Here is a 54900-nt window from a genome sequence, read left to right as displayed (position 1 = left end):
ACGCGCGCGGGGTCGATGCCCCAGCGCGAGGCGTGCCGCAGCAGGTGCTGGAGCACGTCCCAGCCGTCGTCGGCGGCGTTCGCGATCGGGCAGTCCGGAGCGACGAGGCGGTGCTCGACCGAGACGACGACTGCGGGCAGCCGGGCGGCGAGGTGGCTGTTGGTCCAGTCGCACTGCGCCGCCGTGCCCACGAACCCGCCGCCGTGGACATGGACGACGAGCGGCAGGTCGGTCGCGACAGCGGCCTCGCCCATCGAAACCGGCCGGTACACCCGGACCGGGAGGTCGCGGCCCGGCAGCGCGACGTCCTGCCCTTCGATCGCGGCCCCGGGGTCCGGCTCCCCGAGGATCGGCCGCGCCGCGCCGGACGCCCGCCAGTGGTTCTCCGCCGCGCGGTAGGTGATCAGTTCCTCGGTCGTCATCGCTGAGAAGTCCGGCTCCGGCGGCCGCTTCACCTCAGTGGTCTCGCTCATGTCTCCCGCTCCTCCGTCCTCCGGCCGGGCCTCACGGCCAGCCGGGTGACATCATTATGCACGCAGTGCGTGCAACAGCAAGTGCATGGGTTAGGCTTCACGCGACCGAGAGGGGCGAGATGGCAGGTCGAAGGCGTTGGTCGACAGAGGAGATCCTGGAAACGGCGGCGGAGCTGTTGCGCACGGGCGACGCCGAGTCGTTCAGCGTTCGCAAGCTCGCCGCGGTCCTCGGGACCGACTCGTCCAGCCTCTACCGGCACTTCCGCAACAAGACCGAGCTGCTACGCGCGGTCGCCGACCGGATCCTGGTTGCGGCGATGGACGGCTACCGCCCCGAGGGCGACTGGAAGCAGCGCATCACGGCAACGGCCCTGCGCCTTCGCGAGGCCTTCGGCCAGCACCCCCAACTGGCCTCGGTTTGGGGACGCTACGGGTCCGGCGGCACCGGTTCGCGGCTGGTCATGGAGGAGGTGCTCCAGGCCTTGTGGGCCTCGGGCCTGCCCGATGAGGAGATTCCGGCCCGCTACCACCGGATCGTCGTCCTCCTCGCCTCGCTGATCGCCTCCGAGGGTGGTTTCGACACCCTCACCCCCGGCGAGTACGAACAGGGCGTGGAGCAGTTCCGCGTCGCGGTCCTCGGCGCCGACCCCGACCGTTTCCCCGCCCTGGCCCACTTCGCCCGCGAAGTCCGTCCGCTCGGGGACGACCGCCGCGTCGCCTTCGATGAGATCCTCGCCGCCCACCTCGCCCAGATCGAGGCCGCGATTCCCTGACCCGTCCGCTCGTCCTCCCACCGCACCGCCAGCGCACCGGTCCAGCCGGACGAACCTGGACGCGCGCCGCCGCCCCGCGCTGCTCGTCGGCACGTCGTCGGCACCCCCGGCGTTCTGTTCGCCAAGCCTCCAGATATGGCCGCAGCGCGTGTTCTGAGACCGGATATCGCAGGTCAGGCGCCAAACTGTGGCCAGTAGCCACCGGGGAGGGACGAGCTTTGGGCACTCCGCCGCCGCACCAACCGCCCGATCCTGCGCACCACGACCGTGCGGACGGCGATCAGCCGCAGCCGCAGATCGTGATCGTGCAGGGTGGGGCGACGGTGACGCGAAAGAAGCTCAGCGGCACCGCGCACGCCGTGCACCTGCTGCTGTCGCTCCTGACATGCGGCCTCTGGCTGCCGATCTGGTTCCTCCACTGGCTCTTCACACGCACGAAAACCGTGACGCGATAGCCGCGACGCGCAAGGCCGGGACGCGGAGGACGGGCGCTGCCGAGCACGTGAACACCGCAGTCGTCGGAGCGGACGCGTGTCGTCCAGGGGATTAGCCTGGGGAAGTGGCGGAGTTTCCGAAGTTCGGCGTGCTGTTGATGCGACTCCTCGATCACCGCGGGTTGAGCACAAGTTTGCTGTCCCAGGCCGCCGAGGTGCCCGAGGACGAGTTGCAGGGCGTCATCGACGGATGCCACCCCAGCCCGACGCTGTTGCAGGCACTGGCTCCGGCGTTGGATCTGCACGCGGCGGATCTGTTCGTGATGGCCGGTCAGCCGGTGCCGGACGAGCTGGCCCCTCTGGACGCGTCCGCCGGGCAGCAGCTCGACCACCTGGTGCCCGACGTCATCTGCCTACCGGCGGAACAGCGCTCGTGGATGCTCCAGATGGTTCGAGACCTCCCGCAGGAGCCACGCGGAGAGGCTTACGCGGGGTGGCGGGTGTACGACCCGACTGAGGCCGGGTTCGGAGCCGTGATTGGGAACATGCTGCTCACGAACCGGAACCTGGCCGGGCGGGCGGCGGTGGCCCTCGCGTGTTGCTCCAACGGCCGCATGTACGTGTCCTCTTCGACCGTCTTTCGGATCGCGGCGGGCAAGACCGAGCTGACTCCGGACAGGCTGGCCAACCTGGCCACCCTGATCGATATCCCTGCCGGTGACCTGGCCGCGCTCACCGGAATCGCGTTGCCCGACCAACAGCCTCCCGACGACCCCGCGGCAGCCGATGTGGCCGCCCTGCTGTGGGAAGTTCGACGTCTCTCCGCCGCGCAAATGCGGCTGGTCTGCGAACAAGCCCGCGACCTGCGGCGGGAGATCCCCGACGACGCCATCGACCGCAAGTTCTACGCGACCGGGTCCTACCTGCACTCACCCCTGAGGGGGCAGCCGGACGGCGGCCGGGCGCAGCCCTGACCGTCCGGCCCATCCCCAGGCCAGCGCCACCCGCCCCGGCGTGTGCCACCGCAGCAGAACGCTGGGCGGGGACGGGGCGGGCGGAAGGGACTGGTGTGCGCGTTGGGTGTCAGGTCAGGGCGGTGATGGCGGTGTCGACGTCGGATTCCGTGGTGTAGAGGTGGAAGGCGAGGCGGGCGGCGCCCTTGCGGACGGACGCTCGGATGCCCGCCGCCTCGAGGCGCTCGGACGCGCCTGGGCGGGTGACGCTGACGATCGCGCTGTCGCCGGATGGCATGCCGAGGCCGGTGCGGAAGCGGTTGGCCAGCCGGACGTTGTGCTCGTGGATCGGGCCGATGCCGATCTCCAGGAGCAGCTCCAGCGTGGGCGCGGCGGCGACGTAGGAGAACCACGGGACGGCGATGTCGAAGCGCCGGGCGTCCTTCGCCAGCCGTAGCGGCGGGCCGTACGAGGCGTCGCCCTCACCGGCGTACCAGTTGGCGGCGAGCGGGCGGATGCGGTCCCGCACGGCCGGGCTCACGTAGCAGAACGCGGTGCCACGCGGGCACATCAGCCACTTGTACGCCGACACGGCCAGGACGTCGAAGGGGGACGCGTCGACCGGTAGCCAGCCGACCGCCTGGGTGGCGTCGGCGACGACCAGCGCGCCGTGCGCCCGCGCCGCCGCGACGACGTCGTCCGAGGCGGCGACCTCGCCCGTCGCGGACTGGACCAGGCTGAAGGCGACCGCGTCCGTCCGTTCGTCGATCGCGTCGGGCAGGTCGGCCGGAGGCACCGTCACCACGTCGAGATCCTGGACGAGCCAGGGGAACAGGTTCGACGTCTGCTCGATGTCGGGGACGACGACGCGCGAGCCGGGCGGCAGCGAGGCCGCGACCGGCGCCAGCAGTTGCGAGGCGGAGGCGCCGACGGCCACGTCCTCGGCCGCGACACCGACCAGGCGTGCGAACGCGGCCCGTGCGCGATCGGTGGAACGGTCCCACTTGTCCCAGCCGGTGGCGCCGTGACGCCACTCGGCCAGCGCGCTCTGCAGCGCCTCGAACGCCGGACCCGGCGGAATGCCGTAGCTCGCGGAGTTCAACCACCCCGGCTCCCGGGCCCACAGCCGCACCGCTTCGTCAAAATCCACCCTGGCGAGCTTAACGGGGCGGTGAACCCCGTCCGCCGTCGACCGCCGTGATGGGCCGAAGGTGCGGTCGAGGACGCGAGGAGCATGGCTCTGACCAGCAGATATGTCGGCATTTGACGATATGCAGGTAGATGCCTGCATAATGTCCGGGTGAGTCTGGACATCGAGATGATGGACGCGGCCTTCAGGGCGCTGGCCGACCCGACCCGGCGGCGGCTGCTCGACCGGCTGCGTGAGCGCGACGGGCAGACGCTCGGCGAGTTGTGCGAGCGCCTGGAGATGGCGCGCCAGTCGGTGACGCAGCATCTCGACGTCCTCGTCGACGCCGGTCTCGTGACCGTGGTGCGACGCGGACGGCAGCGCCTGCACTACCTCAATCCGATGCCCATCCACGAGATCGAACGGCGCTGGATCGCGGAGTTCGACAGGCCGCGACTGCAGGCGCTCAGCGCCATCCGGAGCCAAGCCGAGGAGTACGCCATGACCGATGCACCGGCCTCCGTGCCGACCTACGTCTACGTCACCTACATCCGTGCGAGCGCCGAGCAGGTGTGGCGCGCGCTCACCGACGCCGACCTGACCGCGCGGTACTGGGGGCACGCCAACGTCTCCGACTGGGAGCCGGGCTCGTCCTGGGAACACCGGCGCGTCGACGGATCAGGGACGGTCGACGTCGTCGGACGGGTCCTCACCGCGGAACCGCCGACCCGCCTCGTGATCACCTTCGAGGACCGGCCGGACGCCGCGACGCCGCGGGAACCGTCGGTCGTCGAGTTCCTGGTCGAGCCGCACCAGGACATCGTCCGGCTGACCGTGACCCATGAGAACCTCCCCGACCGGGAGATGCTCAACGGGATCTCCCAGGGCTGGCCCGCCGTCCTGGCGAACCTCAAGTCCCTGCTCGAGACCGGCGAGGTCCTCCCGCAGGCGCCCTGGGAGATGTCGTCCCCGCACGCCTGACCGGCACCCGCCTCCGCGAGCGTCGCGCACCTCGCTTCCCACCAGCAGAAAGAGGGACGTCCCATGGACTCCGCCCAGCTCCAGGCGGCCTACCGGTCGCTGCTCGACGCCGCCGCCACCGTGACCGGCTCCGACGACGCGACCGCGCCGCCGCCGGGGGAGTGGACCGCCGACCAGATCCTGGCGCACGTCTCTCTGGTTACGGCGACCACCATCGCCGCAGCGTCCACCGTCGCGTCCGGCTCCAACACCGCCTATGACAACCGCATCGCCCTCGACACCTGGACGATCGACCGCGTCATCACGCTCACGGGCGGCACCGCCGGGCTCCTCGACCGCCTCCGGCATCAGGCGGACGCCCTGTGCGCGCTGGCCGGGCCGACGCTGAGCGACACCGAACTGGACACCCCCGTGCCCACCCGGCTGCTGTCGAACGGCACCTGCCTGGTCGATCAGCTCGTCCCGCTGCGGGACCTTCTCACGGGGCTCGCAGAGTCGGAACTGCCCGGCCACACGCGCCAACTCCTGGCCCTCCTGCCAGACCCCGCGCCGCTCGCGACCACGGTCTGACCACCGCTGTCCGCGTGAGGGAGCAGGTCTCAGGAGAGTTATCGGCCCTGGTCGCCGCGTAGGGCCTTGAGCAGCCAGGCGTTGGCTCCGACGGCCTGCGTGGTCAGGTCCTCGCGTGCCAGCCGTGCCGCCTCCAGGCCGAAGTCGCGGTCCAGGGCGGGGGCTCCGGCGAGGTCGTCCGCTGTCCCTCCGGCCTCCGCGCGAGCGAGCAACCCGGGATAGGCGTCGGTGTTGTCGGCCAGCTGCTGGATCTGCTCCCACTCCCGGTGGGCCAGGATCGCCCGTTCCACCGGACGGGCGTACTCCTCGATGCGCTCGATCACCGCCTCGTCCGCCCTCCTGGCCGCCGCCACGACCTCGGCCTGCGGACGCATCGCCTGACGGACCCGGTCGGTGGCCGCCGCCACGTCCAGGTGATCGACCTCGGCGGCCAGCGGCGCCATCTCCCCCATCCGCGTCGCGAGCATCCACTCCTGCTCCCGCAGCGTCATGAGGACGAGCGTCCCGTCGAACGCCGGAGCGAGCAGGCGCTGCGCCTCCTCCACCTGCTCGCGGACCGCCCGTACCCGTGACAGCCGCGCCCGTTCCGCATCACCGAGGTCGGCGAGCGAGACGAGGCGATCCCTCCCCATCACGTGGGTCACCCCCACGTCGGTCGCCTCCAGGAGGAAGAAGTAGTGAGGCCAGATCTGGCATGCCGCCCACGCGCCCAGGCCGCCGGTTCCCAGGGGCGCCAGCCACGAGATGAGCGGCCCCCACGCCAAGCGCAGCACCCTCCAGTCGGTTGGGCTGTTCCGGCGGTCGATCGCGTTCCAGGGTTGCAAGGCCATCGGGCCGATCGCCGCGACCGGCAGCACCAGCCACCAGTCGGCCACCTGAGCCAGCGTCGCGACGACGGCGAGCACGACACCCATGGTCGCCGTGCCGGACAGGGCCCGCTGGCGGAGGAACCGGTGGGAGCTCGGGGGTGTCCCCGGCTCCTCAAGCACCAGCGCACCCGAACCGGACTCCAGATCCGCGAGCATCCGGGACGGCAGCGTCGGATCGAAGACCGCTTCATGGGACTGGGGCATCTTCTACTGTCACCTCGTCGCACGACCACCCCGAGCAGACCCGGGTAATCGAGCCATGTTCGCACGGATGATCTCCACGGCATCCGCGCCCGGGGCGGCGGTCCGGCCGTGAACGATCGAGGTCAGACGGGCGGCATCAGGTCGCTCTCGCTGACGGTGTACGCCAGCGGCGGGTAGGTGAAGTCGGTCTCCCTGTTCTCGCGGCGCCGTAGTTGGTAGAACTCGCGCCTCTGCTCATCGTCGGCCGGCATGAGGCGCGCATCCTGCGGGAGGTAGGCATGTCCGTCCCGGAACCGAACGAAGGTCTTCGACGTTCGGAACGTCACGCCCAACCACTGGTTGTCCGCCGTGCGTGCGGGCGCGTCCAGCACGATCTTGTGCCTGAGCCGCCGATTCGACTCGACGGAGAACGCGACGACGCTGTTGTGGGTGAGGGGGATCTCGAAGTTCTCGCCGTCGGACTCCTTTGATTCGAAGACCAGCTTTCTCGGCGGGCCCGCCTCGGGGTGTTCGTAGCAGGAGAAGACGGCGATGAACGATCCGTCGGCCAGGTCGAGGGCCTGGTCGGAGTGGCTGCCCATGGTCGTGTAGGCGTTCGTGTAGATCTCGATGAGGGCGTTGTTGAAGCCGGTCGGGAGCGCCGCGCGTTCCTGGATCTGTCGTGCCAGCCGTTCGTGCAACGTCCGGAAACGCTGCGCCGGGCTGCCGTAGCGAGTGGTGGTACGTACGAGCGGCACGCCCTCCGCCTCGTCCACCTTGGTCAGGGTTGTGCCGCGCCGACCCTTCCCTACGTCTTCGAAGTGAGCCGACGTGGACAGCTCCGCGAAGAGGTTCTCCTCGGTCGGCAAGGTGAACGAGAGGATCTCGTCCGAGAGCCTAGATTCGTGGGGCAACGTAGTCTCCCTTGTTCATACTGAAGAGGAACTCGTCGCCGTAGTCGATGAAGGACGAGGTCTTGTTCTCCTCGGCGTACAGCCTGCGCAGCTCGTCCATGCCCGCCGGTGTGGGCGGCTCGAGCTTCGCCAGGTCTCCGTCCAGCTTGAGGAACGTCTGGCCGTTCTTGTGGACGGCTTCGGCGCTCGCACAGCGCACCACGTATCCGAGGCGGGTGGGGAGCACGTCGGCGTCCAGCATCGAGGACCGGATTTCGTGCGTGTACAGGCGGTTGGTGGAAAGCGGCATGAAGAAAACGGAGCCCGGATAGAGCGTCAGAGTGAACTGCGGCGGGAGCGTCTTCCCACCCGGTTCTCCGGCCGGCTCCTTGAGGCGGAAGCGGAGTTTGGTGAGCCCGCTGACGCCCTTCATGCCGTGGTCGAAGGCGTCTTCGGACAAGGGCTGCAGCTTGTCGAGCCCGTCATAGAAGGTGCAGAAGGCCATGATGCCGTTGACGGGCATGTCCTTGGTCTTGTCGGCATGGGCCGAGATCTTGGCCTTGGACTGCTTGCGCTCAGCCGTGGCAAGGGTGTTGTGGTAGATCTGGGCGAGGACGTGGTTCAGCGGCGCCTGGTTCCGGAAGACGGCGGCGGCCTCGCGGTTCAGAGCCTCGACGATGCGCGTGTCGGTCGGGCGGAAGCTCTCGGTCGGCCCGGAGAAATTCGTGGAGCACCGCAGCAGGCGGAAATGTAGTTCGTCACCGTTTCGTGTGACGGGCGTCAAATAAATTCCGCTGCGATGGGCCGTTCCAGGCTTGGTGGACTCCGTCAGGGACTGGAAAGAGTGCTCCGCCTGGATCCGCCCGAAGTGACCGGCGTCAGGATCGAAAAAGCGGCGGTAGTACACGCCGACCCCGTGGACGCGGAGGGGAACCTGCCCGAGGCCGACGAGCGGCCAAGGTGCGTCGGCGTCCTCGCGGTAACCATGCGCCAGCTCCCTGACAACGAACACCCGGGCCGCCGCATGCAGTCGACCGTCCCTGATCTCGGACACGTCGCCACACAGGTAGACGGTCTTCTGTGCGAGGTCGGACACCCCGGAGGCAAGTTCCTCCGACGTGATCGTGGACCCGAAAAAGTCCCTGATCAAGTCGTTCTCTTGCAGCGTCGAAGGTGCGACCAGGAGATTACCCGAATCCTCGATGCAGGCTTCCGCCTGTCCGGTCGTGTCCATCAAGCCGTACGTCCCATTCTTATTCATAAGCACTGAACTCCGAGGGGTGGTCGAGTCCGGCCCGAGCGAGGACGGCAATGCGAGCCCGTTGACGCGCGTGAGTTCTCCGCCGTCTTCGGCGTCCGCAGCCGCGTTCATGCGACCGAGCCTGCCACGTTCGGACGATATTGGGCGCATCCACCTCATCCGTCCAGTTCCCCTGGGCGCCCACTCGCGCCGAACCGGGCCTCAGTCCAGGAGGGTGCGGAGCGCCAGGTCGGCTATCTGTTGTAGCTCCTTGTGGGTGCGACCGGCCGCCGCCTGGACGGCTATGCCGTCGGAGATGGTGTGGACGAGGGCGGCCAGGGTGGCCGGGGTGTGGTGGGAGGGCAGGTCGGTGGCCTGTTCCAGGCGCCTGCGCAGCGCTGTTTCACCGGCTTTGCGCACGGCGATGGCGTCCTGGCGGACGGTGTGCGCGTCGGGTCCGCAGGCGTGGACGCTGTTGACGCACAAGCAGCCGTGGGGGGTGTTCTCGCCCGTGGTCAGGTCCACGGCTCCGCGGATCAGCCGCTCGACGACCTCGCGGCCGGTCGGCGCGTCCAGCGCGTCGGCGGCGTAGCCGCCAGGGCCGTCGAGGTAGCGGGCGAGGACCTTGCCGAACAGCTCCTCCTTGTTGCCGAAGGCGGCGTACATGCTCGGCTTGTTGATGCCCATCGCGGCGGTCAGGTCGGTCAGGGACGTCCCCTCGTAGCCGTGCCGCCAGAACACCTCGAGCGCGCGGTCGAGTGCGGTGTCCGCGTCGAACGAGCGTGGACGTCCGCCGGGCATGTCGTCCTCCGTGCTCTCTCCCGAGTTTTATACCTCTCGGTACGTTACCTCTTGCGCGGAGGCGTCGGGCCGCCCTAGTTTCATACCGAAAGGTACATAACTGGGAAGGGTGACGCATGATCCGAGTCGGAGTTGTCGGGGCCAGCGGCTGGGCGGACGGCTCGCACCTGCCCGCGCTCGCCGCGCTCGAGGAGTTCGAGGTGACCGCGGTCGCGACCACCAACCAGGCCAGCGCCGACCGGGTGGCCGCCGCCCACGGCGTGCGGCACGCTTTCGCCGACGCGGGCGAACTGGTGGCGCACCCCGAGGTCGACCTGGTCGTCGTCTCGGTGAAGGCCTCCGGGCACGCCGCCCTGATCAGGGCGGCGCTCAAGGCGGGCAAGCACGTCGTGTCCGAGTGGCCGTTGGGTGTCGACGCCGACGAGGCGAGCGAGCTGACCGAGGCCGCGACCGCCGCGGGCGTCGTCCACGCGGTCGTCCTTCAGGGGCACCACTCGCCCAGCGTTCGTTTCGTCGCCGACCTGCTGGCAGAGGGCCGGATCGGCACGCTCGAATCGGTCGCGCTGCTGGCGGAGGGCGCACCCTGGGGCGGTAGTCGAATCTGGCCGAACCTGGTTTTCGGCCTCGACCCCTCAGAGGGGACCAACATCCTGACCATCATGGCCGGGCATTTCCTGGCCACACTCGAACGGGTCGCGGGCCCGCTGGTCGAGGTCTCGGCGCGACTGCCCCGCACGCACGACCGCGTGCTGGTCGATGGGACGGAGCGGACCGTGCCCAACGCGACGCCCAGCCACGTGCTGCTGCACGGACTGCTGGCGAGCGGCGCCACCGCCTCCGTCGCCGTGCACGGCGGCAACGGCCCTCTCCAGGATGCGTTCCTTCTCAAGCTCGTCGGCAGCGACGGAACACTGACCGCCACCCCGGCCCAGCAAGGGACGTTCATCCACTGGGGCGACTGGGACATCAGGATCGGGGACGAAGTCCTGGCCGTGCCCGACGCCTATCGCACCGTCCCAGCGGACGTCCGGTCCGGCCCACCGGCCAACATCGCGGCCCTCTACCAGGAGGTCGCCCAGGCCATCGCTGAAGACCGGCAACCTCACCCCAGCTTCGAGACCGCCCTGCGTCACCACCGGCTCCTCGCCGCCATCGAACGGTCCGCAGCCGAAGGAAGCTAGTCCGGCGGAGATCCGTGGTGGCTCCCGGGTGTGGAGGCCGCGGCTTGTCGGCTGGTGTCGATCGCGCGTTGGTAGCGCTTCGTCAGGTTGTGCAGCGCGTCGACCAGTTCCGGGGCGTCCTCGATCGTGAAGTCCGCGTCCAGCATCCCCAGGTAGAGGGCGAGCATCTCCGGATGGTCCGAGCCCGGCACGAACGCGCACCGGTCCTCGCCCAGTGACTCCACCTCTACGGGGATCGGCATCCGGTCCCGCACGTAGGTCGCGGGCGCGTGGACGATGACCCGTGCGCGGTACCGCCAGGTCGCCTCGCCGACTCCGCGTGCCACCTGCGCCGTGATCTCCTGGTCAGGCGGCAGGGGGCGGGGTGTGAAGCGCGGGCCCGTCGGCGTCCGCGGCTCGATCCGGTCGACGCGGAAGGTGCGCCAGTCGTCCCGGTCCAGGTCCCAGGCCATCAGGTACCAGCGCCGCCGGTCGTTCACCAGGCGGTACGGCTCGACCGGGCGCCGGCCGGCCGCGCCGGAATGCGTCCGGTAGTCGAACCGGAGTCGCTCGTGGTCCCAGCACGCGCTCGCGATGAGGGTCAGCACGTCCGGATCCACCTGCGGGCCACGCGACGGCATCGGCAACGCGTACGACTGGAGGGCGCCGACCCGGTGACGCAGCCGCGAGGGGAGCACCTGCTGCAGCTTCGCCAGCGTGCGCACCGAGGTCTCCTCGATGCCCGCGATCGAGCCGTTCGCGGCGGTGCGCAACCCGACGGCGACCGCCACCGCGCGCTGGCGTACGCGGTGACGCATCACATCGCGCTGTGCCAGGTGCCGCCGCGAGGCGTCTGGGGCAAGAACGGCCCCGCGGCTTGGGCGCCGGTGGAGAGCTGGCTGGGTGCGCCGCTGCGCTCGGTGCCGGTGGACGCGCTGGTGCTGCGCTACCTCGGCGCGTTCGGTCCGGCGCAGGTCGCGGACGTCCAGATGTGGTCCGGGCTGACCCGGCTGAGCGAGGTGGTGGAGCGGCTGCCGTTGCGGACGTTCCAGGGACCGGACGGGCGGACGCTGTACGACCTGCCCGAGGCGCCCCGTCCTTCGGAGAACACGCCCGCCCCACCACGGTTCCTGCCCGAGTACGACAACCTGCTGCTGTCCCACAAGGACCGCAGCCGGGTGATCCTCGGCGACCGCCCGGTGCCACTCCCGTCGGGCAACGGCGCGTCCTCCGGCACCTTCCTGGTCGACGGCATGTGGCAGGGCACCTGGCAGGTCCGGGACCGATCGCTGCGCGTCCAGCCGTTCACCAGGCTCTGCCGTGAGGACCGCGACGCGGTGTTGGCCGAGGCCGAACGGTTGTGCGCCTTCCTCGCTCCCCGGACGACGCACGGCATCGTCCTCGAAGAACCGTAGATCGTCGTCCGGCTCCGTCCCGGCCATGACGCGGAACTCCCCGGCAGGTTCAGGGCGTGGGTTCGGGTCGGGGGAGGGTGCGGAACGTCGCGGGGGTCGCCCAGCCGCGCAAGGCGGCGTGGATCGCGGACCGGAAGGCCGCGTCGGCCGTGGGGGTGTCGAGGGCCTCGGCGAGTTCGAGCGTCACCAGGCCGTGCAGGGTGATCCACAGTGAGAGGGCGATCGACGTCTCCTCCCCGGCGAGGACGGAACGCGTCACGGCCCGGTCGATCGCCGCGACGAGCGGCCGGACGGGGTCCTCGGCGCCGACCGCGCCGGACGGGTCGAAGGACTGCGCCCCTCCGAACAGCACCGTGTACAGGTGGCTGTGCTCGCGGCCCCAGCGCCGGTACGCGGCGGCCAGGGCGTAGAGGTCGGCGAGGGGGTCCTCGGAGGCGGGCACCGCCGACAGGTCGTGGAAGAGGCCGGCGACGGCGCGGTCGCGCACCGCCCGGATCAGCCCGTCCTTGCCGCCGAACAGGGAGTACACCGCCGTCGTCGAGGTGTCGGCGGCGGTCGCGACGGCGCGGACGGTGACCGACTCCCGGGAACCCGTGGCCAGCATCTCGGTCGCGCACGCCACGAGCCGCTCCGCGACCGCCGCGTCGTTCGTCCTCGGTCTGCCCATGACGGGAAGCCTACCGCCCGTGATAACGTCGTTTTGAAACAGTGTTTTAAAACTTGGGAGACCCCCATGGGCGCATTCGCCCTCCGTCTTGTCCGCCTCGCCGGACGCGTGCTGCTGGCCCTGGCCGCCCTCGTCGCGTCGGTCGCCGTCTTCCTCGGGACGCTCGTCCTCACGGACGGCGCCGGATCGGGGATCGCCGCCTGGCTGGCGACCCTGGGACTCGGCTCCGCCGTCGCGTTCTGGCGGAGCCGGCGCCGTGAACGGGCGGCGCGGCTCGTGCCGTTCGCGCCGGTGCTCGTCGCGGCGGCGCTGACGGCCACGGTCTGCGTCCCGACCGTCCCCACGTCCCGGCGCTTCCCGCCCGCCCTGCCCTTCGTGGCCACGCAGCACTGGAGCCTGGGCACCGGCAGCGACGTCGCCGTGTACCACTACCCGCCCGCGGGCTCCGTCCGGCGTCCGGTCCCGCTCGTGTACCTCAACGGGGGACCGGTGCGCGGCATCTCGGTCCTAGACCACCGGTTCCTGCAGCTCCTGGCGCGTCAGGGCTACGACGTCTACACCTACGAACAGGCCGGAGGGGGACGCAGCCGCCTGCTCCCCATGGACCAGTACACGATCGCCAGATCGGTCCGGGACCTCGGCGCCTTCGTCGAGCGGCTGGGCAAGGGCAAGGTCGACGTCCTCGGCTTCTCCTCAGGCGGGGCCGTGCTCACCCGGGCCCTGGCCGATCCCGCCGTCTCCGCGCGGTTCCACCGGGCGGTCGTCGCCGAGCCGGGCCCGATGGACGGCGTCACGGCGAAGGTCGCCGGGCACAAGGGGCGTCCGTCCGCGCGCGGCCTCGCGCCGAGCGTGACCGGACCGCGATCGACGAGGACGCCCCGGTACGCCGTGGCGTTCGGCCTCATGCGGCTCGGACTCCTCAGCCCCGAAAGCGGACTGGTCGGACAGGCCGAGGGCGTCAACGCGTTCAAAGCCGCCGACCTCGGCAGTGACACCGCGTCCGCCTACTGCGCGCGCGACGCGCATCGCATCCCGGTCGAGGACACGGCGGACAACTTCTCCTTCAGCGCCGCCGCCAGCCTTCACATCCAGCAGACGGTGAAGGACTCGCCTCCCCTCGCCCCGCGGCTGAGGCGCTCGAGGACGCCCGCCATGCTGATGATCGCCGAGTGCTCCTCACAGGTCCGCCAGTGGGAGACCGCCGTCCTCGCCAACGACCCCGCCATCCAGCGCACCCAGTACATGCCCGGAGTCGGGCATCACATGTGGAACGGCCTGGACGACAACAACGCCCGTGCGGCCGCCGTGGTCAGCGCGTTCCTCCAAGGCGAGCGAGCGCCTCTGCCGAACTACCCCACCCGCGAGCAGATCCCCGCCTTCCTGGGCGATCACCGGTGACGCGAATCGGAGGGCAAGGGCCCGGCGATCGGCTGGGTGCCGTCCCCGGCTACTTCTCGGCGGTCGCCGGGGTGGGGGGAGCGAAGAAGTTGACGAGGTTGCCGTCGGGGTCGCGGAACAGCAGCGAACGGTTGCCCCAGGGCATCGTGGTGGGCTCGGCGACGACGTCGGTCACGAAGCCGGTCAGGCGCTGGTACGCGCGGTCCACGTCCTCGACGCGGAACTCGATGATCACGCTGTGGTTGTCCGCCGGGCGGGCGGAGCCCGGGGCGAAGAGCGGGACGGTGCGGGTACCGGCGATCGCGAGGGTGGCGTGAGGGGTTCTGAGCTCGGCGAAGTCCTCGGTGGCCCACGTCGCCGCCACCCCGGTGGCGCGCTCGTAGAACCCGACGAGGCGTGCGACGTCGGCGGTGATGATCCGGATCGAGACGAAGTCCATGGTGATCTCCTGTTTTGGGGCCCCTGGGGGCGTGCTTGTCGCAGGCTAGGAGAAATAGTGGACAGAATCGGTCCGGTATTCGCCTAGGCTGGGAAGATGTCTCGTCCGACCGCCCGCGTGCTGACGCTTCTGGAGCTGCTTCAGTCGGGCGGAACCCGCACCGTGGCCGAGCTGGCCGACCGGCTCGGCGTCGAAGGGCGCACGGTGCGGCGGTACGTGGACCAGCTGATCGACCTGGACGTGCCCGTGGAATCGGTGCGTGGCCGCTACGGCGGATATCGGCTCGCCCCCGGGTACCGCCTGCCCCCGCTCATGCTCAGCGACGACGAGGCGCTGGCCGTGTTGCTCGGGCTGCTCGCCGGACGCCGCGCGGGGCTGACGACGACGGACCGCACGGCCGGCGAGACGGCATCGGCGAAGATCCGGCGGGTGCTGCCCAAGCACGTCGCCCACCGGCTCGACACCCTCCTGGAGGCGTTCGCCTTCACCGATCAGCCGGGCGAACTCGACGCCCCGGACGCCGGGGTCCTGCTCACCCTCGCCGACGCGGTGCGCCATCGGCGGCCGGTCTCGATCCGCTACACCGACCGCGATGGACGGCGCAGCGAACGCACACTGCACGCCTACGGCATCGTCGCCCACGCGGGCCGGTGGTACGTCACAGGCGAGGACCCTGTGATCGGCGAGGACCGAACCTTCCGGCTCGATCGCATCGCGGACGCGAGGGCCCTGCCGGGATCCTTCGAAGCGCCTGCGGGGCCCGATCCGGCACAGCGCGTGGTGTCAGGCTTCGCCACGGCCGAGTACCGGCACGAGGTGACGCTGCGGATTCAGGGGACGGTGGAGCAGATCCGAGCCCGTCTCCCCGCGACCGTCGCGAGCCTGGAGGACATCGAGCCCGAAACAGACCAAGACCCGGAGGGCGAGCGCTGGCTGCGCGTCGAAATACGGGCGGAACGGCTCGACTGGTTGCCTCCCGTGCTCGCCGCGCTCGACCGGCCGTTCGTCATCGAGCGTCCCGACGAACTTCGCGACCTGGTCATCGCGCTCGCCGACCGCCTCACGTCCCACGCCCGCCAGGCGGACGGCGCGCAAGGGGGGCGCGGGTCTCGGCGTGGCTCTCGTCCGGGGCCGGAGGCGTCACGGCCCGGTCGATCGCCGCGATGAGCGGCCGAACGCGGTCGGAGGTGCCGACCGCGCCTGAGCTGCCGACCGCGCCTGAGCTGTCGACGCGCCTGAGCCGTCGGCCGCGTTCGAGGTGCCGACCGAGCCTGAACTGCCGACCGCGCCTGAGCTGTCGACGCGCCTGAGCCGTCGGCCGCGTTCGAGGTGCCGGCCGCGTTTGAGGTGTCAGTCGTCGGGGCCGGTCTGGTGGCGCATGTTCTCGTGAGCCTTGCGGATGCGTTCCGGGGTCCAGTACCCGCGCGTGGCGTCGGGGTCGCCCGGAGACGTCGTCACGGCCGTGTCCGGCCACGTCCCCCGCGTGGTCGTCGGCGAGGACGGGCCGTCCGAACGGTGTGACGCCGCGGCCGCCATCCCCGCGCTCGTCGCCGCGACCGCCGCCGCGGCGACCAACGCGGCCGGTAGGGCCCACTTTCGCGTTCTCACGACACCACCCCCGGGTGTGTCGGTTGTGATTCGTCCTGGTGTCAACGCTAACAGCCGCCGGTCCCGGACAGCGGCCATGAGCGGCCAGCAGTCGCCTCTTCCCCAGGTACCGGCACCGTGTTCAACTCACCCCGTATCGCTCAACGGGGGGCGAACAGCGCGCAATGCGCGTAACGGGGAAAGTAGGGGAAAGTTGAGCAGACCGTCGTTGCCGTCGTCGTTCGCACGGCTCATCACGGTTGCCGCGCTCGCAGTCTGGGCCGCGGGCGCGGGGGCCACCGTCGCGGTGGCCGAGGCGCCGTCGCCGCAGGCCCAGGCCTCGGCCGACGCATCGAAGGCGGCCGTGCACCGCTCGGCCGCCAACAACGACAAGGAGATCCGCGACTACTGGACGCCCGCCCGGATGCGGGCGGCCAAGAAGGAGACGGTTCCGCCGGAGCGGCACAAGGCGCCGGCACAGCTCGGGTCACTGGGGGCCCGCTCGGCCCCGGGGGCGCCGGGCCAGCACGCGGTGATGCCCCGATCCACGGTCACGCTCCTGAGCCTCAGCAGTTCGGCGGTCTGGACCGCACACGGCCAGATGCCCGCGACCACGGTGGGCAAGCTCTTCTTCACCGAGCCCGACGGGGACCACGAATGCACCGCGTCGGTCATCGGCTCGGCGAACAGGAGCCTGATCTGGACCGCGGGACACTGTGTCAGCGACGCGAACGGCCACTGGTACAGCAACTGGATGTTCGCCCCGGACTACAGCGACGGCAGCCGACCGTTCGGCACCTGGACCTGGAAGAACGTCTCCACGCCCACCGGCTACCTCAACGGCGGTGATCGCGATCGCGACCTCGCCGCCATCGCGCTGTGGCCGCGGAACGGCTCCAACGTCGCCGACGTGACGGGCTGGCAGGGCTACAAGTTCAACTACGGCTACGACTGGAACGCCTACGAGTTCGGCTACCCGTACGACACCCATCCGGCGCGCAGCGGCATCACCGGTCAGCAGTTGCGCTGGTGCGTCGGACAGACCTGGCGACCGGGGATCTGGCCGTTCCAGCCCTCCCAGCAGGGGATCCACTGCGACCAGGGACATGGCGCCAGCGGCGGCCCCTGGCTGGACGACCTGCAACTGGCCCGCGGCTGGGGCTACCTGGTCGGCAACGTCAGCTATCACCCCGACGACAACTCCGACGAAGAGCGCAGCCCGCACTTCGGTGACGCGGCCGTCAACGTCTACAACGCCGAACAGGGCGTCTGACACCGCCGTCACACCGCGGACGAACGCCGGATCGTCCGCACTCGCCGGAAGCTCGGGGCCTGATCGCCGCTACGGCGACCAGGCCCCGAGCCACCGCCGTGAAGGCCACCGCCGTGAAGGCCATCGACTCGATCGCGGTCACGAGGCGCCGTCGAGCGTGTAGCGCCGCTGGAACCACAGGGCGACGCCCATCAGCGCGGCCGGGACGACCGTGACGCCGACGCGCAGCGCGGTCAGCGCCGTCCCGGACTGCGCGACGTGCTCGTCGGCGGTGCTGGACACGAAACCGCCCAGCGCCAGGACCGCGGAGTACACGTAGGGGCCGATCGCGGTGCCGGTCGCCTCGGTGGCCGTCCACACCCCGGTGTAGGCCCCGGCCTTCGACGATCCCGCCGCCTCCGCCGCCGCGACGGCGTCCGGCAGCATCGAGAAGGCGAACAGCTGCAGTCCGGAGAACGCGACGCCCATCACCATCACGACGACGGCGGTAACGGCGACACCGGGCGTCCCGTCGAGCGCGGCGCCGGGCAGCAGCGCCACGGAGCCCGCCGCGAACACGGCCTGGGAGAGCAGCAGCCCGCGCTGCTTCCCGATGCGCCGCGACCAGGCCGTCCAGACCGGGCCTGCGAAGAGCGCCGGGCCGAGGAACAGTCCCATGAAGAGCGCGGTGAGCCTGGAGTCGTCGAAGAGGTACTCGGTGACGTAGGGCAGCGCGGCCAGGAACAGGTGCGTGGTCGTGCCGGTGAACAGGTAGGACAGCACCAGCGCGCGGTAGTCCCGGTCGCGCCGGGCGACCCGCAGGTCGGCCAGGGTGGAGTGCCCGGCGCGCTCGTCCGGGGCGCGGAACCCGCACGCGTCGGTGAGGCGGCGCACGCCCACCAGCGCGACGGCCGCCGAGACGGCCATGACGACCGCGAGCAGCAGCGCCATCCGCGTGTAGTCGCCCCGGCCGCCGTCCGCGGACAGGGCCGGCGCGGCGACGCCCGCGCCCAGCAGGCCGAGGGTCAGCAGGACCATCCGGAACATGAAGACCCGGGTCCGCTCGTGGTACCCGACGAGCAGGTCGGACGGCGTCGTCAGGTACGGGACCTGGAAACCGGCGAAGAGCAGGTTGCCCACCACGAACCAGCAGGCCACCCACAGCGCCGCGGGCGGGCCGCTGAGCCCGGACGGCACGGTGAACATCGCGACCATGGCCACGCCGAGCAGCAGCCCGGTGCGCATCATCCGGCGGCGGTGGCCGAACCGCCGGGCCTCCCGGTCCGACCGCGACCCGAGGAGCGGGTGGACGACGATGTCGACCACCTTGGGCAGCAGCAGGGCCAGGCCGGCCAGGAAGGCGGGGACGCCGAGCGCGTCGGTGAGGAAGTAGAGCAGCAGGAGGCCGGGCACGGTGACCCAGACGCCCATGCCGACCGAGCCCGAGGCGTACACCGCGAGCGTCCCCCGGCCCGCCCCCGCCCGGGAGCGGTGCCGCGTGTCCGAGGGTGTCACGGACGGTTCCGGTGCCGCTCGACCACGCCCGCCGCGAGGGAGGCCCCGTCGAACGCGCCCGCCTTGGCCCGCGCGGCGAGGGTGCGCGCCACGATTCGGTCGGTGAGCGCGGGCAGGTGGCGTGCCAGGAAGAACTCCACCGCGCCCTTGCGGGTCGTGGTCACGTCCCGGCGCGGGCGCACGGCCAGCGCGGTCCGCAGGATCGCGCCGACCACGCCGTCCAGCGGCTCGTACACGCTCATGCCCTCCAGCGACAGCCCCGCCGCCTTCGTCGAGTCGTGGATCGGGCTCTTCACCGCGGACGGGTAGACGCAGCTGACCGTGACGTGCGTGCCGAGCTCCAGGCGCAGCGCGTCGGCGTAGGCGACCATGGCCCGCTTGGACGCGCCGTACGCGGCGGCGAGAGGGAGCTGCATGACCGCCATCCGGGAGGTCACCATCACGACGCGTCCGCGCGCGGCGACCAGCGCGTCGACGCAGGCGGCCGTGACCCGCCAGGTGCCGAGCAGGTTGATCTCGAGCTGGCGGCGCACCTCGTCCCCGGGGGCGTGCTCGGCCGGGGCCGGGCCGCCGATGCCCGCGTTGTTCACCAGGACGTCGAGTCCGCCCAGTTCGGCGAGGGCCTCGGCGACGGCGGACGCCACGCTGTCCGGATCGGTGATGTCGCATTCGATCACGGTGAACGGCTCGTCGCCGGAGGGCCGCAGATCGAGGCCGACCACGTGGGCCCCGGCCCGCGTGAGCCGCTCGCCGAGGGAACGGCCGATGGTGCCGGACGCGCCGGTGATGAGGACGCGCCGTCCCCGGGGGTCGTGGAGCCGGTCGCGGGAGGGGATCGTCATGCCTGCGCCTCTGTCTCTGTCTGGGCCTCTGTCTCTGCTGCTGCCTCTGTCTTCGCGGTCGGGGTGTGGACGGGCGCGCCCTGGGCCGCCCGGCGGACGCCCGCCCGGATCTCGCGGGGGAGCGCGGCGACGTACTGGTCGAAGTCGACGCGCATCATCGGCCGCTTCCGGCCCCACCGCTGGACGGCCGCGGCGTGGGCGCGCCGGACCGCGGCGCGCTGCCCGGCCGGGGACGGCAGGGCGTAACGGCCGCCGAGGTAGGCGGCGGCGAGTCGGGCCTGCGCCTCCACGACCGGCAGCGCCGCGCCGGTGGACTGCATCAGCCCGACGAAGGTCAGCGTCGGGTCGTCGAGGTGGAAGACCCGCTGGTAGAGCGGCATCGCCTCGGGGTCGTCGCCGATCCAGGCGCGGTCGAGGAACGGGATGGTCACGCGGTAGCCGGTCGCCCAGACGATCACCTCGACCTCGTCGGCCGTGCCGTCGGTGAAGACCACCGTGCCGCCGTCGAGCCGTTCGACGCCGGGACGCGCGACGACCTCGCCGTGCGTCAGCCGGTGCAGGATCGTGTCGCTGATCGTCGGGTGGTTCTGGAAGAGGCCCCCGGCGGGCCGCGGCAGGCCGTAGCTCTCGGGGGTGCCGACCGCCAGCCGCAGCATGGTCTGGGCGATCGTCTGCCGGATGCGCCACGGCAGCACCGCGAGGGCGCCGCCGGTCGCGTCCGACGGGCGGCCGAAGAGGTACTTCGGGACGATGTGCGCGCCGTGCCGGGCCGACAGGAGCACCGGGCCCTTGGAGACGTGGGACGCGTCGACGGCGATGTCCATGGCCGAGTTGCCCATGCCCACGACCAGCACGCGCCTGCCGGCGAACACGTCCGGGTTGCGGTAGTCGTGGGCGTGCATCTGCGTGCCGTCGAAGGCGCCCGGGTAGGCGGGGGACGGCCACTTGGGGTCCCAGTTGTGGCCGTTGGCGACGACCACCGCGTCGTACTGCTCCGTCGTCGAGGTGGTCGCGTGCCGAGACTCTCGCGACTCGACCTCCCAGACGGGGCCGGTGCGGCGGACGGCGGTGACGGTGGTGCCGAACCGGATGCGGTCGGCGACCCCGAACTTGTCGGCGTAGTTCGCCAGGTAGCCCGCGATCACCGACGCGGACGGATAGTCCGGCCACCGCGCAGGCATGGGGAAGTCGGCGAACTCGGTGCGGCCCTTGCTGGTGTTGAGGTGCAGGCTGTCGTACGCCGGGGACGTCCCGCCGGGTCCGTCCTGCACCCAGAGACCGCCGGGACGGTCGCTCCGCTCCAGGACGGTGACGTCCAGGCCGTGGTCGAGCAGTGCCTTGGCCGAGGCCAGTCCCGCCGCCCCGGCGCCGACCACCGCCACCCTCGTCGCGCCCATACCGGGCCCTCCCTTCCGTCGAGGGCGCTCATTCAATCGAATGATGGAGAACTGTGCAATACCTCCTGACCTGGACTTTTTGCCTCCATCACTTGATTGCATCCGGCTCGGGGCGTCCGGTAGCCTCGGGCGCATGAGCGCCCAGCCCGACGACGGTTCCAGCCGCCGCGAACGCATCCTCTCGGCCGCCACCACGCTGTTCGCCGAGCGCGGGTACGACGCCACCAGCACCCGCGCCATCGCGGACGCCGTCGGACTCAACATCGCGACGGTCGCCTACCACGTCGGCGGCAAGCCCGACCTGTACCGCGCGGTGATGCGCCGCACCCACCTCGCCCAGCGGGACGTGGTCGTCGCCGCCCTGGAACGGCTGAACGCGTGCGGCCCCTCGGCGGAGGAGACGCGGGCCGCGCTGCTCGGCTTCGTCGACTCCTACCTCTCGTTCTGCCTGAGCCGTCCGGAGGTCGGGGCGCTGTGGATACGCCGCTGGCTGTCGGAGGGCGCCGACGTGGCGGAGATCGAGACCGAGTTCGCCGGGCCCCTCGTCGCCGAGGTCGCCACCGCCGTCCGCGCGGTGCTCGACCGCGCGGGCATCGGCGCCAGGGTCGACGTCGAGATGCTGACCTTCACGATCGTGTGGACCGCGCACTCGTTCGGCCAGGCCGGGGTGGTCGATCCCGAGGGACGCCGCGTGGGCCCGACCGACCTGGCCGTCCTCGACCGCTTCCGGCGCAACCTCCACGCCGTCGTGACCGGCGTCCTGGACTCCGGGGGCTGACCCCCGGGCGGCCTCGGGTCACCAGCGGGTGATGAGCGGCGTGTCCGGCTCGTGCCGACGCCAGGTCTCGCTGAGGCGGACGAGGCGGGCCGGGGCGGCGATGCCGCGCACGGTGGCGATCCTGCCGCCGGTGATGTCGAACGTCACGGCGCCGATGACCTGGTCGCCGAGCACGAAGAGGATGGCGGGCGCGCCGTTGACGAGCGCGTAGTGGAGGGCGGGCGTGCCACCGGCGAAGCGCCGTTTGGCGGGGGTGGGCTTGAAACCGGCCCGCGCGACGGCGGCGATGCCCTGCGGAGTGGCGTACCGCAGCAGCTTCTCGGCCAGGCCGGCGCCGTCGGAGATCGCGGTCGCGTCGTCGGTGAGCAGCGCCACCAGTCGTTCGGTGCTGCCCGAGGAGGCGGCGGCGAGGAACTCCTCGACGACCCTGCGGGCGGACGCGGCGTCCACGTCGGCACGTCCGCGGGGGCGTGCGACGGTGATGCGGCGCCGGGCCCGGTGGAGGTGCTGCTGGCTCGCGGACTCGGTGATGTCGAGGATCTCGGCGATCTCGACGTGACTGTGGGAGAACGCCTCGCGCAGGACGTAGACGGCCCGTTCGACGGGTGACAGGCGCTCCATCAGCGTCAGGACGGCCAGCGAGACCGATTCGCGCTGCTCGTAGGTGTCGGCCGGGCCGAGCATCGGGTCACCGTCGAGGAGCGGTTCGGGCAGCCAGGCGCCGACCGCGCGCTCGCGACGGGCCTGGGCCGAGCGGAGCCGGTCCAGGCACAGGTTGGTGACGACCTTGGTCAACCAGGCTTCGGGCACCCTGATCCGCCGCCGGTCGGCGGCCTGCCAGTGCAGGAACGCGTCCTGCACGGCGTCCTCGGCGTCGGCGGCGGAGCCCAGCAGCCGGTACGCCAGCGAGGCCAGCCGGTCCCGGCCGGCCTCGAACCGATCGACCTCGAACCGGCCGACCTCGAGTCGGCCGGTGTCGAAGCGATCGGCGGCGGCGCTGTCCACGTGGAACACCCTAAGCGCCTACGCCGAAGCCTTCTCGGCGGGTGCGGCCGTCCGCTCGGCGGACGTGTCCGTCGCGGGGGCGAGACGGTGCCTGCGCGTCGGCATGCCGAGGGTCGGGTGGGAGGTGGCCCACAGCGAGATGCTGAGGAGGCTCGACTTCACCCGCGCGATCTTCCGGCCGCCCATGTGCCTCGGCCTCGCCCGCCCCTCACCGTCGATCAACTGCAGGATCGCGTCCCGCCGTCCGAGGCTGATGTGGTTGTAGGTGTAGGCCAGCTTGGCGTGCGTGACCGGGCGTCCGGTCAGGCGTCCGATGATCGCCTCGATGGCCTGCTGGCTTGTGCACGCGGCGGAGGAGCAGGACATCGGCAGCGGACGGCCGTTGTCGCCGACGGCGTCGGCGCTGTCGCCGATGGCGTAGACGTCCGGGTGCGAGACCGACCGCATGGTGCGGTCGACGACGATGCGGCCGTGTTCGGTGACCTCCAGGCCGCCCGCGGCGGCGATGGGGGCGACCGCGAACCCGGCCGTCCACACGGTCGCGTCGGACGCCAGGACGGCGCCGTCGGCGCACAGCACCCGCGTCGCCTCGACGGCCTCGACGGCGGTGTGCTCCCGGACGGTGACGCCCAGCCGGGCGCAGGCCCGGCGCAGGTGGACGCGGGCCCCGGCGGAGAGCCGTGCGCCCAGCGCGCCGCGGGCGACCAGCGTCACCGACAGGCCGGGCCGGGCCTCGGCGATCTCGGCGGCGGTCTCGATGCCGGTCAGCCCGTCGCCGACGACCACGACGTCCGCGGCTCCGCCTCGTTCGTCCAGGGCATCCAGGCGCGCGCGCAGACGCAGCGCCGAGGGGCGGGCGGCGACGTCGAAGGCGTGCTCGGCCGCCCCGGGGACGCGTCCGACGTCGCCGTTGCTGCCGAGCGCGTAGACGAGCGTGTCGTAGCCGAGCTCGGCGCCGCCGTCGGCGTCGGCCACGGCGACGACCCGGCGCTCGGGGTCGACGGCGGTGACCCGGGCCAGGCGCAGCCGGATCCCCGTGCCCGCGAAGACGTCGGCGAGCTTCGGCGCCTTGATCTCCCGTCCCACCGCGAGCATGTGCAGGCGCATGCGCTGGACGAAGTCCGGCTCGGCGTTGACCACGGTGACCTCGGTGTCGGCCCCGGACAGCCGGTGGGCCAGGTTCCCGGCCGTGTAGGCCCCCGCGTACCCGGCCCCGAGGACGACGATGCGGTGCTTCATGTGGCGCTCCTGTCGGTTCGCGTGCTCTCGCCGACTTGAGCGGGACAGCGCGCCGATTCCTGACAGGAGCAGCCGTGGCCTGAGTCACAGCCTGGCGGGGGCCGCCCGACCCGGCCGCGCCGGGAGCGACGGAATCCGGCGGAGCCTCGAGGCTCCGGAGGCCGGGTCAGGCCTTCTTCACGACGCTGGACTTGAGCTGCATCGCCCCGAACCCGTCGATCTTGCAGTCGATGTCGTGGCCGTCCACCCCGCCGGAGACCAGCCGGATGTTGCGGACCTTGGTGCCCGCCTTGATCCCGGCCGGGTTGCCCTTCACCTTCAGGCTCTTGACGACCGTGACGGTGTCGCCGTCGGCGAGGACGTTGCCGACCGCGTCCCGGATCGCCCCGTCCTCGCGGCCGTCCGCGGCCGTGGACGGGGTCCATTCGTGCGCGCACTCGGGGCAGACCAGAAGGGCGCCCATCTCATAGGTGAAGGCGCTGGAGCACTCGGGGCACGGAGGCAGGTTCTCACTCACCGGGTGATCCTACCGCCCAGGTCAGAGCCCCGGCCGACGGCGAACGCGCCCGTCGGCACGACCGCCCGCGCGGGGGAGGGACTCGGGGTCAGATGCCCTTGGCGCCGTCCAGGCGGGCGCCGGTCAGGTCGGCGTCCTCGAGGTCGGTTCCCGTCAGGTCGGCGCCGGAGAGGTCCGCGTCCCGCAGGTCGGCGCGGGACAGGTCGGCGTCCCTCAGGATCGCGTTCCGCAGGCACGCCCGGGAGAGGTGGGCGTCGGTGATGGTGGCGCCGCGCAGGTAGGCGCCGGAAAGGTCGACCGACTCGCCCACGACTCCGGTCAGGTCGGCCCACGGCAACGCCACTTCGCGAAGGCCGAGGTCGCTCGGCAGCATGCGGTTGGCCAGCCTCGCCTGACTGCCGTCCTTGCCGTTCGGCCCCTCGTAGACCGCAATGACGAGGCCGCCGACCGCCAGGGTCTGGAAGCCGCCGAAGCCGCCTCCGGAGTCGACCCAGCGGGAGTGATCCCGTGCGACCACGTCCAGCTCGTCCTGGGTGACCGGATCACCGGAGAACGCCAGCTCGCGCGTCAGCTGAGGGTCGAGTTCGGGTTTCGGCTCCCTGGTCCGCGGGCCTCCGGGAGGAGGACGAAGCGCCTCCGGCGGCTCGGCGGGCAGGCCGACGGGAAGGAGGTGGACCTTGGGCGCGTCCTGGTCGTTCACGATGGCGGCGAGCAGACGGCCGTCGGGCGACCACTCGAGCCGAGGGACGAACGCGCCCGGACGGTGGCGCGTGGCGATCTCGGGACGGCCCACGCGGCGGACACGCACCTCCTGCCTCTCGTCCCGGTGGGAGACGAACAGCGAGGTCGCCAGGTACGCGCCGTCCGGGCTCACCGCGACCGCCCAGAGCTGGTCGCACGGCTCGTCGATCCGGTCGACGACGCCGGTCCCGGGGTCGATCACGTGCACGACAGGGCCCGTTCCAGCGGCGAACAGCCGGGACTCGTCCTCGGTGAACGACACGGAGCCGATGCTGACGCGGTCCTCGCCCGAGCCGAGAACAGTGGGGCCGCCGAGGAAGCGCACGCCGGACTGGTAGCCGAACTCCACCCGGTGGCGGCCGGTCCGCGAGCGCGCGAAGCCGCCCTCCTCGGGGACGGCGGTGACGACGCGGGCGTCGGCGTCGTACGCCGCCTGCCGGTCGTCCTCCCTGTCCAGGACCGTGATCACCGGACGTCCCGGCACCCACATGAGGCGAGGGTGGACGAAGCCCGACGCGATGCTCTCGCGGGCGTGCTCCGACCAGGTGGCGGTCGCATAGACCACCAGCTCGCCCTCGCCGTGCAGGACGGCGAGGTAACGCCCGTCGTCGGAGAAGGCCAGTTCCTCGGCTTCGCCGCCGTCGAACGGCTCGAGGACGGCCACCGGATCGCGCAGGTCGGGAAGGTGCGGGAGGTCTTCGGGACGGGGGTCGTCCGCCCACAGCGGGTACCAGGTCGAACCCCAGGCGTCGCCCTCGGAGAGGTGCTCGATCCAGCGCTCGTGGGTGACCCTGACGGTGTAGTCGGCCTGGACGAGGTGGTCCTCGTCGCGCCAGCGGCCGGCGCGTTCGTGGTAGAAGTCGTTCAGGAGCTCCCAGCACTCCGGGCTCGGAGGGTCGTTCCGCCGGGCCGTGCACTCGACGTCCTCGACGAACCAGCGGGCGTTCGCGGCGCGCCAGTCGTCGTCGAGGATCTGTTCCACGCTGATCGTCGCCTCGCCGATCGGATGGTCCCAGCGCCCGCTCTCCCACAGCAGGCCGAGGTGGAAACCCCGGTCGCGGCCGGGTGGGGACAGGTGGCTTCGCGCGGCCGTCTCGTAGTAGACGACGAAGACGCGGAACCGCACCTCGCGCCGGTCGGGGTCGACGCCGAGGACGCGCACTCCGAAGATGTCGGTCGACATGTCAGCCCCAGTAGCGGCGTCGGGACGGGACGGCCACCGGACCGCCGAGGAAGAGACGGCCGGTGCGGTACTCGTACGGCATCAGCACGGCGATCGCGACGCCGGAGCGGTGTTCCAGCTCGACGGCGACGGCCTCCATGACGCCCGGACGAAGCCCGGCGTCCTCGTTCTGCCACTCGGTCGACCTGCAGAGTGTGACGTCCAGCGGACCGGCCCCGGGCTCGCTCGTCCGGACGTAGTACGCCAGGGAGCCGCTTCGGAGCTCGGCCGCGCGCCCGGCGATCGTCCGGGACATGTTCTGGAGCACCGTGGTCACGGCGTTGTCGTCGTAGGCCCAGTCGACCTCGTAGTCGGCCAGCAGATCGCCCATGCCCGACGCGTCGACCGTCCAGCCGGTCGCGTTCTTCATGTGCTTGCCGGGGCCCATCGCCAGCTTGGACTCGAGGTCCTGAAGGGTCCCGGCCAGGATCGTCCCGAAGTCCTCGCGGGCCTCCGGGTGCAGGCCGCCTCCCCCGAGAAAGCCCAGGTCGAGCATCCCGAGGGGATCGGGGAAGGTCGGGTCGAAGCCCTCGGTCGCCACGCGCCAGTTGATCATAGGCACGGGACCCTAGCGGCCCGACCCGACACTTTCCGCGAATCCGGCGATCCTCCTCAGTGGACGCCGGTCAGATGGCGGTCTCCGCGAAGCAGCGCGAGCGGAGGTCGGCCATGGCGTCCGCGATGCGCGTCAGGGACTTGCGGATGTGAGGCAGGGACACCGGGTCGGCGCTGGACAGCGCGGTCTCCTGCTCCTCACGCGTCCAGCCGTAGAGCATGCTGGTCGCCGCCCGGAAACGCAGCGCCTCGGAGTCGTCGCCCAGCAGGTGACCCGCGAAGACGGCGATGTCGTACTCGTCGAAGAGGAACTTCTGGAGCGTGCGGGAGTCGGTGACGCCCAGCGTCGCCAGCGGCGTCCGCAGCGGTTCGAAGTCGGGATAGACGTAGAACGCTCCGGTCGGCGGACGGCACTGGGCGCCGGCGTCGACCAGGACCGAGTGCAGGGCCCGGGCGACCGCGCCGTGCAGGCGCGCGCTCGCGCTCAGGCGCTGGCGGACCTCCGGCGGGTCGCCGAACGCGTAGTCGGCGGCCTCCTGCATCGGGCGCGCCAGGGTGGACCACATCTCGCTGGCCACCGAGATCACGCCGGTCAGGATCCGCTCGCCGCGCTCACCGGCGGGGAACCTGGCCAGGCCGATCCGCCAGCCGCCCAGGGCCAGGCTCTTGGACAGGCCGGTGGTGACGACCGTGCGGTCCGGGATGAGCTCGGCCGGGCTGAGGAACGGCGTCCGGGTGTCGTGGATGGTGTCGCGGTAGATCTCGTCCGACACGAGGATCAGGTCCTCGTCCTCGACGACCTCGCAGATCGCCCGCACCAGGTCGGGCGACGCGACGGTGCCGGTCGGGGTGTCGGGCACGGTGCAGATCAGCAGCCTGGGATCCAGGCGGCGTGCGCGCGCGGTGCGGATGGCAGCCCGCAGCGCGCTCGGGTCCGGGACGCCGCCGTACAGGTGGGTGATGGGCACGCTGATCGGGACCTTGCCGGCGAGCCGCGCCTGCGGCGCGTAGCTGTTCCAGCAGGGCTTCGGCAGCAGCACGTCACCGTCGACGGCGAACTGGATGGCCTCGAGGATCGGCTTGCTGCCCGGCGCGACGACGACCTGGCCGGCGTCGGTGGGCAGTCCGCGGCGGGCGAAGTACCGGGCGCCCGCGTCCCGGACGGCCTGCGTTCCGGCGACCGGCCCGTAGGTGGTCTGGTACGCCGCCGCCGAGAGCAGCGCGGCCAACGACGCAAGCAGCGGTAGACGGGATTCTCCGAACGCCAGGTTCAGGATGTCGGCTCCGGCGGCGTTCCTTCGGTCCACGAGCTGGTTCAACTCCAGGTTGGGAGCCATACGCCAGCTGGTCATCGCTCGGTCTCCTTCTGCGCGCGGGCAGCCTGGACGGCTGACCGTGGCCGAGGCAGGGGCGTGGTCGCCCTCGAAGCTGCCCCGACCGGTCTAGGGAATGCGTCTCACCTGGTCGGTATGGGGATCACGGCTCCCGGGCCTCGGTGACGTCCGCGAGGTGGCGGACGACGTCGGTGAAGCGGCGCCGCCGCTCGTAGACCCGGCGCTGGCGGTGCGCGCCGCAGCCGTCGAGCCTCAGCCTCGCGATGACGGTGGTGACGTAGTCCAGGTCGCCCGCGTCGGTCAGGTCGTCGAGCACATGGGCGATCAGCTCGTCGACCAGGACGTGGGCCGGGACGAGTTCGGCGGTCCAGGGATGGACGGCCCGTCCCTCCAGGCCGTCCCGGGCGGCGCGCCAGCGCGCCAGCGTCAGGACCTCGTCGGAGACCTCGGGCGCGGGCTCCCCCCGGTCCCGGGCGCGCAGCGCGGCGTGCACCAGGGCCCGCGTCAGGACGGCCTGCAGGACGGCCTCCTCGACGCTCATGGCGACATCGGGCGCGCGGACCTCGACGGTCGGCCACGTCATGGACGGGCGGACGTCCCAATAGACCATCTTCTCGTCCATGATCGTGCCGGACCCGATCAGCGTGTCCAGGGCCGCCAGGTAGTGCTCCGGCGTGCCCAGCCGCGGCGGGATCCCGGAGCAGGGCCACTCGGACCCGGCGACCGTGCGCCAGCTGGCGTGACCGGTGTCGGTGCCGTCCTTGAACGGCGAGTTGGCGCCGAGCGCGATCAGGGTGGGCAGCCAGGGCCGCAGGTGGTCGGCGGCGCGGACCGCCTCGGCCAGGTCGATCGTGCCGACGTGGACGTGGCAGCCGGAGTCGACGAGGGTGTCGGTGAGCGCGCCGAACCGGGCGCGCTGCACGTGGCGGCGCGGCTCGTCGGCGAGGACCGGCTCGTCGGTCCTGCGGAGCACGGGCGTGCCGCAGGCGACCAGCCGGCATCCGCGCGCCGCCGCGGCCTCGGCGTAACTCCGCCGCAGCCGCAGCAGGTCGTCGTGCAGTTCGCCGGCCGTCCGGGCGATGGGACTCGCGGACTCCACCTGGTAGCGGGTGGCCTCCATGTGCATGGTGCCACTGCCGTCGTCCGCGTCGGCGAGGACGGTCTTGGCGTTCGCGGACAACTCGAAGGTGCGCGCGTCGACGAGAAGGAACTCCTCCTCCACTCCCACCGTCAGCGATGATCGGGCTGCCGGCGGTGCGATGGTCGCGGGTCTGACACCTGGTGTGGACACGACTCCTCCACCTGGACTGGGACGTGCCTGCGAGTCTCGGACTCCCACTCAGGGGCGAAGATGGATTCAAGCCCCGATGGTCACATATCGCGCATCCATTATAACCGATTGTCATATTTGCCCACAGGGAACGCGTTTCGGCGCTTTGACCCCATCTGGCGGCAGGCAGTCCACAGGCCCCGGAAGCACCTTCCGGGGCCTGTGGGGGAGAGCTGGGGTTACGGGATGATCTGGTCGGCGGTGGTCCAGTCCGTCACGATCGCGTGCTGCGCGGCCGCGAGGGTGACCTGGTCGGCGCAGACGGCCTTGTACAGCTTGAACTCGATGCCGTCCTTGGGGTTGGGGGAGCCGCCCGGCTCGGGCCACAGGTTCAGCGGGTCGCGTGGCGCGCCGCCGAGGCTGAGCGGGATGAAGTGGTCCTCCTCGTAGGACGACGTGCTCGTGTCGCTGTACCCGTACTCGATGATCTGCTGCTTCTTCAGCGCCGTCGTGTAGGAGGACGGCGGACGGATCGACCCGGAGTAGCCCCCGACGCAGATGGTCTGGTGGATGGTCGACTGCGTCACGGCGGGGTTGAGGGCGCCGGGCGTGCAGTTCGGGTCGGGGCGCGTGGTCGCCGGGTCGAGGCTGGAGGCGTGGCAGTAGCCGGGCGGGAACGAGCTGGGAGCGATGGGGGCGGCGGTCGCGGGGCTCGTGACGGCGACCGCGACGCAGGCGGCTGCGCTGAGCACGGCCAGGGCCTTGGCGGTGTGGACGTGAAGGGGCACGTCGACTCCCTGGGTGTCGAGCCGCCGACCTTTGCGCGGCGGCTGAAACGTTCAGGAGCATGGCCGTTTGAGGTCACTGGTTGGTGTACGCCCCGTTAAGACCGTTCTGTCGCTATAAAGCTGTCACCAAAACGCTAGGGCCGGAGATGACCGGCGGTTTCAGGTGACGGGCGGTTTTCCAGGGGACGGCGGTTTCCAGGGGGCATGGCGGAACGGTGAGGCTGAAGTGGCCAGCGAACCCTTTTGGCGTCACTTTTGGTGATTGACCGGTTTCGGGGAGGCATGCTCGGACCGACGGCCCCAGCCGAGGAGGAACCACCCGTGCACCTGACCCTTCACGAACAGGAACGGCTGATGATCCATGTCGCCGCCGACGTGGCCGCCAAGCGCCGGGCGCGGGGGCTCCGGCTGAACCATCCCGAGGTGGTGGCCCTGCTGACCTCGCACGTCCTGGAAGGCGCCCGGGACGGCAGGACCGTCCGTGAACTCATGTCCTCGGGGCGCGGCGTGCTCACGCGTCAGGAGGTGATGGAGGGCGTCCCGGAGATGCTGGAGACGATCCAGGTGGAGGCGACCTTCCCCGACGGCACCAAGCTGGTGACCATCACCGACCCCATCCCCGCGAGGGCGGACGTCGCGGGTCCCGGGCAGGTCGAGCATCCGGACGACGCGGAGCCGGTGCTGGTGAACGCGGGGTTGCCGGTGACGCGGGTCGAGGTCCGCAACACCGGCGACCGGGCGGTGCAGGTCGGCTCGCACTACCACTTCTACGAGGTGAACCCGGCGCTCGAGATCCGGCCCGTGCCGGTCGCGGCGGGCGCGGAGCCCGACCGGGAGTGCGCGTACGGCCGGCGCCTGAACATCCCGGCCGGAAAGTCGCGGCGCTTCGAGACGGCCTGCCGGGTCGAGGTCGACCTGGTTCCGCTGCAGGGGGAGCGGGTCGTCCAGGGGCTGCGCGGGGAAGTGCGGGGGCCGCTCGATGACTGAACCCGAGGTGTGCCGTCCGCGGCTGGAGCGCGCCGAGTACGCCGACCTCTACGGGCCGACGACGGGCGACCGGATCCGCCTCGCCGACACCGACCTGCGGATCGAGGTCACCGAGGACTGGACGGGCGGCCCGGGGCACAGCGGCGACGAGGCGGTGTTCGGCGGCGGCAAGGTGATCCGCGAGTCGATGGGCCAGTCCTGCGTGTCGCGCGCCGACGGCGCCCCGGACACGGTGATCACCGGGGTGGTGGTCCTGGACCACTGGGGCGTGGTCAAGGCCGACGTCGCGCTGCGGGACGGCCACATCGTCGCCCTCGGCCGGGCCTACAACCCCGAGACCATGAACCGGCGCCACGACGGCCATCCCGTGGCCACCGACATCGTCGTCGGCCCGGAGACCGAGATCATCGCCGGAAACGGGAGGATCCTCACCGCCGGCGGGGTGGACACCCACGTCCACTTCATCTGCCCCGACCAGCTCGACGAGGCGCTCGCCTCCGGCGTCACCACCCTCATCGGCGGCGGCACGGGCCCGGCCGAAGGCAGCAAGGCCACCACGGTCACGCCCGGTTCCTGGCACGTCGCCACGCTGCTGGAGGCGCTGGACGGTTCCCCCGTCAACATCGGGCTGCTCGGCCAGGGCGCGACGATGTCCAAGGCGTCCATGCGCGACCAGCTCGCCGCGGGCGTCATCGGGTTCAAGGTCCACGAGGACTGGGGCGCGACCCCGGCCGTCCTGGACGCCTGCCTGGAGGTCTGCGACGAGTCCGGCGCGCAGCTGGCCATCCACGCCGACACCCTCAACGAGGCCGGGTTCCTGGAGAGCACGCTCGAGGCCGTCGGCGACCGCTGCATCCACGCCTTCCACGTGGAGGGGGCGGGCGGCGGGCACGCCCCGGACATGATCGAGATGGCGTCGCGGCCCAACGTCCTGCCCGCCTCGACCAACCCCACCCGTCCGCTGACGGTCAACACCGTCACCGAGCACGTCGACATGGTGATGGTCTGCCACCACCTCAACCCGAAGGTCAAGGAGGACCTGGCGTTCGCCGACTCGCGGATCCGGCCGTCCACGATGGCGGCCGAGGACGTGCTGCACGACCTCGGCGCCATCTCGATCATGTCGTCCGACGCCCAGGCGATGGGACGCATCGGCGAGATGATCCTGCGGACCTGGCAGACCGCGCACGTGATGAAACGGCAGCGCGGCGCCCTGGACGGCGACGGCCCCGCCGACAACATGCGGGCCCGCCGGTACGTCGCCAAGTACACCGTCAACCCGGCCATCGCCCAGGGCGTCGCCCACAAGGTCGGGTCGGTGGAGGCGGGCAAACTCGCGGACCTGGTCCTGTGGGAGCCCGCGTTCTTCGGCGTCAAGCCGTACCTGGTGATCAAGGGCGGGCAGATCGCCTACGCGCAGGTCGGCGACCCCAACGCGTCCATCCCGACCCCGCAGCCGGTCCTTCCCCGCCGCATGTTCGGCGCGCTCGGACGCGCCCCGGGGGCCAACTCGGTCACCTTCGTCTCCGAGCGGTTCGCCGGGGAGGTGACCGGGCTCGCCAAGGAGTTCGTGACGATCACCAGCACGCGCGGGCTGAGCAAGGCCGACATGCGCGAGAACGACGCCACCCCGCGCATCGACGTCGACCCCGACAGCTTCACCGTGGTCATCGAGGGCAGCGGCGGAGCCACCGAGCAGGACGACCGGACCGGAGACGTCGGCGTCGGCATCGACCAGGACACCGTCACGCCGGACTACCGCGACGAACTGCCCATGGCCCAGCGGTACTTCCTGTTCTGACCGCCTTCGCCTGGAGCGACGATGAGCCCCCTGTCACTGCTGATCCTCGGCGACGGCCGCTTCCCCTCCGGCGGGCACGCGCACTCCGGAGGAGCCGAGACGGCCATCGCGGCGGGACGTGTCCACGACGCCGCCACCCTGCGGGACTTCTGCCAAGGGCGGCTGCACACCACCGGCCTGGTCGCCGCCGCCCTGGCCGCCGGGGCGGCGACCGGGTACGACCCGCTGTCGCTGGACGAGGCGGCCGACGCCCGCACGCCTTCACCTGCCCTGCGGCGGGTCGCGCGCAGGCTCGGCCGTCAGCTGATGCGCGCCGTCCGCGTCACCTGGCCCGGCCCCGAACTGGACGATCTCGCGGCGGCGCGTCCGGGGGGAGCACATCAGCCCGTCGTCCTCGGTGTCGCCGCGCGCATGGCCGCGCTGACCCCGTACGACGCCGCACAGGCCGCCGCCTACGACAGTGTCTGCGGGCCGGTGACCGCCGCGATCCGCCTGCTCGGCCTCGACCCGTTCCAGGCCACCGCCGTCACCGCCGGCCTGTGCGGCGACATGGAACACGTCGCTTCCCAGGCCGCCGGGCACGCCGCGCGGCTGCCCGCCGAAGGGGTGGACGCGCTGCCCGCCACGTCCGCGCCACTGCTGGAGATCACCGCCGAACAGCACGCGACCTGGCCGGTGCGCCTGTTCGCCAGCTGACCCCGTCCCGGCCTTGACCGCGTCCTGGCCTTGGCCTCAACCGTCCGGAATCCGACCTCGACGCCACCGTTCGCACCTTGACCGCCATTTCGAGAGGCGCCATGCACCTGCATCACACCGACCCCGTTCGCGCCGAGATCATCCCTCCCGCCGCGGCCCGGTCCGGCGGCCGTCCCCGCCCGCTGCGCGTCGGCCTGGGCGGACCTGTCGGCTCCGGCAAGACCGCCACGGTCGCCGCGTTGTGCCGGCGGCTGCGCGACACCGTGTCGATCGCGGTGGTCACCAACGACATCTACACCCGCGAGGACGCCGAAGCCCTGTTGCGCCAGGCGGTGCTGGCGCCCGAACGGATCACCGCCGTGGAGACCGGCGCCTGCCCCCACACCGCCATCCGCGACGACATCTCCGCCAACCTCGAAGCCGTCGAAGACCTCCAGGAACGACTGGACCCCCTCGACCTCGTCCTCATCGAATCCGGCGGGGACAACCTCACCGCGACGTTCTCCAAGGGCCTGGTCGACCACCAGATCTTCGTCATCGACACGGCGGGCGGCGACGACATCCCCCGCAAGGGCGGCCCCGGCGTCACCGCCGCCGACCTGCTCGTCATCAACAAGACCGACCTGGCCCCGCACGTCGGCGCCGACCTGGACGCCATGCGCCGCGACGCCGAGGCCGCACGCGGCCCGCTGCCCACCGTCCTCACCAGCGTCAAGGACGACCACGGCGTCGACCCGATCGCCGACTGGATCAGCCGCCGCCTCGCCGAGCACACCGCCGTCCGGTCATGACGGCGGCGCCGGCCCGCCACCGCGGGCTGCTCGCCGCCGCGGGCGGGCACCACCGCTTCGGCCTGTCCGCCACCGCCCGCATCAGGGCCGAGGCCGCGGACGGAACGACGGACCTGCCGCTGCTCCACGGCGACGGCCCGTTCGTCCTGCGCCGGATGCCCTCACGCGGACCCCAGGCACGTGTCTGCCTGCTGAACACCATGAGCGCCCCGCACAACGGCGACCGCCTGCGCATCGAGGCCGCCATCGGCCCGGACGCCGACCTGCACGTCACCTCCGCCGCCGCCACCGTCGCGCTGCCCGGCCCCACCCTCGAACCCGCCGTCCACGAGGTGGCGCTGCGCGTGGCCGACTCCGCACGCCTGGCCTGGCTGCCCGAACCGCTCATCTCGGCGGCGGGCAGCGACCTGCGCCAGCACATCCGCATCGAGCTGGCGTCCACCGCCCGGCTGGTGCTGAGCGAGCAGCAGATCCTCGGCCGCGCGCACGAACCTCCGGGACGACTGAGCAGCCGCCTCACCGTCCGCCGCGACGGGCGGACGGTCCTGGACCAGGAAACCACCTACGGCCCCGGCGTCCCGGGTTGGGACGGACCCGCCGTCCTGGCCGGTCATCGCGCCGTCGGACAACTCCTGGTCGTCGATCCCACCGATCACGAGCATCCGGCCGAAGCCCGGCTCCTCACCGACGTCCCGTCAGGCGCGCACGCCGTCCTCACGCCGCTCGCCGGTCCCGGCACCCTTCTCACCGCCCTGGCCCCGGATGCGGGTGACCTGCAGAGATGCCTCGACTCCGCTTTGGCCCACCTCTTCTGACACCCAGGCACCGCCCTCACCGGCCGACGCCCCGCGGGCGCCGACCGGTACCGCGTCGTCGTCGCGCCCAGCGGCGAACGTGGCGAACGCGGCGAAGGTCAGCCTTCCGTCAGTTCGGCGACGAGGCGTTCCGCGAGCGGCACGGGGACGCCGTGCCGTCCGGCCGCTCGCAGCAGGGCTCCTCCGATCGCGTCGAGTTCCAGCGGACGGCCCGCCTCCGCGTCACGCTGCATGGAGGACTTGCCGCCGGGCGGGAACGCGTCGTAACGGGCCATGACCTGGGCGGCGTCCATCGGCGCGCCGCAGGCCCGGCTCACCGCGGTGGTCTCCTCGACCAGCGCCGCGAGCTCCTCGCGCCGCTCGGACCGGATCGTGCCGACGGGCTGCCGGTAGCGCGTGGTGAGCAGGGCGAACGGGGCGAGGAAGGCCAGCTTGGCCCAGAGGACGGCGTCCTCGCCCGGCAGGACGCGCGTCGCCGCCCCGGCCGCGGTGAGCAGCGCGGCGAGCGGTTCGAGCCGCTCCGGCGGACCCGCGAGGTCGATCTCGGTGAACGGGCTGCCGTGCTCGATGACGCCGGGCGCGGTGCGCGTGGACTCGACGCGGATCACGGCCGGTGCCACCCGCTGCGTGCCGTACCGTTCCCGCAGGCTGTCGGTGTGCTCGATGCCGTTGAGCAGGGGCAGGACCAGACCGTCACCGAGGTACTTGCCGGGGACGCGGTCGAGCGCCTGCCCGAGCGCGGTGTGCTTGACCGTCACCAGGCACAGGTCGACGGGCTCACGAAGCTCGGTGTCCGCCTCGACCTTCGCGGAGAAGTGGCCGAACTGCCCGCTGCGCACCTGGACGCCGCTGCGACGCAGCGTCTCGGCGGTCTCCTCGCCCGCGATGCAGATCACGCGGTGCCCGGCGCGGGAGAGCAGCGCGGCGAGCAGGCCGCCGACTCCTCCGGGGCCGAGCACGGCCACCTTCAGCGGAGGCGGGACCGCGACGGAGTCGCTGGTGACGGGGGTGATGTCGTGCACGTGCGTCCTCTCAAGTCGTGGGTCGGCACCCGTCGCCCGCCCGCCTCGCCCCGCGCGCGGATCGGCAAGAGGGAGGGAGACGGGTTGCCGCCCTTCGCAGCGATGATTTCGAGACGCCCGGTACCAAGTCAATCCTCGGGTCTTCTTGCATATCCCCAAGGGTTTTCTTGGACCGCCGGGAGTATCTTGTCCCGCGTGTCCATGACCTTCGACGACCTGCGCGTCTTCGTGGCGGTCTGCCAGGCGGGAAGCCTGAGCGCCGTCGCCAGGGACCTCTCCTGCACCCAGTCCGCGGTGAGCCAGCACGTGAAACGGCTGGAGCGGGCGACGGGAGTGCGCCTGCTGGAACGCCGTCCGCGCGGGGTCGTGCCCACCCCGGAGGGCCTGGTGCTCCAGGCGGCGGCCCGGGAGGGGCTCGCAGGGCTGGACTCGGCCCTGCGCCGCCTCGGCGAACTCGCGCGCGGGGAGGCCGGATCGGTCCGGGTGACCACGGGGTCGACGACGGTGCGGCACTTCATGTCCGAGGCGGTCGTCGCGTTCCGCGAACGCCACCCGGAGGCGAGCCTGGAGTTCCGGACGGAGACGTCCAGCCGAAGCTGTTTCGACGCGCTCGCCGAAGGCTCGGTCGACCTGGCCTGGGTCACCATCGGCGGCCCGGTGCGCGGCGTCGAGCAGCGTCCGGTCGTCGAGCTGGCGTGGGTGCTGGCCGTCCGGGCCGACGACCCGCTCGCCCGCCGGTCGTCGCTCACCGCCGCCGACCTCGCCGGGATCCGGCACATCCGGCTCCCGGAGAACTCCTCCTCGCGGGCCCACCTGGACACCGCCTTCGCCCGCCTCGGCGTCCACCTCACCTCGGACACCGGCGTCGCCGACTGGGACACCGCCATCCTGCTGGCCGAACTCGGCGTCGGGCACGCCGTCGTCCCGTCCCTGCCCGGCCAGGGCGCGCGGGGAGGCCCCCTGAGGTTCCTGCCCCTGCCGGACCTGCCGCCCCTGCCGGTCGGATGGGCCGTCCGCCGCTGGGACGCGCTCACCCCGCTCGCCCGCACCTTCGCCGACATGGTCGGCCACCAGCGCTAGAAGCCGATCGGCCACGGTTGCCGCTACGTCCAGGTCGCCTTGGCGAGGACGTTCTCCAGACCCGGGGTACGCCAGAAGTCCACGACGAGGATCTTCGAGTCCGGCAGGTACCAGAGCCTCTCGGTGTAGACGATGGACGTCCGCGTCTTGGGGAAGAAGCGGTCACCGAATTCATCGACGCCGCGCGTCCAGCACGGGGCGGACCATTCGACGAACCTCGCCGTGCGGGCGCCGATGGGAGCGAACCTGTCGGCGGTCCTGCTCGCCCCACGGCTCTTCGCGCCTCCGCGCAGGTCCTTGTGGCCCGGGCAGTTCATGCCCTCGTCCTGGTTGAACAGGGAGCTGAAGGTGTCATCGGGGGAGTACCTGTCGCCGATGTAGTCGCCCGGGCGGTCGGCGAAGCTCGGCCCCATGACCACGAAGCCCTTGCACTCGCTCAGAGCGAACAGGAGGTGGGTGTCGGGCTCTGGGCAGGAGTCGTCCAGAGCGACGAAATAGCTGTCGTTGGTGGGGCGCTCCCCATCACTGGACGAGAGCGGATGGACCTGCCAGCTCTCCGGGGTGCGGACCGAGATGTGGCCGATCGTCATCGCCCGCGTCGGCGTCGGTGGCGCGGACGCGACGGGCGGCTTTGTCTGAGGCGTGGACGGCTCCACGGTCCGGTACACGCCGTACCCTGCCGCGGATGTCGCGACGAGCGCGGTTGCCGCGACAACGACGCCCGCCTTGCCGGTGAGTAGGGCCATCACGCCCCCGGACGACACCGTCCCCGCGCCTGCCGTACCTGCGGCACCTACGCCGACGGCCCCTGCTCCGGCACTGAGGGCGGCGAGGGGGAACAGCGATGCCAGTGCCATGGCGATGCCTGCGAGGAGGTGGGCGCCGCGTGATTCCCAGTCGGGTCCGTAGGCGGCTTGTGCGACGGCTTCCAGCTCGCGGACGAACGCGGCGGCCCCCTGCGGGCGCGACGCAGCCGCTTTCGCCATCCCGCGTTCGATCAGCGGTTGCAGTGCTTCCGGGACCTCGGTGATGGGGATCGTGCCGGTGAGGTGTCCGTTGCGGGGGTCGTCGGCGTAGGGGCGGTGTCCGGTGATGGTTTCGACGAAGACGCAGGTGGCGACGTAGACGTCGGTGGCCGGTCCTGCGGGCTCGCCGAGCCACTGTTCCGGGGCCATGTAGGCGGGGGTCCCGGAGCCGGATGCGGCGCCTGTCATGGTCGCGACGCCGAAGTCGATGAGCTTGCTGCGGCCGTCGGCGGCGACGATCACGTTGGACGGCTTGTAGTCGCGGTGGACGACCCCGGCCGCGTGCGCGGCGGCCAGGCCGAGCAGTGATCCCTTCAGGACCGTCAGTGCCGCCTCCGGTGCGAGTGATCCGTACCGGGCGAGGATCTCCCGGAAGGGGACGCCGTCCACGGCCTCCATCACCAGCGCGAGCCCCTGCTCACCCTCCACCAGTTGGTACAGCCGCGCGACGTGCGGGTCGCGGACCCGGCCCAAAAGGACCGCCTCCTCCCGGAACCGCGTCCGGGCCCCGGACCCGGCGTTCCCGAGCAGGTACTTGACCGCCACCAGGCCACCGGACGCCGCGTGCCTGGCCAGAACCACCCGGCCCTGCCCACCACGCCCCAGCTCCCTGATCTCCACGAACCCGTCGATGCGCCACTCCACGACCTATGGACGCGGCGAACCCACCTTCGGTTGCGGCACCCGCTGGACCTGCTCCCGTCCGGCGCCTTCGCCTTCCGCGCGGGCGGCATCAGGCAAGGCCGCCGTTCAGGCCGGGGACGCTTGCTCCTCCTTCTCGGTTCTTGCCGGGGTGGTGCGGTGGGTGCGTTCGATGGCCTGGCCCCAAGAGGTTCCGGCGATCATGAGTGCGGCGCCGAGGGTGGCCCACCGGGTGAGTCGTTCGCCGCCGACGCTGATCCCGATGGCGACGGCCCAGATCGGGCAGGTGGGGGACAGCGAGTGGCAGGAACAGGGACGTGCCCACGACGGTCTGGACGGTCGTCAGGCGCAGCGGGTCCACGGGACGGCCCGCGGTGAGCCGTCCGACGAGAGCGACGTGCCCGGCCCGGACGATCGCGGCGGCGAGCATCAGCGCGTCTCCGAGCCGTGGTGCGCGCAGCCCGGTGCTGGAGGTGAGCAGACCGACGGCGACGTGTCGGTCGCCGCGTTCCACAGCGCGGCGTCCGTGTTCTTCCCGCTCCTGCTGCGCGAGCTCGCCGGTCCCGGCCGTCCCCGCCCGGCACTCGCCGACGAGGACGTCCCCCAGGACCGCTTCCCCGCGCTCACCCGCAACTACGATCTCGTGCTCGCCCACCGTCTCGACCCCGGCCCGCCATGGCCACGCACCGTGACCTCCACCACCCTGCTGCACGAGCCCCTCGACGTCGCCCTGCCCGCCGACCACCCGCTGGCGTCCAAGCCGCTGCTCACGCCGCAGGACGTGGCGGACCAGCCGTGGATCACGGTGCACGACGGCTTCCCGCTGATGTCCACCATCGAGGCCATCGCCAGTGTCGCCAACCGCCGACTCGACATCGTCCACCGCATCAACGAGTTCGCGGTGGTCGCCGTGGCCGTCGCCGCGGGCGGCGGCGTCGCGCTGATGCCCCGCTGGACAGCGCGACCGCACCGCCCGAAAGGCCGTCCGCACGGTCCTCACCGAACTGCACCGTGCCGCCGAACAAATCCAAGGCCAAAACCGCTGAAGGCGGCCGGGCCATTGGCCGTCTGTATTCACTCGGTCGGGGTGAGGTCGGCGGACGGGCCGCCGGATGCGCTGGTGGCGGCTTTGGCGTAGCGGCGGGCCAGATGGGCGAAGGCGGCTAAACGACTCGGCGCTCGGGACCTCGAAGCGCGCGCCGCAGACCGGGCAGTCGTACCACTCGCCCATGCTCCACGCGAGGCGCGGCTCGAGCCGGTGCCCGTTGGGGCACACGTGCGAGCCGAGCCGCGAGAACATCAGCCGCAGCACGTTCAGCACCTCGGTCATCGTCCCGACGGTGCTGCGGCGGCCCGGCACCGGAGGTCGCTGCCGCAGCGCCAGCGCGGCCGGAAGGTTGGCGATCCGGTCCACGGACGGACGGTGCGCCTGGCCGATCCGCCGCCGCGTGTACGTGCTCAGCCCCTCCAGCAGCCGCTGGTACCCCTCGGCGTACAGGACGTCCATGACCAGCGAGGACTTGCCCGACCCGGACAACCCCGTGACCCCCACCCAGGACCACAGGGGGACCTCGACGTCGAGGTCCCTCAGATTGTGGACCCGCGTCCCGAACACCTTGATCGCTTGCGGCAGCCCCCTCCCACCTCCCGATTCGGCCCGCCCACGGCTCCGCGCGCGTCGACGCCTCCTCGCCGCCGGACCTGCGCCAATCGCAGGCGGGTGGTCGCCGTGAGTGACGGCCGGGTGGGGATGATCTCCGACTGAGCACGGATGAGGGTTTGGCCCCCGCGGCCGATGAGTTTCGCCGTGCCGCGCCGTCTGCATACGGAGAACGTCCTCCCTCTGCCTGCGGGGAGGTCCGAGATGAGGACAAGGAGCGTGCCCACGTGGACCAGGAGATCGTGAGCGCCACCCTGACCGTCGCCGCGCCCGCGGCCAGGGTGTTCGCGGTGCTGGCGGACCCGACGACCCATGTCGCGATCGACGGCACCGGCTGGGTGGAGAAATGCGTCGACCCGGATCCGCTGATCGCGGTGGGACAGGTCTTCCGGATGGCCATGTACCACCCCAACCATCCGGACGGGCGCTACGGGATCGCCAACAAGGTCATCGCGCTCGACCCGCCGCGCGCCATCGGCTGGATGCCGGGCACGGAGCGGGAGGACGGACGCCTGGAGTTCGGCGGCTGGACGTGGCGTTACGACCTGGTGCCCCTCGGCCCGTCCGAGACCGAGGTCACGCTCACCTACGACTGGTCGGCGGTGCCGCAGTCCGTCCGCGAGCGCCTCCCGTTCCCGCCGTTCGGCCCCGAGCACCTGCCCAACTCGCTGCGCCACCTGGCCGACCTCGCCGCGCCGACGCACCGGTCCTGACCCCTGGCCGACCCGCGTCAACGCGTTCGGCATGCCCGGCCCGGCCAGGGAAGGCGGGCTGGGCATGCCGGTGGGGCGTGCGGTTCTAGACCGACTCGGCCACGTCGGTGCCCGTGGACGCGGGGACACCCGCGTCCGCCTCCGCGGGGGCGTCCTCGTGGATCTCGCCCTTGGTGTTGGTGGCCCGCAGGGCGATCACGGCCGCCGCGGCGATGAACAGGGCCGCGCCGAGCAGCGCGCGCTGGAACCCCTCGGTCAGCGCGACCTGCGGACGGGCCCCCGTCGCGAGCACGTCGTCGGTGCGGGCGGTGGCCATCGCCGAGAAGATCGCCAGGCCGAGCGCGCCGCCCACCTGGCCGGACGCGTTGACCAGCGCGGCGGCCAGGCCCGCCTTGTCCGCGGGGACCCCGGCGTTGGCGGCCGTGGTGACCCCGACGAACACCAGGGCGAGGCCCACGCCGACGACGACCAGGCCCGGCAGCAGGTCGGTGAGGTAGGCGCCGTCCACCGGGACCCGCGAGAGCAGCCACATGCCCACCGCGCCGACCAGCAGCCCGGCGATGATGAGCGGCCGGGTGCCGACCTTGGGGATCAGCCCCGCGGTGATGCCCGACCCGACACCGACGGCGGCGGTGAGCGGCAGGTACGCCAGACCCGTCCTGACCGGCGAGTAGCCGAGCACCGACTGCATGTAGAGGCTGAGGAAGAAGAACATCGCGATGAAGCCGGCCATCGCCACGAGCTGCGCCACGTCGGCTCCCGGCAGCCCCCGGATCCGGAAGATCGACAGCGGGAGCAGCGGGTCGCGGCTGCGGGCCTCGTTGAGCGCGAACACCGTCAGGAGCACGAGCGCCCCGCCGAGCGACAGCCAGGTGCGCGCGGTGTCCCAGCCCTTGCCGGGCGCCTCGACGAGCCCGTAGACCAGCAGCAGCATCCCGCCGGTGGCCAGCACGGCGCCGGGCAGGTCGAAGCTCCGCAGGGACGCCTTCCGCGCGTCGTCGGCGAGCAGCCACAGCGCGGCGGCGACGATGACCACGACCGCGGGCGGGTTCACCCACATCACCCAGCGCCAGCCGGGCCCGTCGGTGAGCGCGCCGCCCGCGAGGACGCCGATGGCCGAGGCGGCCCCGGCGACGCCTCCCCACACGCCGAGGGCGGTGGCCCGTTCCTTGCCGACGAAGCTCGTGGTGAGCGCCGACAGCGCGGCCGGGGACATGAGCGCCGCGCCGAGGCCCTGCGCGAGCCGGGCGGCGATCATCGTCTGCTCGTTCTGCGCGAGGCCGCCGAGGACGGAGGCGAGCCCGAACAGCACCGTCCCGGTGACGAGGACGCGACGGCGTCCGAGCAGGTCGGCGAACCGGCCGCCGAGCAGCATGAACCCGCCGTAGGTGAGCAGGTAGCCCGACGGCACCCACTGGAGGGACTGCTGGGAGAAGTCGAGGTCGTCCCGCATGGCGGGCAGGGCGACGTTGACGATGGAGGCGTCGATGAGGTCGATGAAGGCGACCAGGCACAGCAGGGCCAGGATCACCTTGCCCCGGCCGGTGCCCAGGAACCCGGGCCGGCCCGGGCCGACCGGATCGGATGCGAGCTGCGTCATGAGTGTTCGTCCTTGTCGGTTCTCAGTGCGGGGGACGGCCGGGGAGAGGCCGGCCCGGGGGAGCGGGGCGGTGGCGCCGCGCTCACCTCACTGACTGCGGCGCGACGCGAGAGGTGACCGGCGGCGAATATGACGCCCGTCACGTCACCCCCCCCGCAGGACGAAGCGGGACGGCGGCGCGGTGCGGCGGCGGTTTGGGTGTGTGACTCAGGTCACGGTCGGCGTTCGTCACGGAGGCCGGGCGGCGCGGGTCAAGGCCAATGAGCGCTCGAATCTCCACCGCCCGGCGGACCGTTCCCCAGTCCTCCTCCTGTGAGAAGCCCATGACCGACACTTCTGTAAGCCGACTTCCCGAAGCCCCGCAGCCGCCGCCAGCGGCGCTCCCGCCGTCCCGGTGGAACGGCTACGTCGCCGCCGTCACCGGCAGGCGCGCCAAGTGGGTGGTCCTGGCCGCCTGGATGCTGGTCCTGATGATCGCCGGGGGCTTCGCCGCCAAGATCGCCGACGTCCAGGACAACGACCCGGCCTCCTGGCTGCCCGCCGACTCCCAGTCGACCCGGGCCGTCCGCGTCGCCGAGCGGCACTTCGCCGAGAAGGGCCGCGCGACCGCCGTCGTCGTCTACACCCGCGACGGCGGACTGACCCCCGCCGACCTGGCCAAGGTGGACGGCGACCGCGGCGCGACCTCCGGCGCGACCGCGGCGACCCGGTCCGCCGACGGGAAGTCCGTGCTGTTCAGCGCGCCCGTCCCGATGGCCTCCAACGACAACGGCGTCCTCGGCGACGCCGTCGACCACCTCCGGAAGACCACCGCGAAGGCGGCGCCGTCCGGGCTGGACATCCGCGTCACCGGCCAGGCGGGCACCATCGCCGACTACATCGAGGTCTACTCCGGCATGGACGGCGTCCTGCTCGGGGTCACCCTCGGCATCGTCGCGCTGGTCCTGCTGGTCACCTACCGCAGTCCCGTGCTGTGGCTGGTCCCGCTCCTGACGACGTTCTTCGGGACCTGGATCGCCACCGGCGTGGTCTACCTGCTCGCCCGGTACGCCGACCTCAAGGTGGACGGCCAGTCCAGCTACATCCTGACCGTGCTCGGGCTCGGCGTCGGCACCGACTACGCCCTGCTGCTCATCGCCCGCTACCGCGAGGAACTCGGACGCCGCGCCGACCGGCACGAGGCCATGGCGCACGCGCTGCGCCGCTGCCTGCCCGCCATCGCGGCGTCCGCCGCCACCGTCTCGATCGCCTCGCTCTGCCTGGTCCTCGGGAAGATGAACAACACCCAGGGCCTCGGACCGGTCGTCGCGATCGGCGTCGCCGTCGTCTGCCTGGCCGCCACGTCCCTGCTGCCCGCGACGCTGGTCTGCCTCGGCCGGTGGATCTTCTGGCCGAGAAGGCCCGTCGCGGGGACGGCCCCGGCCGCCGGTGCGGGCTCCGGCGCGTGGCGGCGGGTGGCCGCCGCCGTCGACGCCCGGCCGCGCCGGGTCTGGATCGGCTCGGCCGCCGTCCTGGCCGTCCTGGCCGCCGCCTCGTTCACCCTGGACTCCGGTCAGACCCTCGACGAGCAGTTCACCAAGACCACCGACGCCGTCGCGGGCCAGCGCCAGATCGCCCGGCACTTCCCGGCGGGGTCGTCCGAGCCCGCCGACGTCTACGTCGCCGACGCCGGCGCCGACGCGGTGCTGGCGAAGGTCGCGAAGGTCCACGGAGTGACCAGCGCGACCAGGGACCGGTCGGCCGGCGGCTACGCCCACGTGGCCGTCGTCCTCGCCGACCCGCCCGACACCACGGCGGCCCGGGACGCCGTCGGCCGCGTCCGCGACGCCGTGGCGGGCACCGGAGCCGTCGTCGGCGGCCAGACCGCCGTCGACCTCGACCGGTCGCGGGCGCAGGGCGCCGAGGAGGCGCTGCTCATCCCGCTCATCCTCGGCGTGGTCCTGCTCATGCTGATGCTGCTGCTGCGGGCCCTGACCGCGTCCCTGCTCCTGATCGCCTCGGTCGTGCTGTCCTACGGCGCGGCGCTCGGCCTGGCCGGACTGATGTACCGGGCGCTGGGGTATCCGCGCATCGACCGGGGCCTGCTGCTGTTCGGGTTCCTGTTCCTGGTGGCCCTCGGCGTCGACTACACCATCTTCCTGATGTCCCGGGCCCGCGAGGAGGTGCGGCTCCACGGCCACCGCGAGGGCGTCCTCACCGGGCTGCGCGTCACCGGAGGCGTCATCACGAGCGCCGGGCTGGTGCTGGCCGCCACCTTCAGCGTCCTGGCCGTCCTCCCGAGCGTCGGCGCGCTCCAGCAGGGCCTGCTCATCGCCGGGGGCGTCCTTCTCGACACCCTCGTCGTCCGCAGCCTCCTCATCCCCGCCCTCGTGCTGGACGTGGGCAAACGGGTCTGGTGGCCCGCCAAGGTGGACGACTGACGAGGACGCGCCGGAGGCCGGGCGGCCGGCGGCCCCGCGAAAGCGGAACCGCCGGCCGCCCGGACGCCGAGCCAGAGCAAGCCACCGGCCAGCTGGCAGGCGAGTAGCGCCGGACGGATTCGCTGTCGTCAGGACGGACCAGATGAACGAAGACCGCCCCGAGAACACTGTCCGCCCGCAAGAGGAGAACGGTCACGCCGATCCCGAAGAGACCTACCGGCGCCTCGGCCTGGCCGAGGTTCGGCCGCCGACTCCCATCGGGCGCTTCCGCCGTGGGGTTCGGGCGGGCGACCTGTTCTTCGTCTCCGGGACCTACGGAACGGTCAAGAACGAAAGTGGCGACGACGTCCTCCCGATCGCGGGCAAGCTCGGCCGCGAGCTGAGCGTCGCCGACGGATACCGTTCCGCCCGGCTCGTCGCGGTGAACCTGCTCGCGATGGCGCGCGCCGAGTTGGGCAGCCTGGACCGCATCGGCCAGGTCGTCCGGCTGGCGGGCTACGTCAACTGCGTTCCCGGCTTCGCCGAAGCGCCCGCCGTGCTCGATGGAGCGTCCGATCTGCTGGTCGAGGTGTTCGGGGAGGACCGGGGCGGCCACGCCAGGATCGCGCTCTACCAAAGCGACCTGCCGCGCGAAGCGCCCGTGGCCTGTGAACTGACGCTGCATCTCCAGCGCTGAGCCGACCCGCCGCGCGACCGGGTGCGGACCGCCAAGTACTTTGAGTTCCTAACCTCGCTGTTCCTGCACCCGCGCGCTGCTCGCCACCGGCCCGGCCGAGGTCGTGACGGACGTGGTGGAGCGGTTCCTCGGCCGTCCCGGCACGCACGTACGCCGAATAGGGCGCCGACCATGCCGCCGCCTTCGGCAACTGACGACCGTCTCGAAGGGCCGTCCACCGCCGACTGGCTCAAGGAGAACAGCCCCGCGCCGTCCGCGGCCTCACATTCCGGGGGGCTGTCGCGTCGTCTCCATGAAGGCAACAGACTCACACCGAGTGGACGGGGTAGCGATGACAACGCAGCGCACGGCGGCCGAGGCCGAGCTCAGGCAGCGGATCGACATGCTGGTCACGGGGATCCACGCCAAGGACATCGAGGGGCTGAGCGGGCTCTACGCGCGGGACGTCGTCTCCTTCGACGTCGAGCCGCCGCTGCAGCACGTCGGGGTGGCCGCCAAGATGAAGAACTGGGCGAAAGTGTTCACGATCTTCGAGGAGGTGTCCTACGAGGTCCGCGACCTGAACCTCACCGTGGGCGACGACCTCGCGTTCGGGCGTCTGTTCGGCCGGCTCAGCGGCATCCTCCCGGACGGGACGGCGATCAAGGGCATGTGGGTCCGCGGCACGTTCTGCTTCCAGAAGGTCGACGGGACCTGGCTGATCGTGCACGACCAGGCGTCCGTTCCGTTCGACATCACGACCGGCAGGGGCGTGACCGACCTCGAGCCCTGACGGCCCGAGGTCGCGCCCGGACGTTCACCAGGGCACCACGCCGTCCTCGTCGAAGAACCCTCCGGACGGGCCGTCCGCTCCCAGGGTGGCCAGCCGCACCACGACCGCGGCGCCGTCGTCGGCGGTGCGGGTGAGGGGGAGGCCCAGGTGCCGGGTGAGGTCCGTGGCGCAGGGACCCGGCGTGCAGGCGTTGACGAGGACGCCCCGCTCTCGCAGGTCCCGCGCGTACTGGACGGTCAGGGCGTTGAGCGCCGCCTTCGAAGGCGGGTAGGCCGCGTGCCCGGGCAGCCGGGACATGTAGTGGTCCGGGTCGGTCATGTACGCCAGCGACCCGACGCCGCTGGACACGTTGACGATCCGGGCCGCCGCCGAACGCGACAGCAGCGGCAGCATCGCGTTCGTCACGGCGATCACACCGAACACGTTCGTCTCGAAGACCGTGCGGACCAGGTCCAGATCGGCCGTCGCCGGTGCCGTCGCCCCCGGGCTCCCGGAGATCCCGGCGTTGTTGACCAGGACGTCCAGCCGGCCGAAGCGTTCGCCGATCCACGCGGCGGCGGCCTCGACCGCCGCCGCGTCGGTGACGTCGATCCTGAGAGCGCGCACGTCACCGCCACCGGCCGTGAGCGCCTCGGCGGCCTCCTCCCCGCGACCGAGGTGCCTGGAACCGAGCAGGACCGTCATGCCGCGCTCCGCGAGCCGCCGGGCGGCGGCGCGCCCGACCCCCTTGTTCGCGCCCGTGATCAGGGCGATCGTCTCCTCAACCATGGGACGAACCCCACCACCGGCCGGCTCGGCGGAACAATGCCCAGCAGGGTCTCGACCGATACCGTCACGGTATGGACCGAGTCCAGACCCGGGAACTGGCGTACTTCGTGGCCGTCGCCGAAGAACTGCACTTCGGACGCGCAGCCGGACGCCTCGGCATCGCGCAGCCTCCGCTGTCCCGAGCCATCAGCGGGCTCGAACGCAGGATGGGCGTGTCGTTGCTGGAACGCCACAGCCGACGGGTCGCGCTCACCGCCGCCGGAGAGGTCTTCCTCGCCGAAAGCCGCCGGGCCCTGGAGGCGGTCGACGCCGCCGTCCGTCGTGCCCGGCGCGTGGGACGGTCCGGACCGCGGCTCGTCCTGACCATGAAGCCCGGCGGTGACTGCGGCCTGCTGCCGGACATCCTCGCCGCCTACGCGGCCACCCCGGACGCGGTCCCCGTCGACATCGTCCTGTGCCCGGCCGACGAACGCGCCGACATGATCCGCGACGGTCGCGCCGACGTCGGCCTGCTGCACCGCCCGAACAACGACGTGTCGGGCCTCGACACCGAGGACCTCCGGACCGAGGACCAGGTCGTCGTCCTGCCTCGCGGCCACCGTCTGGCCGCCCGGACGTCCGTCGAACTCGCCGACCTGGCCGACGAGACGACGCCGGACTGGACGCCGGGCCCCGGCGGCGCCCCGAACACCCTTCCCGTCCGCGACGTCGGCCAGCTCATGCAACTCGTCGCGCTCGGACGCGTCGTCGCCGTCGTCCCCGCGTCCGTCCGGGGCCAGCTCCGCGACGACCTGACCTGCGTCCCGGTCACCGACGCCCCGTCCACCACCCTCGTCCTCGCCTGGCGGCAGGGCCACCGAGACGCCGCCCTCGCGACCTTCGTCCACACCGCCTCCACCACCTCCCACCAGCCGCGTTGACCAACGGCCCCCGCTCCGAAACGGGGTCCCCAGGCCGCTGCCGAGCGCGGGGCTGCCGATGCGCCGCGAAGACGCGGTCGAGACGTGCCGGTTCTGGCATGGCGCGCTTGCATGTCCTCGCTGCTGAGCGGCACTGGTGTGGCCCCGGGTGCATAGCGGGTGCGGAGTGCGCGTCGACACGATGAGGTCGCTGTGTCCGGCCGTGACCGAAGGGATGCAAGCGTTGACAGATGACCAGGGTTCCCCTGTTCGGGAAGGCAGCCCGGACTCGGCGGTCGATCGGGTCGCCGACTTCTACGGGGCCTACATCGACGCCGTCGACGACGGCACCGACGATCTGGACGGCGAGTTGCGCGCCCACTACCTCACCGAAGACCTCCGGCAGAGGCTCGCCGCCTGGGAGGAGGTGAACCACGCCGACGGCGTGCTGCGCGCCCAGGACGTCCCGACCCACTGGGAGGTGCGCTACCACGACTCGGGCGCCGGTCACCTCTTCACCACGGTCACCCTCACCTGGGGCACCGGCCCGGACGCGGGGCACACCCGCCTGGCCGTCCAGAGCGACCTCGGCACCAAACTGATCTCCGACATCGAGGACGGCTAGGAAGACGTCACCGAAGCCCCGGCCACGGGAACGCCGTGGCCGGGGCTCGTTACCTGGGAGGGTGCTGCCCCCGCTAGTTGCGGTACCGGAACACGATCCGGCCGCGCGTCAGGTCGTACGGGGTCAGCTCCACCAGCACGCGGTCCTCAAGCAGGATCTTGATGTAGTTCTTCCGGACCTTCCCGCTGATGTGCGCGAGCACGCGGTGGCCGTTGTCGAGCTCCACGGTGAACATGGCGGCCCGCAGGCACTCGACGACCTTGCCCTCGACTTCGATGCCGTTCTTGTTCTTCGTCAACGGACCAGCTCCAGGTTGCTGCTCACCGGCCGGACGCCGATGCCCTCGGCCAGCGCCGAGGCCGCTTGGTTGGACTCGTGGACCTCGGCCGAGGCCACGGCGAAACCGGAGCGGTGCAGCGTGCCCAGCGCGTGGGCCAGCAGCGCCCGCCCGATGCCGCGCCGCCGCTCGTCCGCCCGGACCGCGACCAGCCCGATGCGCGGCCGTCTCACCGTGACCACCCGGATCAGGCCCAGGTAGCGGTCCGGCGTCGCGGCCACCGCGTACTTCGACGGGTCGACGATCGTGTCGCCGTCGGGACGGGGGAGCACCTCCGCGGGCATCGACGACCACCCGACGGTCGCCTCGACCTCGTCACGGATGGCGCGGTCCACCGCACGCAGCAGGCCCTCGTCGGCCTGGCCCGCGGGGACGATCGTCACGCCCGGCGGCGGCAGGACGTCCACGAGTCCCGTGACCCGGGGGTCGGTCGGCACGTCGTACTCCCACTCGCGGCGCCGGACCGTGAAACCGGCCCGTCGCCAGCGCGCCGTCGACTCGGCGTCGGCCTCGTCGACGACCGTGTGCAGCGGCGCGGGAAGTTCCGCCAGCATCGCTTCCGCGAGCCGGCCGAACGCGGTGTCGTGCCAGGCGTCGACGCTGACGAACAAACGCCCGTCGGGGCGGTGCGCCGCATACCCGCGGCCGACCACCAGGTCGTCGTCCAGCGCGTGCCACTGACCGTCCGCGACGCGGGTGATGACCACCGCGTTCTCGCTCAGGCCGGATTTGAAAGGCTTCGTGTTCATCGGAGTCTCCCTTCCAGGAGTGCCTTGATCTCAGGCGCTCCCGGCGACACCGAACGTCAGCCTAGGGACCGTGACAGGCTGAGGGAGCACCCATGGGTGTAGGTGTTCACGGGTCTCACCTCCTTGCGACGACTTCACGATCCACCGCGAAAGTAGCAGCGGACCCCGCTCTGCTCAAATGGTTTTTCGCGATCAATTCGCCCGTACCCGGCGTGGCATCGTCGGCGCGTCCGGAGTCCCTCGGCTTCGGCGCAGGTCGCACGGGGAACGATCACCACCGGCAGCACTGGACCACGCACTCGGGGGATGCTCGCCATGACCGACTCGGCCCTTCGGAGCCACGACGACCTGCGCGCGATGTTCGTCAACTGCACGCTCAAACGCTCGCCGGAGACCAGCAACACCCAGGGGCTGATCGACCGCAGCGTCCACATCATGCGCAAGCAGGGCGTCCACGTGGAGCAGGTGCGGGTGGTGGACCACGACATCGCGACCGGTGTCTGGCCCGACATGACCGAACACGGCTGGGCCGTCGACGAGTGGCCGGACCTCCAGGCCCGGGTCATGGCCGCCGACATCCTCGTGCTGTGCGGGCCGATCTGGCTGGGCGACAACAGCTCGGTGATGAAGAAGGTCATCGAGCGCCTGTACGGCAACTCGGGAATCCTCAACGAGAAGGGCCAGTACGCCTACTACGGCCGGGTCGGCGGCTGCCTGATCACGGGGAACGAGGACGGGGTCAAGCACTGCGCGATGAACGTCCTCTACAGCCTGCAGCACCTGGGGTACACGATCCCGCCGCAGGCCGACGCCGGGTGGATCGGCGCGGCGGGGCCGGGCCCCTCGTACCTCGACGCCGGCTCGGGAGGCCCGGAGAACGACTTCACCAACCGCAACACCACGTTCATGACCTGGAACCTCCTGCACCTCGCGCGGATGCTCAAGGACGCGGGCGGCATCCCGGCGCACGGCAACCAGCGCTCGGAATGGGAGGCGGGCTGCCGCTTCGACTTCGACAACCCCGACTATCGCTGACCACTCCCGAGCCCCGGTGGAGCCAGACCCGGCTTACCGGTTCGCCAGAGCCGGTCCAACCTGTGGCGTTCGGTCACCGTCCGCTTCTAAATTCATCATGGAGTAACGGTGTGTTACGTCGGGGTCCGGAGAACGGCTGGTGAGATGGCACTGCTCTGCAAGCCGACCGTCCACGTTCCCGAACACGTCATCACCCTGGACGACACTCTGGCGATCGCCCGCCGCCTCCATGCCGGCCACCCCGACCTGGGGCTGGTGCTGCGGCTGATCACCAGCACCGGGGTGCGGACCCGGCACCTGGTCCAGCCGATCGGGCGGACGCTCCGCCATCCCGGCTTCGAGGCGCGCAACCGGGTGTTCACCGCCGAGGCCAAGCGCCGGATCCCCGCGGTCGTGGCGTCCGCGCTGGTCCACGCCGGGCTCGAGGCCGAGGACATCGACCTGATCGTCTTCGTGTCCTGCACCGGGTTCGGCATGCCCTCGCTGACCGCGTGGATGATCAACACGCTGGGGTTCCGTCCCCAGACCCGTCAGCTGCCCATCGCGCAGCTCGGCTGCGCCGGCGGGGGCGCGGCCATCAACCGCGCCCACGACTTCTGCACCGCCCACCAGGGGGCCAACGCGCTGGTGCTCGCGTGCGAGTTCTGCTCCCTGTGCTACCAGCCCACCGACCTCGGCGTCGGGCAGCTCCTGTCCAACGGGCTGTTCGGGGACGCCGTGGCCGCGGTCGTGGTGCGCGGCGACGACCAGGCGACGGGGATCCGGCTGGACGGCGGAGCCTCCTACCTGATCCCGGACACCGAGGACTGGATCTCCTACGCGGTCCGCTCCACCGGCTTCCACTTCCAGCTGGACAGGCGCGTCCCGCGCACGATGGAGCCCCTGGCGCCCGTCCTGCAGGAGCTCGCCAAGGACCATCACCAGGATCCCTCCGGGCTGGACTTCTACATCATCCACGCGGGCGGTCCCCGGATCCTGGACGACCTCAGCCGGTTCCTGGGCGTCCCCGCCCAGGCGTTCCGGCACAGCCGCGCCACGCTCACCGAACACGGCAACATCGCCAGCGCGGTGGTCCTGGACGCACTGCGCCGCCTGTTCGACGCGGGCGGCGTCCCCGACGGGGGAAGCGGCATGATCGCGGGCTTCGGCCCCGGCATCACCGCCGAGATGGCGATGGGCACCTGGACCGACCGGACCCGGCCCGCCGGGCGGCCACGACTCGAGGAGCCACTGTGATCACCGGTTTGATCGTTCCGCCCGGTGGGGGCGAGACCGCCAGTGCCCCCGCCCTTCAGGTGACCTTCAAGGTCACCGGCGCCCGTTCCCGGCATACCTCGGTGTTCGAGACCGTGGTGGCGCCGGGCTTCGACGTCGGCGCCCACACCCACCAGGAACTCGAGGAGTGCTTCTACATCCTGGACGGCGAACTGGACGTCTTCGCCTTCGAGCCCACCGAGCGCGCCGGCCTGGACTGGACCCGGTGGGAGTCGGCCGACGGACAGCGCCCGGTCAGGGCCGGCGCCGGAAGTTTCATGTTCATCCCACCCGGCTGCCCCCACGCCTTCCGCAACCCCACCGGCGCCCCCACGCGCGTTCTGCAGACCGCCAGCCCGCCGCCGTCCCATGAGCAGTACCTCAAAGCCGTGGCGGAGATCCTCGCCGCCAATCCTGACGCGCCCGAGCAGGCCATCACGAGACTGCGCGAGGCCTACGACACCCAGCAGCTCACCCCCCTCAGGATCATGCCCGTTCCGGGCTGAACGGGTTCCCGCCCGGGAAGCGGATCAGGCGGGCCCCACGGCGCGGCGAGCGGAGGGCGGTGCGGCATCGGACGTGCGGCATCGGACGCGGGGCGTCGTTTGTGAACGCCGCTCGCCGCGGCGCCGCCTGCCTCAGCGCCGCTTCGAGCGTCCGGCCCGCATGAACGCCTCGAACTGCCGGCGATCGTTGCGGTGGGGGAAGGGGGCCTGGGGGACGGGAACGTCCAGGAAGGCGCACAGCGGTTCCCACCCCTGGGCGACGTCGAACTCCAGCAGCCGGTCGGCCGGAACGTGGGCGCGCACGTCGGCGTAATGCCGTTCGAAGACCTCGATGGCATGCGCGGGATCGTCCATCCGCCCGCCGAACACCCCGTCGATGACCAGCTCCTGCGCCAGGCGCAGCATGGCCGCCAGACGCGGATCGTCCGCGCCGGACGTGGGCCCCATCTCGCTGTCGAAGATGGTGTGCCGCGCGCTCTCGTACCAGCTCTGGGGATCGCGCATCGTCAGCACGACCTTGGCCTGCGGGAAGTGGTCGACGAGCTGGCGCCAGAAGTGGCTTCCCGGCCATCCCACGCTCGCCCGGTAGCCCTCGAGCAACGCCGGAAGGTCGACCGCCTCGCCCCGGCTCGCCCGCTGCCACGCGTCGGCCTGGGCCGGATCGCCGAACACCTTGCGCATGTGAAAGCAGGGATCGAAGCCCAGCTCCTCCAGCGCGACCGTGAGGGATGCGGTGCCGGTGCGCCCGAATCCCGCCCCGATGACCTGCATGGAGACCACCAATCACAGACGGATGATGAATTGTTGCTCACAGTATCCGCGCGGTCGCGGCGACCGGGTCGGGGAAAACCGGACTGTCACCGCCCGACGCCGCGGGTGTCAGCGCGCCGTGCGCTCGGCCGGTGAGGATCGAGAAGGTTCCCGGTTCCCACCGGTCGCGCACTTCGAGGGGACGGGCGGGTCAGAAGGCGGGCAGGACCGAGCGGGTGGGGTCGACCTGGATGATCTCGTAACGGGCGGCGCCGGACTTCTGGAACGGGTCCTCGGCGACGATCCGCTCGATCCGGGCCCGGTCGGTGCCGGTGGCCAGGATCGCGCCACCGGTCCGCGGGACGCGTCGTCCGGTGAGCACGAAGGTGCCGTCGGCCATGTGCCGGTCGACGTAGGCGTAGTGCTCGTCCAGCATCGTGTCGATCTTCTCCAACGCGCCGGGCTCGTAGTGCAGCAGCAGAATGAACATGTCCGACAGTGAACGGCCAGGTGGTCGACGGGGTCCACGAGGCGGTGCCTGAGGCGGGGTAGGCGGTGCCTAACGTCCCAGGTCGCGGGCGAGTAGCGGCAGCAGCGGGTGAGGCGTGTCACGCATCCAGGCCACCGCGAACTCCATCGTCGGAGCCTCGGCGCGAAGCGGTCGCCAGACCAGGCCGGGCTCGGCCGCGTACGCCGGGCGCAGCGCCACCACCGGCTCGCCGGTAGTGAGCTCCGCATGGGTGATCGCGCGTCGTGCGGTGGAGATCCGCAGGCGGGGACGCCATCCGGCGGCGTGGCAGGCCGCCAGCAGAGCGTCGTGATATCCGGGCGCGCGTTCCCGGGGAAACCACAGCAGT

Annotated in this window: 56 protein-coding genes and 1 pseudogene (2 of these 57 running past the window's edge); 27 read left to right on the top strand and 30 right to left on the bottom strand. The window is 71.7% G+C overall.

The features are described 5' to 3' along the window. Positions 1-473, bottom strand: the 5' end (the start) of a protein-coding gene (locus tag P696_RS0115815) for an alpha/beta hydrolase (RefSeq protein ID WP_026413101.1). Its footprint begins 484 nt before the window's first position; only the first 473 of its 957 coding nucleotides appear in the window; it begins with the start codon at positions 471-473; the stop codon falls past the left edge of the window. A gap of 119 nt (positions 474-592) precedes the next feature. Between P696_RS0115815 and P696_RS0115810 the strand changes: the two genes are divergently transcribed. From P696_RS0115810 to P696_RS45830, 3 genes are all read left to right on the top strand, one after another. Next, a complete protein-coding gene (locus P696_RS0115810) occupies positions 593-1246 on the top strand; it encodes a TetR/AcrR family transcriptional regulator (protein ID WP_026413100.1) in 654 nt (217 codons plus the stop codon). Positions 1247-1464: 218 nt separating this feature from the next. Further along, positions 1465-1701, top strand: a complete 237-nt coding sequence (locus P696_RS45835) for a hypothetical protein (RefSeq protein WP_034485021.1) — start codon at positions 1465-1467, stop codon at positions 1699-1701. 104 nt (positions 1702-1805) lie between these two features. After that, positions 1806-2654, top strand: a complete 849-nt coding sequence (locus P696_RS45830) for a hypothetical protein (protein ID WP_051467687.1) — start codon at positions 1806-1808, stop codon at positions 2652-2654. Between the two features lie 109 nt (positions 2655-2763). Here P696_RS45830 and P696_RS0115795 read toward each other — a convergent pair whose 3' ends face one another. Next, positions 2764-3783 carry an aminotransferase class V-fold PLP-dependent enzyme gene (locus tag P696_RS0115795; protein WP_026413099.1) on the bottom strand — a complete coding sequence of 340 codons (1020 nt, stop codon included), beginning with the start codon at positions 3781-3783 and terminating at the stop codon, positions 2764-2766. A 150-nt stretch (positions 3784-3933) separates the two neighbouring features. Here P696_RS0115795 and P696_RS0115790 point away from each other — a divergent pair, with 150 nt between their 5' ends. Both P696_RS0115790 and P696_RS45825 read left to right on the top strand, forming a co-directional pair. Further along, the gene (locus tag P696_RS0115790) at positions 3934-4743 is read left to right on the top strand and encodes an ArsR/SmtB family transcription factor (protein ID WP_245627675.1); all 810 of its coding nucleotides are present in this window, start codon (positions 3934-3936) and stop codon (positions 4741-4743) included. A gap of 63 nt (positions 4744-4806) precedes the next feature. After that, positions 4807-5313 (top strand): DinB family protein, encoded by a 507-nt coding sequence (locus P696_RS45825; RefSeq protein ID WP_034485018.1) that lies wholly within the window; start codon positions 4807-4809, stop codon positions 5311-5313. A 38-nt stretch (positions 5314-5351) separates the two neighbouring features. On the opposite strand, the gene P696_RS0115780 is transcribed toward P696_RS45825, so the two are convergent. The 4 genes from P696_RS0115780 to P696_RS0115765 all read right to left on the bottom strand — a co-directional run bounded on the left by P696_RS0115780 (position 5352) and on the right by P696_RS0115765 (position 9299). Then, positions 5352-6386 carry a hypothetical protein gene (locus P696_RS0115780; protein ID WP_026413097.1) on the bottom strand — a complete coding sequence of 345 codons (1035 nt, stop codon included), beginning with the start codon at positions 6384-6386 and terminating at the stop codon, positions 5352-5354. 122 nt (positions 6387-6508) lie between these two features. After that, on the bottom strand, positions 6509-7279 hold the full coding sequence (locus P696_RS0115775) for an alpha-ketoglutarate-dependent dioxygenase AlkB (RefSeq protein ID WP_026413096.1): 771 nt from the start codon (positions 7277-7279) through the stop codon (positions 6509-6511). After that, positions 7263-8630, bottom strand: a complete 1368-nt coding sequence (locus P696_RS0115770) for a hypothetical protein (RefSeq protein ID WP_245627674.1) — start codon at positions 8628-8630, stop codon at positions 7263-7265. Before P696_RS0115770 ends, P696_RS0115775 begins: the two co-directional genes overlap by 17 nt. A 90-nt stretch (positions 8631-8720) precedes the next feature. After that, a complete protein-coding gene (locus P696_RS0115765; RefSeq protein ID WP_026413094.1) occupies positions 8721-9299 on the bottom strand; it encodes a TetR/AcrR family transcriptional regulator in 579 nt (192 codons plus the stop codon). 116 nt (positions 9300-9415) lie between these two features. Here P696_RS0115765 and P696_RS0115760 point away from each other — a divergent pair, with 116 nt between their 5' ends. Continuing rightward, positions 9416-10480 carry a Gfo/Idh/MocA family protein gene (locus P696_RS0115760; RefSeq protein WP_026413093.1) on the top strand — a complete coding sequence of 355 codons (1065 nt, stop codon included), beginning with the start codon at positions 9416-9418 and terminating at the stop codon, positions 10478-10480. On the opposite strand, the pseudogene P696_RS45820 reads toward P696_RS0115760, so the two are convergent. After that, a pseudogene (locus P696_RS45820) lies at positions 10477-11253 on the bottom strand (helix-turn-helix transcriptional regulator); the annotation flags it as partial. The gene P696_RS0115760 and the pseudogene P696_RS45820 overlap by 4 nt on opposite strands. On the opposite strand from P696_RS45820, the gene P696_RS55935 reads away from it, so the two are divergent. Continuing rightward, positions 11134-11874, top strand: a complete 741-nt coding sequence (locus tag P696_RS55935; protein WP_157429725.1) for a DNA glycosylase AlkZ-like family protein — start codon at positions 11134-11136, stop codon at positions 11872-11874. The pseudogene P696_RS45820 and the gene P696_RS55935 overlap by 120 nt on opposite strands. Before the next feature lie 49 nt (positions 11875-11923). Here the strand turns inward: P696_RS55935 and P696_RS0115745 are convergent, their stop codons facing one another. After that, entirely contained in the window at positions 11924-12541 is a 618-nt protein-coding gene (locus P696_RS0115745; RefSeq protein ID WP_026413092.1) for a TetR/AcrR family transcriptional regulator, read from the bottom strand. A 66-nt stretch (positions 12542-12607) separates the two neighbouring features. Here P696_RS0115745 and P696_RS0115740 point away from each other — a divergent pair, with 66 nt between their 5' ends. Then, a complete protein-coding gene (locus P696_RS0115740; RefSeq protein WP_026413091.1) occupies positions 12608-13939 on the top strand; it encodes an alpha/beta fold hydrolase in 1332 nt (443 codons plus the stop codon). Between the two features lie 49 nt (positions 13940-13988). On the opposite strand, the gene P696_RS0115735 is transcribed toward P696_RS0115740, so the two are convergent. Next, positions 13989-14378, bottom strand: a complete 390-nt coding sequence (locus tag P696_RS0115735; protein ID WP_026413090.1) for a VOC family protein — start codon at positions 14376-14378, stop codon at positions 13989-13991. Positions 14379-14474: 96 nt separating this feature from the next. On the opposite strand from P696_RS0115735, the gene P696_RS45810 reads away from it, so the two are divergent. Then, on the top strand, positions 14475-15545 hold the full coding sequence (locus P696_RS45810; RefSeq protein WP_084337572.1) for a helix-turn-helix transcriptional regulator: 1071 nt from the start codon (positions 14475-14477) through the stop codon (positions 15543-15545). 183 nt (positions 15546-15728) lie between these two features. Here P696_RS45810 and P696_RS0115725 read toward each other — a convergent pair whose 3' ends face one another. After that, positions 15729-15986 carry a hypothetical protein gene (locus P696_RS0115725; RefSeq protein WP_157429724.1) on the bottom strand — a complete coding sequence of 86 codons (258 nt, stop codon included), beginning with the start codon at positions 15984-15986 and terminating at the stop codon, positions 15729-15731. Between the two features lie 193 nt (positions 15987-16179). Between P696_RS0115725 and P696_RS45805 the strand changes: the two genes are divergently transcribed. After that, the gene (locus P696_RS45805; RefSeq protein WP_157429723.1) at positions 16180-17238 is read left to right on the top strand and encodes a trypsin-like serine peptidase; all 1059 of its coding nucleotides are present in this window, start codon (positions 16180-16182) and stop codon (positions 17236-17238) included. 138 nt (positions 17239-17376) lie between these two features. Here P696_RS45805 and P696_RS0115715 read toward each other — a convergent pair whose 3' ends face one another. From P696_RS0115715 to P696_RS45800, 3 genes are read right to left on the bottom strand one after another with little or no spacing between them, the layout of a single operon-like run. Continuing rightward, the gene (locus P696_RS0115715) at positions 17377-18732 is read right to left on the bottom strand and encodes an MFS transporter (protein WP_026413088.1); all 1356 of its coding nucleotides are present in this window, start codon (positions 18730-18732) and stop codon (positions 17377-17379) included. Then, positions 18729-19574: an SDR family NAD(P)-dependent oxidoreductase gene (locus P696_RS0115710; RefSeq protein ID WP_026413087.1), complete on the bottom strand. Its 846-nt coding sequence runs from the start codon at positions 19572-19574 to the stop codon at positions 18729-18731. The genes P696_RS0115715 and P696_RS0115710 overlap by 4 nt, the downstream gene beginning before the upstream one ends. Next, positions 19571-20971, bottom strand: a complete 1401-nt coding sequence (locus P696_RS45800; protein ID WP_051467682.1) for a flavin-containing monooxygenase — start codon at positions 20969-20971, stop codon at positions 19571-19573. Before P696_RS45800 ends, P696_RS0115710 begins: the two co-directional genes overlap by 4 nt. 133 nt (positions 20972-21104) lie before the next feature. Between P696_RS45800 and P696_RS0115700 the strand changes: the two genes are divergently transcribed. After that, complete coding sequence (locus P696_RS0115700) at positions 21105-21749, top strand: TetR/AcrR family transcriptional regulator (protein WP_026413086.1); 645 nt, start codon at positions 21105-21107, stop codon at positions 21747-21749. An 18-nt stretch (positions 21750-21767) separates the two neighbouring features. Here the strand turns inward: P696_RS0115700 and P696_RS0115695 are convergent, their stop codons facing one another. The 8 genes from P696_RS0115695 to P696_RS0115655 all read right to left on the bottom strand — a co-directional run bounded on the left by P696_RS0115695 (position 21768) and on the right by P696_RS0115655 (position 30420). Next, the gene (locus tag P696_RS0115695) at positions 21768-22754 is read right to left on the bottom strand and encodes a sigma-70 family RNA polymerase sigma factor (RefSeq protein WP_026413085.1); all 987 of its coding nucleotides are present in this window, start codon (positions 22752-22754) and stop codon (positions 21768-21770) included. Between the two features lie 18 nt (positions 22755-22772). Continuing rightward, on the bottom strand, positions 22773-23993 hold the full coding sequence (locus P696_RS0115690) for an NAD(P)/FAD-dependent oxidoreductase (protein ID WP_026413084.1): 1221 nt from the start codon (positions 23991-23993) through the stop codon (positions 22773-22775). Between the two features lie 166 nt (positions 23994-24159). Further along, positions 24160-24510, bottom strand: coding sequence for a zinc ribbon domain-containing protein YjdM (locus P696_RS0115685; protein ID WP_026413083.1), 351 nt, complete (start codon positions 24508-24510; stop codon positions 24160-24162). Between the two features lie 88 nt (positions 24511-24598). Then, positions 24599-26434, bottom strand: a complete 1836-nt coding sequence (locus tag P696_RS58130) for a pentapeptide repeat-containing protein (protein WP_051467680.1) — start codon at positions 26432-26434, stop codon at positions 24599-24601. 1 nt (position 26435) lies between these two features. Then, complete coding sequence (locus tag P696_RS0115670; protein ID WP_026413082.1) at positions 26436-27029, bottom strand: hypothetical protein; 594 nt, start codon at positions 27027-27029, stop codon at positions 26436-26438. A gap of 70 nt (positions 27030-27099) precedes the next feature. Beyond that, positions 27100-28380: a pyridoxal phosphate-dependent aminotransferase gene (locus P696_RS0115665; RefSeq protein WP_026413081.1), complete on the bottom strand. Its 1281-nt coding sequence runs from the start codon at positions 28378-28380 to the stop codon at positions 27100-27102. Positions 28381-28504: 124 nt separating this feature from the next. Beyond that, positions 28505-29590, bottom strand: a complete 1086-nt coding sequence (locus P696_RS45785) for a carboxylate-amine ligase (RefSeq protein ID WP_170026468.1) — start codon at positions 29588-29590, stop codon at positions 28505-28507. A 281-nt stretch (positions 29591-29871) separates the two neighbouring features. After that, positions 29872-30420, bottom strand: a complete 549-nt coding sequence (locus tag P696_RS0115655; protein WP_211245761.1) for a hypothetical protein — start codon at positions 30418-30420, stop codon at positions 29872-29874. Between the two features lie 321 nt (positions 30421-30741). Here P696_RS0115655 and P696_RS53645 point away from each other — a divergent pair, with 321 nt between their 5' ends. The 5 genes from P696_RS53645 to P696_RS45775 all read left to right on the top strand — a co-directional run bounded on the left by P696_RS53645 (position 30742) and on the right by P696_RS45775 (position 35510). Next, positions 30742-31407, top strand: a complete 666-nt coding sequence (locus tag P696_RS53645; protein ID WP_064744037.1) for an urease subunit gamma — start codon at positions 30742-30744, stop codon at positions 31405-31407. Beyond that, positions 31400-33208, top strand: coding sequence for an urease subunit alpha (locus P696_RS0115645; protein ID WP_026413079.1), 1809 nt, complete (start codon positions 31400-31402; stop codon positions 33206-33208). The genes P696_RS53645 and P696_RS0115645 overlap by 8 nt, the downstream gene beginning before the upstream one ends. 21 nt (positions 33209-33229) lie before the next feature. Then, positions 33230-33904 carry an urease accessory protein UreF gene (locus P696_RS0115640; RefSeq protein ID WP_026413078.1) on the top strand — a complete coding sequence of 225 codons (675 nt, stop codon included), beginning with the start codon at positions 33230-33232 and terminating at the stop codon, positions 33902-33904. Positions 33905-34005: 101 nt separating this feature from the next. Beyond that, entirely contained in the window at positions 34006-34695 is a 690-nt protein-coding gene (gene ureG / locus P696_RS0115635; protein WP_026413077.1) for an urease accessory protein UreG, read from the top strand. After that, positions 34692-35510, top strand: coding sequence for an urease accessory protein UreD (locus P696_RS45775; RefSeq protein WP_084337568.1), 819 nt, complete (start codon positions 34692-34694; stop codon positions 35508-35510). The genes ureG and P696_RS45775 overlap by 4 nt, the downstream gene beginning before the upstream one ends. A gap of 98 nt (positions 35511-35608) precedes the next feature. Here P696_RS45775 and P696_RS0115625 read toward each other — a convergent pair whose 3' ends face one another. Further along, a complete protein-coding gene (locus P696_RS0115625) occupies positions 35609-36532 on the bottom strand; it encodes a ketopantoate reductase family protein (RefSeq protein WP_084337566.1) in 924 nt (307 codons plus the stop codon). Between the two features lie 201 nt (positions 36533-36733). Between P696_RS0115625 and P696_RS0115620 the strand changes: the two genes are divergently transcribed. After that, positions 36734-37612: a LysR family transcriptional regulator gene (locus P696_RS0115620; RefSeq protein WP_026413075.1), complete on the top strand. Its 879-nt coding sequence runs from the start codon at positions 36734-36736 to the stop codon at positions 37610-37612. A 23-nt stretch (positions 37613-37635) separates the two neighbouring features. Here P696_RS0115620 and P696_RS52475 read toward each other — a convergent pair whose 3' ends face one another. After that, a complete protein-coding gene (locus P696_RS52475; protein WP_051467677.1) occupies positions 37636-39282 on the bottom strand; it encodes a serine/threonine-protein kinase in 1647 nt (548 codons plus the stop codon). 229 nt (positions 39283-39511) lie between these two features. Here P696_RS52475 and P696_RS57440 point away from each other — a divergent pair, with 229 nt between their 5' ends. Further along, on the top strand, positions 39512-40417 hold the full coding sequence (locus P696_RS57440; protein WP_211245760.1) for a LysR substrate-binding domain-containing protein: 906 nt from the start codon (positions 39512-39514) through the stop codon (positions 40415-40417). Between the two features lie 749 nt (positions 40418-41166). Next, positions 41167-41652 carry an SRPBCC family protein gene (locus P696_RS0115605; protein ID WP_026413074.1) on the top strand — a complete coding sequence of 162 codons (486 nt, stop codon included), beginning with the start codon at positions 41167-41169 and terminating at the stop codon, positions 41650-41652. Positions 41653-41737: 85 nt separating this feature from the next. On the opposite strand, the gene P696_RS45760 is transcribed toward P696_RS0115605, so the two are convergent. Beyond that, the gene (locus P696_RS45760; RefSeq protein ID WP_051467674.1) at positions 41738-43252 is read right to left on the bottom strand and encodes an MFS transporter; all 1515 of its coding nucleotides are present in this window, start codon (positions 43250-43252) and stop codon (positions 41738-41740) included. 323 nt (positions 43253-43575) lie between these two features. On the opposite strand from P696_RS45760, the gene P696_RS45755 reads away from it, so the two are divergent. The 3 genes from P696_RS45755 to P696_RS0115585 all read left to right on the top strand — a co-directional run bounded on the left by P696_RS45755 (position 43576) and on the right by P696_RS0115585 (position 47120). Continuing rightward, positions 43576-45672 (top strand): MMPL family transporter, encoded by a 2097-nt coding sequence (locus P696_RS45755; RefSeq protein ID WP_051467672.1) that lies wholly within the window; start codon positions 43576-43578, stop codon positions 45670-45672. A 142-nt stretch (positions 45673-45814) separates the two neighbouring features. Beyond that, entirely contained in the window at positions 45815-46348 is a 534-nt protein-coding gene (locus tag P696_RS45750) for a RidA family protein (RefSeq protein ID WP_051467670.1), read from the top strand. Between the two features lie 331 nt (positions 46349-46679). Next, positions 46680-47120, top strand: a complete 441-nt coding sequence (locus P696_RS0115585) for a YybH family protein (RefSeq protein WP_026413073.1) — start codon at positions 46680-46682, stop codon at positions 47118-47120. A gap of 24 nt (positions 47121-47144) precedes the next feature. Here the strand turns inward: P696_RS0115585 and P696_RS0115580 are convergent, their stop codons facing one another. After that, positions 47145-47888, bottom strand: coding sequence for an SDR family NAD(P)-dependent oxidoreductase (locus tag P696_RS0115580; protein ID WP_026413072.1), 744 nt, complete (start codon positions 47886-47888; stop codon positions 47145-47147). Positions 47889-47959: 71 nt separating this feature from the next. Between P696_RS0115580 and P696_RS0115575 the strand changes: the two genes are divergently transcribed. Further along, complete coding sequence (locus tag P696_RS0115575; protein WP_026413071.1) at positions 47960-48808, top strand: LysR family transcriptional regulator; 849 nt, start codon at positions 47960-47962, stop codon at positions 48806-48808. Between the two features lie 223 nt (positions 48809-49031). Beyond that, on the top strand, positions 49032-49412 hold the full coding sequence (locus P696_RS0115570) for a hypothetical protein (protein ID WP_026413070.1): 381 nt from the start codon (positions 49032-49034) through the stop codon (positions 49410-49412). 73 nt (positions 49413-49485) lie between these two features. Here P696_RS0115570 and infA read toward each other — a convergent pair whose 3' ends face one another. Continuing rightward, positions 49486-49710 (bottom strand): translation initiation factor IF-1, encoded by a 225-nt coding sequence (gene infA / locus P696_RS0115565; protein WP_026413069.1) that lies wholly within the window; start codon positions 49708-49710, stop codon positions 49486-49488. Continuing rightward, entirely contained in the window at positions 49707-50498 is a 792-nt protein-coding gene (locus P696_RS0115560; protein ID WP_026413068.1) for a GNAT family N-acetyltransferase, read from the bottom strand. Before P696_RS0115560 ends, infA begins: the two co-directional genes overlap by 4 nt. Positions 50499-50813: 315 nt before the next feature. Between P696_RS0115560 and P696_RS0115555 the strand changes: the two genes are divergently transcribed. The 3 genes from P696_RS0115555 (at position 50814) to P696_RS0115545 (ending at position 53293) form a co-directional block, all read left to right on the top strand. Next, entirely contained in the window at positions 50814-51533 is a 720-nt protein-coding gene (locus P696_RS0115555; protein WP_157429722.1) for a flavodoxin family protein, read from the top strand. Between the two features lie 144 nt (positions 51534-51677). After that, a complete protein-coding gene (locus P696_RS45745) occupies positions 51678-52769 on the top strand; it encodes a type III polyketide synthase (RefSeq protein WP_051467668.1) in 1092 nt (363 codons plus the stop codon). Continuing rightward, the gene (locus P696_RS0115545) at positions 52766-53293 is read left to right on the top strand and encodes a cupin domain-containing protein (protein ID WP_211245759.1); all 528 of its coding nucleotides are present in this window, start codon (positions 52766-52768) and stop codon (positions 53291-53293) included. Before P696_RS45745 ends, P696_RS0115545 begins: the two co-directional genes overlap by 4 nt. Before the next feature lie 132 nt (positions 53294-53425). Here P696_RS0115545 and P696_RS0115540 read toward each other — a convergent pair whose 3' ends face one another. The 3 genes from P696_RS0115540 to P696_RS45740 form a co-directional block, all read right to left on the bottom strand. After that, positions 53426-54064: a sulfotransferase family protein gene (locus tag P696_RS0115540; RefSeq protein ID WP_026413065.1), complete on the bottom strand. Its 639-nt coding sequence runs from the start codon at positions 54062-54064 to the stop codon at positions 53426-53428. Positions 54065-54254: 190 nt separating this feature from the next. Beyond that, positions 54255-54533 (bottom strand): YciI family protein, encoded by a 279-nt coding sequence (locus P696_RS0115535; RefSeq protein WP_026413064.1) that lies wholly within the window; start codon positions 54531-54533, stop codon positions 54255-54257. Between the two features lie 69 nt (positions 54534-54602). Beyond that, positions 54603-54900 carry the 3' end of a LysR family transcriptional regulator gene (locus tag P696_RS45740; protein WP_084337564.1) on the bottom strand. 563 nt of this gene lie beyond the right edge of the window, so the window shows 298 of its 861 coding nt (coding positions 564-861); the start codon falls outside the window, past its right edge — the gene reads right to left on this strand; its stop codon occupies positions 54603-54605.

The organism is Actinomadura oligospora ATCC 43269 (genome assembly GCF_000518265.1).
Classification (GTDB): domain Bacteria; phylum Actinomycetota; class Actinomycetes; order Streptosporangiales; family Streptosporangiaceae; genus Spirillospora; species Spirillospora oligospora.
This window is presented reverse-complemented; position numbering and strand designations above follow the sequence as displayed.

What these genes read in the sequence shown, in the direction of transcription:
- P696_RS0115645 (WP_026413079.1), top strand. Translation starts at nt 31,400, where the DNA reads ATGACTGAACCCGAGGTGTGCCGTCCGCGGCTGGAGCGCGCCGAGTAC.
- P696_RS45750 (WP_051467670.1), top strand. Translation starts at nt 45,815, where the DNA reads ATGAACGAAGACCGCCCCGAGAACACTGTCCGCCCGCAAGAGGAGAAC.
- P696_RS0115640 (WP_026413078.1), top strand. Translation starts at nt 33,230, where the DNA reads ATGAGCCCCCTGTCACTGCTGATCCTCGGCGACGGCCGCTTCCCCTCC.
- P696_RS0115560 (WP_026413068.1), bottom strand. Translation starts at nt 50,498, where the DNA reads ATGAACACGAAGCCTTTCAAATCCGGCCTGAGCGAGAACGCGGTGGTC.
- P696_RS0115765 (WP_026413094.1), bottom strand. Translation starts at nt 9,299, where the DNA reads ATGCCCGGCGGACGTCCACGCTCGTTCGACGCGGACACCGCACTCGAC.
- P696_RS0115585 (WP_026413073.1), top strand. Translation starts at nt 46,680, where the DNA reads ATGACAACGCAGCGCACGGCGGCCGAGGCCGAGCTCAGGCAGCGGATC.
- P696_RS45800 (WP_051467682.1), bottom strand. Translation starts at nt 20,971, where the DNA reads ATGGGCGCGACGAGGGTGGCGGTGGTCGGCGCCGGGGCGGCGGGACTG.
- P696_RS0115780 (WP_026413097.1), bottom strand. Translation starts at nt 6,386, where the DNA reads ATGCCCCAGTCCCATGAAGCGGTCTTCGATCCGACGCTGCCGTCCCGG.
- P696_RS0115810 (WP_026413100.1), top strand. Translation starts at nt 593, where the DNA reads ATGGCAGGTCGAAGGCGTTGGTCGACAGAGGAGATCCTGGAAACGGCG.
- P696_RS0115670 (WP_026413082.1), bottom strand. Translation starts at nt 27,029, where the DNA reads ATGATCAACTGGCGCGTGGCGACCGAGGGCTTCGACCCGACCTTCCCC.
- P696_RS0115620 (WP_026413075.1), top strand. Translation starts at nt 36,734, where the DNA reads ATGACCTTCGACGACCTGCGCGTCTTCGTGGCGGTCTGCCAGGCGGGA.
- P696_RS0115735 (WP_026413090.1), bottom strand. Translation starts at nt 14,378, where the DNA reads ATGGACTTCGTCTCGATCCGGATCATCACCGCCGACGTCGCACGCCTC.
- P696_RS0115575 (WP_026413071.1), top strand. Translation starts at nt 47,960, where the DNA reads ATGGACCGAGTCCAGACCCGGGAACTGGCGTACTTCGTGGCCGTCGCC.
- P696_RS0115690 (WP_026413084.1), bottom strand. Translation starts at nt 23,993, where the DNA reads ATGAAGCACCGCATCGTCGTCCTCGGGGCCGGGTACGCGGGGGCCTAC.
- P696_RS0115770 (WP_245627674.1), bottom strand. Translation starts at nt 8,630, where the DNA reads ATGAACGCGGCTGCGGACGCCGAAGACGGCGGAGAACTCACGCGCGTC.
- P696_RS45810 (WP_084337572.1), top strand. Translation starts at nt 14,475, where the DNA reads ATGTCTCGTCCGACCGCCCGCGTGCTGACGCTTCTGGAGCTGCTTCAG.
- P696_RS0115745 (WP_026413092.1), bottom strand. Translation starts at nt 12,541, where the DNA reads ATGGGCAGACCGAGGACGAACGACGCGGCGGTCGCGGAGCGGCTCGTG.
- P696_RS45760 (WP_051467674.1), bottom strand. Translation starts at nt 43,252, where the DNA reads ATGACGCAGCTCGCATCCGATCCGGTCGGCCCGGGCCGGCCCGGGTTC.
- P696_RS0115540 (WP_026413065.1), bottom strand. Translation starts at nt 54,064, where the DNA reads ATGCAGGTCATCGGGGCGGGATTCGGGCGCACCGGCACCGCATCCCTC.
- P696_RS0115665 (WP_026413081.1), bottom strand. Translation starts at nt 28,380, where the DNA reads ATGACCAGCTGGCGTATGGCTCCCAACCTGGAGTTGAACCAGCTCGTG.
- P696_RS0115555 (WP_157429722.1), top strand. Translation starts at nt 50,814, where the DNA reads ATGACCGACTCGGCCCTTCGGAGCCACGACGACCTGCGCGCGATGTTC.
- P696_RS45825 (WP_034485018.1), top strand. Translation starts at nt 4,807, where the DNA reads ATGGACTCCGCCCAGCTCCAGGCGGCCTACCGGTCGCTGCTCGACGCC.
- P696_RS0115535 (WP_026413064.1), bottom strand. Translation starts at nt 54,533, where the DNA reads ATGTTCATTCTGCTGCTGCACTACGAGCCCGGCGCGTTGGAGAAGATC.
- P696_RS45755 (WP_051467672.1), top strand. Translation starts at nt 43,576, where the DNA reads ATGACCGACACTTCTGTAAGCCGACTTCCCGAAGCCCCGCAGCCGCCG.
- P696_RS45745 (WP_051467668.1), top strand. Translation starts at nt 51,678, where the DNA reads ATGGCACTGCTCTGCAAGCCGACCGTCCACGTTCCCGAACACGTCATC.
- P696_RS0115700 (WP_026413086.1), top strand. Translation starts at nt 21,105, where the DNA reads ATGAGCGCCCAGCCCGACGACGGTTCCAGCCGCCGCGAACGCATCCTC.
- P696_RS58130 (WP_051467680.1), bottom strand. Translation starts at nt 26,434, where the DNA reads ATGTCGACCGACATCTTCGGAGTGCGCGTCCTCGGCGTCGACCCCGAC.
- P696_RS0115740 (WP_026413091.1), top strand. Translation starts at nt 12,608, where the DNA reads ATGGGCGCATTCGCCCTCCGTCTTGTCCGCCTCGCCGGACGCGTGCTG.
- P696_RS0115760 (WP_026413093.1), top strand. Translation starts at nt 9,416, where the DNA reads ATGATCCGAGTCGGAGTTGTCGGGGCCAGCGGCTGGGCGGACGGCTCG.
- P696_RS0115580 (WP_026413072.1), bottom strand. Translation starts at nt 47,888, where the DNA reads ATGGTTGAGGAGACGATCGCCCTGATCACGGGCGCGAACAAGGGGGTC.
- P696_RS0115710 (WP_026413087.1), bottom strand. Translation starts at nt 19,574, where the DNA reads ATGACGATCCCCTCCCGCGACCGGCTCCACGACCCCCGGGGACGGCGC.
- P696_RS45775 (WP_084337568.1), top strand. Translation starts at nt 34,692, where the DNA reads ATGACGGCGGCGCCGGCCCGCCACCGCGGGCTGCTCGCCGCCGCGGGC.
- ureG (WP_026413077.1), top strand. Translation starts at nt 34,006, where the DNA reads ATGCACCTGCATCACACCGACCCCGTTCGCGCCGAGATCATCCCTCCC.